The 56,721-nt window shown below is 70.4% G+C and carries 52 protein-coding genes; 18 read left to right on the top strand and 34 right to left on the bottom strand.

Going from position 1 to position 56,721, the window contains the following annotated elements; all coding sequences use genetic code 11:
• Complete coding sequence (locus AB0K52_RS14605) at window positions 1-678, top strand: phosphotransferase (protein ID WP_363531423.1); 678 nt, start codon at window positions 1-3, stop codon at window positions 676-678.
• A gap of 232 nt (window positions 679-910) precedes the next feature.
• Complete coding sequence (locus tag AB0K52_RS14600) at window positions 911-1,936, top strand: LacI family DNA-binding transcriptional regulator (protein WP_363531420.1); 1,026 nt, start codon at window positions 911-913, stop codon at window positions 1,934-1,936.
• Window positions 1,937-1,942: 6 nt separating this feature from the next.
• Here the strand turns inward: AB0K52_RS14600 and AB0K52_RS14595 are convergent, their stop codons facing one another.
• The 3 genes from AB0K52_RS14595 to AB0K52_RS14585 all read right to left on the bottom strand — a co-directional run bounded on the left by AB0K52_RS14595 (window position 1,943) and on the right by AB0K52_RS14585 (window position 5,071).
• Window positions 1,943-3,259: a LysR substrate-binding domain-containing protein gene (locus tag AB0K52_RS14595; RefSeq protein ID WP_363531417.1), complete on the bottom strand. Its 1,317-nt coding sequence runs from the start codon at window positions 3,257-3,259 to the stop codon at window positions 1,943-1,945.
• Window positions 3,256-4,470, bottom strand: a complete 1,215-nt coding sequence (locus AB0K52_RS14590) for a histidine kinase (RefSeq protein WP_363531414.1) — start codon at window positions 4,468-4,470, stop codon at window positions 3,256-3,258. Before AB0K52_RS14590 ends, AB0K52_RS14595 begins: the two co-directional genes overlap by 4 nt.
• Before the next feature lie 121 nt (window positions 4,471-4,591).
• Window positions 4,592-5,071: a VOC family protein gene (locus tag AB0K52_RS14585; RefSeq protein ID WP_363531412.1), complete on the bottom strand. Its 480-nt coding sequence runs from the start codon at window positions 5,069-5,071 to the stop codon at window positions 4,592-4,594.
• A 107-nt stretch (window positions 5,072-5,178) separates the two neighbouring features.
• Between AB0K52_RS14585 and AB0K52_RS14580 the strand changes: the two genes are divergently transcribed.
• The 4 genes from AB0K52_RS14580 to AB0K52_RS14565 all read left to right on the top strand — a co-directional run bounded on the left by AB0K52_RS14580 (window position 5,179) and on the right by AB0K52_RS14565 (window position 6,865).
• On the top strand, window positions 5,179-5,547 hold the full coding sequence (locus AB0K52_RS14580; RefSeq protein ID WP_363531409.1) for a DUF1801 domain-containing protein: 369 nt from the start codon (window positions 5,179-5,181) through the stop codon (window positions 5,545-5,547).
• Window positions 5,548-5,739: 192 nt separating this feature from the next.
• Window positions 5,740-6,021: a hypothetical protein gene (locus AB0K52_RS14575; protein ID WP_363531407.1), complete on the top strand. Its 282-nt coding sequence runs from the start codon at window positions 5,740-5,742 to the stop codon at window positions 6,019-6,021.
• Between the two features lie 36 nt (window positions 6,022-6,057).
• Entirely contained in the window at window positions 6,058-6,324 is a 267-nt protein-coding gene (locus AB0K52_RS14570) for a hypothetical protein (protein ID WP_363531404.1), read from the top strand.
• Window positions 6,325-6,412: 88 nt separating this feature from the next.
• The gene (locus AB0K52_RS14565; RefSeq protein ID WP_363531401.1) at window positions 6,413-6,865 is read left to right on the top strand and encodes a DUF4190 domain-containing protein; all 453 of its coding nucleotides are present in this window, start codon (window positions 6,413-6,415) and stop codon (window positions 6,863-6,865) included.
• A gap of 12 nt (window positions 6,866-6,877) precedes the next feature.
• Here AB0K52_RS14565 and AB0K52_RS14560 read toward each other — a convergent pair whose 3' ends face one another.
• From AB0K52_RS14560 to pyrR, 13 genes are all read right to left on the bottom strand, one after another.
• A complete protein-coding gene (locus AB0K52_RS14560) occupies window positions 6,878-8,803 on the bottom strand; it encodes a primosome assembly protein PriA (protein ID WP_363531398.1) in 1,926 nt (641 codons plus the stop codon).
• Between the two features lie 59 nt (window positions 8,804-8,862).
• Window positions 8,863-10,056: a methionine adenosyltransferase gene (gene metK / locus AB0K52_RS14555; protein ID WP_307792914.1), complete on the bottom strand. Its 1,194-nt coding sequence runs from the start codon at window positions 10,054-10,056 to the stop codon at window positions 8,863-8,865.
• A gap of 116 nt (window positions 10,057-10,172) precedes the next feature.
• Window positions 10,173-11,363, bottom strand: a complete 1,191-nt coding sequence (gene coaBC, locus AB0K52_RS14550; RefSeq protein ID WP_363531395.1) for a bifunctional phosphopantothenoylcysteine decarboxylase/phosphopantothenate--cysteine ligase CoaBC — start codon at window positions 11,361-11,363, stop codon at window positions 10,173-10,175.
• Window positions 11,364-11,398: 35 nt separating this feature from the next.
• Window positions 11,399-11,671 carry a DNA-directed RNA polymerase subunit omega gene (gene rpoZ / locus AB0K52_RS14545; protein WP_363531392.1) on the bottom strand — a complete coding sequence of 91 codons (273 nt, stop codon included), beginning with the start codon at window positions 11,669-11,671 and terminating at the stop codon, window positions 11,399-11,401.
• Window positions 11,672-11,724: 53 nt separating this feature from the next.
• Window positions 11,725-12,327 carry a guanylate kinase gene (gene gmk / locus AB0K52_RS14540; RefSeq protein WP_363531389.1) on the bottom strand — a complete coding sequence of 201 codons (603 nt, stop codon included), beginning with the start codon at window positions 12,325-12,327 and terminating at the stop codon, window positions 11,725-11,727.
• A 20-nt stretch (window positions 12,328-12,347) separates the two neighbouring features.
• Window positions 12,348-12,671 carry an integration host factor, actinobacterial type gene (gene mihF / locus AB0K52_RS14535; protein WP_030156658.1) on the bottom strand — a complete coding sequence of 108 codons (324 nt, stop codon included), beginning with the start codon at window positions 12,669-12,671 and terminating at the stop codon, window positions 12,348-12,350.
• A 148-nt stretch (window positions 12,672-12,819) separates the two neighbouring features.
• Window positions 12,820-13,737, bottom strand: a complete 918-nt coding sequence (gene pyrF, locus AB0K52_RS14530; RefSeq protein WP_363531385.1) for an orotidine-5'-phosphate decarboxylase — start codon at window positions 13,735-13,737, stop codon at window positions 12,820-12,822.
• 31 nt (window positions 13,738-13,768) lie between these two features.
• Complete coding sequence (locus AB0K52_RS14525) at window positions 13,769-14,845, bottom strand: quinone-dependent dihydroorotate dehydrogenase (protein ID WP_363531382.1); 1,077 nt, start codon at window positions 14,843-14,845, stop codon at window positions 13,769-13,771.
• Window positions 14,846-14,920: 75 nt separating this feature from the next.
• A complete protein-coding gene (carB, locus tag AB0K52_RS14520) occupies window positions 14,921-18,241 on the bottom strand; it encodes a carbamoyl-phosphate synthase large subunit (RefSeq protein ID WP_363531379.1) in 3,321 nt (1,106 codons plus the stop codon).
• Window positions 18,234-19,361, bottom strand: coding sequence for a glutamine-hydrolyzing carbamoyl-phosphate synthase small subunit (carA, locus tag AB0K52_RS14515; RefSeq protein ID WP_363531376.1), 1,128 nt, complete (start codon window positions 19,359-19,361; stop codon window positions 18,234-18,236). Before carA ends, carB begins: the two co-directional genes overlap by 8 nt.
• On the bottom strand, window positions 19,358-20,656 hold the full coding sequence (locus AB0K52_RS14510) for a dihydroorotase (RefSeq protein ID WP_363531374.1): 1,299 nt from the start codon (window positions 20,654-20,656) through the stop codon (window positions 19,358-19,360). The genes carA and AB0K52_RS14510 overlap by 4 nt, the downstream gene beginning before the upstream one ends.
• Complete coding sequence (locus AB0K52_RS14505; RefSeq protein WP_363531371.1) at window positions 20,653-21,573, bottom strand: aspartate carbamoyltransferase catalytic subunit; 921 nt, start codon at window positions 21,571-21,573, stop codon at window positions 20,653-20,655. Before AB0K52_RS14505 ends, AB0K52_RS14510 begins: the two co-directional genes overlap by 4 nt.
• Complete coding sequence (pyrR, locus tag AB0K52_RS14500; protein ID WP_307792915.1) at window positions 21,570-22,148, bottom strand: bifunctional pyr operon transcriptional regulator/uracil phosphoribosyltransferase PyrR; 579 nt, start codon at window positions 22,146-22,148, stop codon at window positions 21,570-21,572. The genes AB0K52_RS14505 and pyrR overlap by 4 nt, the downstream gene beginning before the upstream one ends.
• A 272-nt stretch (window positions 22,149-22,420) precedes the next feature.
• On the opposite strand from pyrR, the gene AB0K52_RS14495 reads away from it, so the two are divergent.
• Entirely contained in the window at window positions 22,421-22,921 is a 501-nt protein-coding gene (locus AB0K52_RS14495) for a transcriptional regulator (protein WP_208496099.1), read from the top strand.
• A 73-nt stretch (window positions 22,922-22,994) separates the two neighbouring features.
• Here the strand turns inward: AB0K52_RS14495 and nusB are convergent, their stop codons facing one another.
• On the bottom strand, window positions 22,995-23,438 hold the full coding sequence (gene nusB / locus AB0K52_RS14490) for a transcription antitermination factor NusB (protein ID WP_363531367.1): 444 nt from the start codon (window positions 23,436-23,438) through the stop codon (window positions 22,995-22,997).
• A gap of 2 nt (window positions 23,439-23,440) precedes the next feature.
• Complete coding sequence (gene efp / locus AB0K52_RS14485; protein ID WP_208496101.1) at window positions 23,441-23,998, bottom strand: elongation factor P; 558 nt, start codon at window positions 23,996-23,998, stop codon at window positions 23,441-23,443.
• 248 nt (window positions 23,999-24,246) lie between these two features.
• Between efp and AB0K52_RS14480 the strand changes: the two genes are divergently transcribed.
• Entirely contained in the window at window positions 24,247-25,644 is a 1,398-nt protein-coding gene (locus AB0K52_RS14480; RefSeq protein WP_363531364.1) for an amidohydrolase family protein, read from the top strand.
• On the opposite strand, the gene aroQ is transcribed toward AB0K52_RS14480, so the two are convergent.
• The 4 genes from aroQ to AB0K52_RS14460 form a co-directional block, all read right to left on the bottom strand.
• Complete coding sequence (aroQ, locus tag AB0K52_RS14475) at window positions 25,555-25,980, bottom strand: type II 3-dehydroquinate dehydratase (RefSeq protein ID WP_363531361.1); 426 nt, start codon at window positions 25,978-25,980, stop codon at window positions 25,555-25,557. The genes AB0K52_RS14480 and aroQ overlap by 90 nt on opposite strands.
• Window positions 25,977-27,548, bottom strand: a complete 1,572-nt coding sequence (gene aroB / locus AB0K52_RS14470; protein WP_363531359.1) for a 3-dehydroquinate synthase — start codon at window positions 27,546-27,548, stop codon at window positions 25,977-25,979. Before aroB ends, aroQ begins: the two co-directional genes overlap by 4 nt.
• Window positions 27,549-27,601: 53 nt before the next feature.
• Window positions 27,602-28,780, bottom strand: a complete 1,179-nt coding sequence (aroC, locus tag AB0K52_RS14465) for a chorismate synthase (RefSeq protein WP_363531356.1) — start codon at window positions 28,778-28,780, stop codon at window positions 27,602-27,604.
• Between the two features lie 117 nt (window positions 28,781-28,897).
• Window positions 28,898-29,251 carry a cupin domain-containing protein gene (locus tag AB0K52_RS14460; protein WP_363531353.1) on the bottom strand — a complete coding sequence of 118 codons (354 nt, stop codon included), beginning with the start codon at window positions 29,249-29,251 and terminating at the stop codon, window positions 28,898-28,900.
• A gap of 287 nt (window positions 29,252-29,538) precedes the next feature.
• On the opposite strand from AB0K52_RS14460, the gene AB0K52_RS14455 reads away from it, so the two are divergent.
• Both AB0K52_RS14455 and AB0K52_RS14450 read left to right on the top strand, forming a co-directional pair.
• Window positions 29,539-30,528, top strand: coding sequence for a LacI family DNA-binding transcriptional regulator (locus AB0K52_RS14455; protein ID WP_363531351.1), 990 nt, complete (start codon window positions 29,539-29,541; stop codon window positions 30,526-30,528).
• Window positions 30,529-30,600: 72 nt separating this feature from the next.
• Window positions 30,601-33,186, top strand: coding sequence for a glycoside hydrolase family 9 protein (locus AB0K52_RS14450; protein WP_363531348.1), 2,586 nt, complete (start codon window positions 30,601-30,603; stop codon window positions 33,184-33,186).
• A gap of 65 nt (window positions 33,187-33,251) precedes the next feature.
• On the opposite strand, the gene AB0K52_RS14445 is transcribed toward AB0K52_RS14450, so the two are convergent.
• From AB0K52_RS14445 to gsmA, 4 genes are all read right to left on the bottom strand, one after another.
• Window positions 33,252-33,557 (bottom strand): hypothetical protein, encoded by a 306-nt coding sequence (locus AB0K52_RS14445; protein ID WP_363531346.1) that lies wholly within the window; start codon window positions 33,555-33,557, stop codon window positions 33,252-33,254.
• A gap of 162 nt (window positions 33,558-33,719) precedes the next feature.
• Window positions 33,720-34,331 (bottom strand): A24 family peptidase, encoded by a 612-nt coding sequence (locus AB0K52_RS14440; protein WP_363531343.1) that lies wholly within the window; start codon window positions 34,329-34,331, stop codon window positions 33,720-33,722.
• Window positions 34,332-34,461: 130 nt separating this feature from the next.
• Window positions 34,462-37,371 carry an excinuclease ABC subunit UvrA gene (gene uvrA, locus AB0K52_RS14435; protein WP_363531458.1) on the bottom strand — a complete coding sequence of 970 codons (2,910 nt, stop codon included), beginning with the start codon at window positions 37,369-37,371 and terminating at the stop codon, window positions 34,462-34,464.
• Between the two features lie 244 nt (window positions 37,372-37,615).
• Complete coding sequence (gene gsmA, locus AB0K52_RS14430; protein ID WP_363531341.1) at window positions 37,616-38,677, bottom strand: sporangiospore maturation cell wall hydrolase GsmA; 1,062 nt, start codon at window positions 38,675-38,677, stop codon at window positions 37,616-37,618.
• A 178-nt stretch (window positions 38,678-38,855) separates the two neighbouring features.
• Here gsmA and typA point away from each other — a divergent pair, with 178 nt between their 5' ends.
• Window positions 38,856-40,727, top strand: coding sequence for a translational GTPase TypA (gene typA / locus AB0K52_RS14425; protein WP_363531338.1), 1,872 nt, complete (start codon window positions 38,856-38,858; stop codon window positions 40,725-40,727).
• 145 nt (window positions 40,728-40,872) lie between these two features.
• Here the strand turns inward: typA and AB0K52_RS14420 are convergent, their stop codons facing one another.
• From AB0K52_RS14420 to mraZ, 5 genes are all read right to left on the bottom strand, one after another.
• Entirely contained in the window at window positions 40,873-41,787 is a 915-nt protein-coding gene (locus tag AB0K52_RS14420) for a PAC2 family protein (protein WP_363531335.1), read from the bottom strand.
• Window positions 41,788-41,900: 113 nt separating this feature from the next.
• Complete coding sequence (locus AB0K52_RS14415; RefSeq protein ID WP_363531332.1) at window positions 41,901-44,093, bottom strand: penicillin-binding transpeptidase domain-containing protein; 2,193 nt, start codon at window positions 44,091-44,093, stop codon at window positions 41,901-41,903.
• Window positions 44,094-44,101: 8 nt separating this feature from the next.
• Window positions 44,102-44,677 (bottom strand): hypothetical protein, encoded by a 576-nt coding sequence (locus AB0K52_RS14410; RefSeq protein WP_363531329.1) that lies wholly within the window; start codon window positions 44,675-44,677, stop codon window positions 44,102-44,104.
• A complete protein-coding gene (rsmH, locus tag AB0K52_RS14405) occupies window positions 44,674-45,642 on the bottom strand; it encodes a 16S rRNA (cytosine(1402)-N(4))-methyltransferase RsmH (RefSeq protein ID WP_363531326.1) in 969 nt (322 codons plus the stop codon). The genes AB0K52_RS14410 and rsmH overlap by 4 nt, the downstream gene beginning before the upstream one ends.
• Window positions 45,643-45,659: 17 nt before the next feature.
• Window positions 45,660-46,091, bottom strand: a complete 432-nt coding sequence (mraZ, locus tag AB0K52_RS14400) for a division/cell wall cluster transcriptional repressor MraZ (RefSeq protein WP_363531323.1) — start codon at window positions 46,089-46,091, stop codon at window positions 45,660-45,662.
• Between the two features lie 527 nt (window positions 46,092-46,618).
• Here mraZ and AB0K52_RS14395 point away from each other — a divergent pair.
• The 5 genes from AB0K52_RS14395 to AB0K52_RS14375 all read left to right on the top strand — a co-directional run bounded on the left by AB0K52_RS14395 (window position 46,619) and on the right by AB0K52_RS14375 (window position 52,955).
• Window positions 46,619-47,863: a MurT ligase domain-containing protein gene (locus AB0K52_RS14395; protein ID WP_208496121.1), complete on the top strand. Its 1,245-nt coding sequence runs from the start codon at window positions 46,619-46,621 to the stop codon at window positions 47,861-47,863.
• Between the two features lie 19 nt (window positions 47,864-47,882).
• On the top strand, window positions 47,883-48,605 hold the full coding sequence (locus AB0K52_RS14390) for a glutamine amidotransferase (RefSeq protein WP_363531318.1): 723 nt from the start codon (window positions 47,883-47,885) through the stop codon (window positions 48,603-48,605).
• 143 nt (window positions 48,606-48,748) lie between these two features.
• Window positions 48,749-50,662 carry a beta-galactosidase gene (locus tag AB0K52_RS14385; protein WP_363531315.1) on the top strand — a complete coding sequence of 638 codons (1,914 nt, stop codon included), beginning with the start codon at window positions 48,749-48,751 and terminating at the stop codon, window positions 50,660-50,662.
• 46 nt (window positions 50,663-50,708) lie between these two features.
• Window positions 50,709-52,310, top strand: coding sequence for an MDR family MFS transporter (locus AB0K52_RS14380; protein WP_363531312.1), 1,602 nt, complete (start codon window positions 50,709-50,711; stop codon window positions 52,308-52,310).
• A 30-nt stretch (window positions 52,311-52,340) separates the two neighbouring features.
• On the top strand, window positions 52,341-52,955 hold the full coding sequence (locus AB0K52_RS14375; RefSeq protein ID WP_363531310.1) for an NAD(P)-binding domain-containing protein: 615 nt from the start codon (window positions 52,341-52,343) through the stop codon (window positions 52,953-52,955).
• A gap of 19 nt (window positions 52,956-52,974) precedes the next feature.
• Here AB0K52_RS14375 and AB0K52_RS14370 read toward each other — a convergent pair whose 3' ends face one another.
• The 3 genes from AB0K52_RS14370 to AB0K52_RS14360 all read right to left on the bottom strand — a co-directional run bounded on the left by AB0K52_RS14370 (window position 52,975) and on the right by AB0K52_RS14360 (window position 53,938).
• Window positions 52,975-53,358 (bottom strand): type II toxin-antitoxin system VapC family toxin, encoded by a 384-nt coding sequence (locus AB0K52_RS14370; protein WP_363531307.1) that lies wholly within the window; start codon window positions 53,356-53,358, stop codon window positions 52,975-52,977.
• Window positions 53,345-53,590, bottom strand: coding sequence for a type II toxin-antitoxin system prevent-host-death family antitoxin (locus AB0K52_RS14365; RefSeq protein ID WP_363531304.1), 246 nt, complete (start codon window positions 53,588-53,590; stop codon window positions 53,345-53,347). Before AB0K52_RS14365 ends, AB0K52_RS14370 begins: the two co-directional genes overlap by 14 nt.
• Before the next feature lie 78 nt (window positions 53,591-53,668).
• Window positions 53,669-53,938 (bottom strand): hypothetical protein, encoded by a 270-nt coding sequence (locus AB0K52_RS14360; protein WP_363531301.1) that lies wholly within the window; start codon window positions 53,936-53,938, stop codon window positions 53,669-53,671.
• A gap of 414 nt (window positions 53,939-54,352) precedes the next feature.
• On the opposite strand from AB0K52_RS14360, the gene AB0K52_RS14355 reads away from it, so the two are divergent.
• A complete protein-coding gene (locus AB0K52_RS14355; protein ID WP_363531299.1) occupies window positions 54,353-54,871 on the top strand; it encodes a DinB family protein in 519 nt (172 codons plus the stop codon).
• Window positions 54,872-55,195: 324 nt separating this feature from the next.
• Window positions 55,196-56,317: a hypothetical protein gene (locus AB0K52_RS14350; RefSeq protein ID WP_363531296.1), complete on the top strand. Its 1,122-nt coding sequence runs from the start codon at window positions 55,196-55,198 to the stop codon at window positions 56,315-56,317.
• Window positions 56,318-56,721: the final 404 nt, after the last annotated feature.

The raw sequence follows: 56,721 nt of genomic DNA, 5'->3' as shown, positions 1-56,721 counted from the left end.
GTGGAACATATCGGCGGAGGACGCGCCTCCCAAGTCTTCGCATTGGACGACCGGATGGTCTTGCGGCGCAGCGCATTCGACGCGGCGGCGGAAGCGCGGCTGATGCAGTACCTCCACGGCCTCGGCTTCCCGGTGCCGGAGGTGTTCGCCGCCGAGGGCGCGGACATGACGATGCAGCGCCTGCACGGCCGCACGCTCGGCGCGGAGGTCAGCGCGGGCGCGATCGGGGTGCCTGAGGCCGCGAAGCTCTTGCTCGACCTGCACGACCGCCTCCACGAGATCGACGCGCCCGAGTTCCTGTCGGGCTCGACGCGCGGGATCGCGATGGACGCGGCCGGGACCCGGAAGGTGCTCCACCTCGACCTGCACCCCGAGAACGTGATCCTCACCGACGACGGCCCCTTCCTCATCGACTGGACCAACGCGGCCGCAGGCGATCCGGAGTACGACCTGGCCGTCACCTGGGCCATCCTCGTCGGCATCGACGTTCGCGACTTCGGCCCCGAACTCGCGGCGCAACTCGCCTGGCTGGAAGCGTCCCGCACCGACCTCGCCGACGCCTTCCGCGACCGCACCGACCGCCCCGCCCGCGACATCGCCGCCGCCTACCGCAACGCCGACCCCAATACCGACCAAGCCGAATCCAACCGGCTCCAGAAGGCCCTCGCCGACTCCTGACCCGGCCCGACCGCGTTCGCGGGCAACGCATGCCGCTGACGTTGCGGAGGGCCGCGCGCCCGAACCGCGCATTTGCCAACCGATTGCCGAGATCGTTCGCTCGCGGAAAACGGTCGCAGCGCCTATGGCGGGGCTCGGGTATGCTCGGTAAAGTGATGCTCGGGAAACCGAGATATTGGCACCAATCGATTGCCGGATGACAACCCCCGGCAACAAGCGCGAAAGGGGAGGCATGGAGCAGTCCGACGCCGCCACCCGTCCCCGCAACGGCGATCGCAAGGCGCCCCCGACGATCTACGACATCGCGCGGCTGACCGGGGTCAGCCCCTCGACCGTGTCCCGCGCGCTCAACAAGCCCGGTCGGCTCAACGCGCAGACCGAGCGGCGCATCCGCGACGCCGCCGCCGAGCTCGGGTACCGGATCAACCCGATGGCGCGGGCGCTCCCGACCGGCAAGACCGGGACGCTCGGCCTGCTCGTCTCCGACATCACCAACCCGGTGTACTTCGACCTCGTGCGCGGCGCCGAGCGGGTGGCGTTCGAGACCGGGATGACGATCGTCCTGGCCGACTCGCAGGAGTCGCCCGAGCTCGAGCGGGCCGCCGCCGAGCGGCTGCAGACCTCGGTGGACGGCCTGCTGCTCGTGGGCTCGCGCCTCGAAGACCAGCAGATCCAGGAGCTGTACTCCGTCAAGCCCCTGGTGGTCGTGAACCGCCTCGTCGAGGGCATCCCGGCCGTCATCCCCGATGTGCGCCCGGGCATCACGACCGCCCTGGAGCAGCTGCGCGAAGCCGGGCACCGCCGCATCGCCTACCTCGCCGGGCCCGAGGCCTCCTGGTTGAACGGCCAGCGCTGGCAGACGGCGTTCGCGACCGCGGTCGAATGGGACATGTCCATTGTGGAGATCAAGTCGAACGCGCCGACGCGGGAGGGCGGCGCGGAGGCGTTCGGGCGGGTCAAGGCCGCCGATGTGACCGCGGTGCTGGCCTACAACGACCTCGTGGCGCTGGGCCTGCTGCGGGAGTGCCGGGACCACGGGGTGGACGTGCCGGGCCGGTTGAGCATCGTCGGGTTCGACGACATCTTCGGGGCGGACCTGCCGACCCCGGCGCTCAGCACGATCCGGATGCCGCTGACGTCGCTCGGCGAGAAGGGGATCCGGCGCCTGCTCACCGAGATCGAGGGCGGCCGGTCCGAGGACGAGTCGGCGCTGCCGACCGAGTTCGTCGGCCGCGAGTCCATCGCGAAGGCGGCCTAGGAGGCCTCAGACGCTGTCCAGGAGGGCTTCCAGGGCGGGGTTGCGATGGTCGCGGCGCCAGACGCCGTGGAGCTCCACTGTGTCCGGCGGCAGGTCGGCGATCTCCAGGAACACCAGGTTCGAGAGATTGAACGCGCTGGCCGAAGACGGCACGAGCGCGACCCCGAGCCCGGCGTTCACCACCGACAGGACGGTGTGGACCTGGCTGATGTGCTGCACGTACCGCGGCGTCAGGTGCGCCTGCTGGAACGCGGCCACGACGAGCTCGTAGAAGTACCAGGCCTCTGAAGGCGAGTAGGTCACCACGTCGTAGTCGGCGATGTCCTCCATGGTGGGCGTCCGCCGCAGGCGGGTCAGGGGGTGGTCGCGCGGGGCCGCGAGGATGAGCGAGTCCCTTGCCACGAGCCGGGAGTCGAGCAGGTCCGAGCGCGGGACCTGGCGCACCAGGCCGACCTCGATCTCCCCCGCGAGGAGCGCGTCCAGCTGCGCGTGCGTCACCATCTCGCTGAGCACGAGGTCGACGCCGGGCAGTTCCGCCGCGGCGACGGCGATCCAGCGGCCCAGGACGGTGAGGGCCGAGACGGCGGTGAAGCCGATCCGGATGGTGCCGGCGGTGCCGGCGGCGACGCGGCGGGCGCGCAGCGGCGCGGTGTCGGCGGAGGACAGGAGCCGCCGCGCCTCTTCGAGGAAGATCCGCCCGTAGGCGGCGATGACGGCCTGCGTGCGGTCGCGGACGCCGAGTTTGGCGTAGACGCCGCTGAGGTGGGTCTTGACGGTCTCGCGGCCGAGGAAGAGCTCGGCGGCGATCTCCTGGTTCGACAGGCCCCGGGCGGCGAGCACGAGGACTTCGCGTTCGCGGTCACTGAGGTCGCCGATGCCTTTGGGGGCCTTGCGGGCCGGGGCGGCCGCGGCGAGGCGGCGCACGGCCTCGGGGAACAGGAGCGCGTCGGTGCGGGCGACGAGGCGGACGGCGGCGAGCAGGTCTTCGACGCGGGTGCGCTTGAGCAGGAACCCGTCGGCGCCGGCGCGGAGCGCCTGCCACACGTAGTCGTCGTTGTCGAAGGTGGTGACGACGAGGATCTTCGGCGGCGCGGCCATCTCGGCGACGATCCGCTCGGTCGCCTGAATACCGTCCACTGTGGGCATACGGACGTCCATGAGGAGGACGTCGGCCTTGCCGGAGCGGGCGATGGCGACCGCGTCGATCCCGTCGGCGCCTTGGGCGACGACCTCGAGGTCGGGCTCGGCGCCGATGATCGCGGCGAAGCCGGTGCGGATCAGGGCCTCGTCGTCGATCAGCGCGATGCGCAGCGGTGCGGTCATTCCCGGCCCTTCGTGTCGGTCGGCACGGCGGCGTGGACGGTCCACTCCCCTGCCGCCCAAGCGGTCTCGGCGGTGCCGCCGAGGACGGCGGCGCGTTCGGCCATGCCGATGAGGCCCCTGCCGCCGGGCCGCCCGCGGGGGCGGCGCGCGGCAGGGCTGGTCACGGTCACGGCGGTCTCGGCCGCGCCGATGTCCACTTGGATGCGGGCGCGCGGCTCGTCGGCGTGGCGCAGCACGTTCGTCAGCGCCTCCTGGACGATCCGGTAGGTCTCGCGGGAGGCGAGGCGGCCCAGGGTCTCGGGTTCGCCGGTGACGTGGAGGTCGACGGCGACGCCGGACTCGGCGGCGAGGGACGCGAGGTCGGCGAGGTCGCGCTGCGGGGCGCGCGCGTCGTCGCGGTCCTCGCGGAGCGCCCCGATCACGGCGTCGAGTTCGGCGAGGGCGCCGCGGGCGGTCTCGCCGACGGCGGCCATGGCCTCGGCGGCGAACGCGGGGTCGCGGGCGATGAGCCGGGAGGCGGCCTCGGACTGGACGACGACCACGGAGAGGGCGTGGCCCACCGAGTCGTGGAGTTCGCGGGCGATGCGGTTGCGGGCGGCGAGCCGGGCGGCCTCGGCGCGGGAGGCGGCGAGCCGGTCGTTCGCGCCCTGGCCCAGCAGCAGCGGCGCGAGCGCCTTCATGGCGGCGGTGGCGCCCGCGACGACGAGGACGAGCGCGATGAGCAGCAGGGGGCCGGTGAGCAGGCCCCAGTCGGATACCGGGCCGTCGAAGTAGCCGGGCGCCGCGCCGCGGCCGACGACGGTGAGGGCGCCGTAATAGAGCAGGTAGGCCGCGAACGGGACCAGGGCGAGGGTGATGCCGCTGACGACGCCGCCGACCGCGGCGTGGAGGGTGAACCAGCAGCCGGTGCGCCAGCGCGAGTTCCAGGTGGTGTCGTCGGCGGGCGAGGCGAACTCGGCGCCGAGGAGGCGGCGGGCGGCGGTGCGCTCGACCTCGCGGTCGGGCAGGAGCAGCGAAGTGGCGGCGACGAGCGGGAGGACGGCGGCGAACACGGCGGGTTCGAGGATGCCGTCGAAGCCGCTCTCGGGTTCGAGGAAGTTGCGGCCGATCGCGCCGACCATCATGAACGGCATCATGAGCGCGCCGCCCAGGATCATCCAGACCCAGCCGCGGTAGGTGGACCGGGACCGGATCGGGGCGAGGAGGCGCATGGGGCCATTGTGCCAGCGGCGGTTCACGGGTCGAGCCTGCCAGGCGCGGCGGCCCGGCGTCGTCCCCCCGGTGAGGGGCCCCGGTCCCCCGCGCGGGGGACCGGGCCTGCCCGTGCGGGTGCTACTGGCCTTCGTAGGCGTCCTTGAGGCCCTGGAGGTCGATCTTCTTCATCGCGTACATGGCGTTGACGGCGCGCACGGCCGCCTCCTTGTCGGGGCCGCCCACGTACTGGTCCGCCTCGGTGGGCCAGATCTGCCAGTTGACGCCCCACTTGTCGGCGATCCAGCCGCACTGGATCTCGCTGCCGCCGTTGGTGAGGAACGCGTCCCAGAGGCGGTCGACCTCGTCCTGGGAGTCGCAGTTGACGAGCAGCGACATGGCGTGGTCGTGTTTGGCGGAGTCGTCGCCGTTGATGGCGGTGAACGACTGCCCGGCGAGGTCGAAGTTGACGACCATGGTGTCGCCGGCCTTGCCGTGGGCGTCCTCGACGTACGGGATGGTGCTGGTGACCTTGGCGTCGTCGAAGAGGGTGAGGTACCACTCGACGGCCGCTTCGGCGGCGTTGTCCTGGTACCAGATGTTGGTGACGATCTTCTGCATGGCGGTTCGTCCTTCCGAGCGGATCCGATAAGCCGATTGCACCAGTTGAGACGAGGCGGCGCGCCGAAACTCATCGCTTCGGCCCGGATCGGCGCTACGGTGCGGCCATGGTGCGCAGCGAGGCGGCGACGGTGGACGAGTACTTGGCGGGGCTCCCGGAGGAGCGGCAGGCGGCGATGCGCGCGATCAGGGACGCCTGCCGGGCGGCGATGCCGGGGTTCACCGAGCTCATGGCGTACGGGATGCCCGGGCTCTCGCGCGACGGCACGGCGGCGGGGATCGAGATCGCCTTCGCCTCCCAGAAGCGCTACCTGTCGTTCTACCTCATGCGCGCTGACGTGCGCGAGGCGTTCGCCGCGCGCCTGGAGGGCCGCGACATGGGCAAGGGGTGCCTGCGGTTCGCCGGTCCCGCGAAGGTCGACCTCAAGCTGGTGCGCGACCTCGCCCGGGCGACGGCCGAGGCCCCGGCCCGCTGAGGCCCGCAGGAACCCCGGCCGCTCCCGCAGGAGGGGGAGCGGAGAGCGGCCGGAGGTTCGGACCGGCGACAGCACGGGCCGGCCCGGGCCTACGCCCGCGCCCACCAGGGCCTCCACGACGAGGCCGAGGCCCTCGCCCGGCAGGCCCTCGACGCGACCGCCGCCGTCACCAGCGTCGAACTCCGCCTCGAAGTGCTCAACAACACCGGTTTCACCTTCAACGTGATCGGCGACCCCGACACCGCCGAACACCTCCACCGCGAAGCCCTCGACCCCATCGAAGCCGCCCCCGACCCGTACGAGGAAGCCCGCGCCAACCACGGCCTCGGCAACGCGATCGCGGCCCAGGGCAACGCAGAGGGCGCCCGCACCCGCTGGGCCAGGGCCCTGCGCCTCCACGACGAGATCGGCACCTACGGCCGCGCCGAGGTCGCCGAACTGCTCGGCAAACGGGCGCAAGGCGGACCTCGCTGAACCTTCGGGGCCGAGATCCACTGGTATACATGGACGATGACTGACGAGCGCCCCGGCCGCGTCCGCCGAGCCATCGCCGCCCTCGTGTACCGCGCCCAGGCGTTCACCGTGGTCGGCTACATGGGCGTCGCGTCGTTCATCGGCGTCGAAGCGCTCATCGTGCTCCTCGGCTTCACCACGGTCCTGCCGATCGCGATCCCGTTCGTCCTCATCGTCCTCGGCCTCGCCTACCTGTTCCGCCAGCGCCTCTCCGACTCCTGGCACGGCCTGCGCGCCCGGCTGCGCCGCGGCGAGGCCGAATAGCCGCGTCGCGCGACCGGGCCCCGTCGGCGGGGACCCCTCCCGGCCGGATCCTGCGACAATGAAGGTCCCCCGACGTGAAGGACCTGCCATGTCCGATAACGAATCCCGCCCCGCGGACCCCTCCCCCGAACCGGCGCCGAACTCCGGACCGGACGCCACGCCTCCGGGATCCACTCCGGACAGTACGCCGTACGACCCGTACCCCGCGGCACCGCCGCCCGGCGGCACCGCCGACGGCGCACCCGGCTACTTCGCGCCGCCGTCGGCGCACCCGTCCGGTCCGTACTACTACCCTCCGAAGCCCGGCACCAACGGCTTCGCCGTCGCGGCCCTGGTCGTGGGCATCGTCGGACTCTGTCTCTGCTTCGGGTTCCTCGGCATCATCTTCGGCAACATCGCCCGGCGCCAGATCGAGGAGACCGGCCAGGCCGGCGCCGGCATGGCGACGGCCGGGATCGTCCTCGGGTGGATCGCGGTCGGCTGGATCGCACTGCGCGTCGTCCTGGCGGTCAGCGTCGGCACCACCGATTACTACTACTGATCCCGTTCGGGCTCAGGCGATCTCGCGGGGATCGATCTGGATCCGCACCTGCTCGGCCTTCGCGCTCGCCCGCTCGGCCGCCGCCTTCGCGAGCACGCTCGCGAGGGCGGCCCCGTCCCGGCGCCGCACGCGCAGCAGCAGCCGCTCCGTGTGCTCGTCGACCGGGATCGGCCCGATCACCTCCGCGCCCAGGTCGGCGGGCAGGTTCGCCGCGATCTTCTCCGCCTCGCCGTTCGGCCCCGTCAGCGCGGCGAACTTCATCACCGGCGGGAAGCCCAGCTCCGCGCGCTCCTCGAGTTCCAGGCGCGCGAACCAGCCCGGGTCCCAGCGGATCAGGGCCTGCACCACCGGCAGCCCGCCGTCGGCCGTGACCACGGCCGTGCCCGCCGGCGCGCACAGGGCCACCGCGTTCATCCAGATCCGAAGCGCCTCTTCCGAAGCGGTCAACTCCGCCCGCGTCAGCTGCGCCCACGTGTCCAGCAGCAGCACTGCCCCGTAGCCTTGCGGCGCCGTCGGTTCGACGCCCGGAGTGGACACGACGATGCGCCGCCCCTCCCCGATCGCGCCCAGCCGCTCCGACGCGTTCGACTCGACCACCTCGACGCCCGGGAACGCGCTCGCGAGCTCTTCGGCGGTGCGCGCCGCACCGATCACGACCGCCCTGATCCGCGTCGATCCGCATTCCTTGCAGCGGTAGTGCTCGTCCACCCGGCCGCACCACGTGCACACCGGCGGGCGGCGCGGACCCGTGAGCCGCAGCGGCCCGGTGCAGTCGGGGCACAGCGCGCGGGTGCGGCACCGCTGGCAGGACACCGCCGGCACATAGCCGCGACGGGGCACCTGGAGCAGCACGGGCAGATCGGCGTTCAGGGCGCTGCGGGCGGCTTCCCAAGCGACCGTTGGCAACCGGGCGGTGGAACTCGACGGGTCGGCGGCGAGGTCGGCGTCGTCGCCGATCGGCACCACCCGCGGTGCGGCGGCGCGCAGGGCGTCGCGCTCCCCCGCGGCCGAGACGGCCCAGCCGGTCTCGACCAAGAGCTGCGCCTGCGGCGTCCGCGAGAACCCGCCCACAACGCAGGCGGCCCCGGCCAGTTCGGCCCGGGTGAGCAGCACGTCTCGCGCGTGCGGGTGCGGGGCGTGGAGGCTGATGAGGTTCTTGTCGCCGTCGTCCCAGACGGCGACGAGCCCCAGGTGCGCCACGGGGGCGAGCATCGCGACCTGCGTGCCCGCGACGATGCGCACCTCGCCGCGCAGGGCCTTCAGGAACGACCGGTAGCGCGGGGTCGGGCCCATCGCACTGGAGACGGTCACATGCCGGTCCGGTCCGAGCACCGAGGCCAGGGCCGCGTCGAGCCGTTCCAGGTCGTACTGATCGGGGACGACGAGCAGCGCCCCCCGCCCGGCGGCGGCAGCGGTGGCGGCCGCTTCGGCGAGGCGGGTCGCCCAGTCCTCGCCGGGGATCGCGTTCCAGACGATGCGGGCCTGCTTGCCTTCGCGCAACGCGCGCAGGAATGCCTCGCCCGCGATATATCTACTCCAAAGAGTCTGGTCCGGCGCCTCCACCGGCAGCGCCTCCGCCGGGGCCTCCTTCTCCACCCGCAGCTTCCGCTCGGGCAGCGCGAGACGCAGCACGTCGGCGAGGTTGCCCGCGTAGCGGTCCGCGACGCGCTTCGCCGCCTCGGCCACTTCGGCGGTGAGCACCGGCCCGGGCGGCACGACTTCGAGCACGGGCAGGATCTTCCCGGAGAAGTCGGTGCGGTCGCGCAGCGCCATCACGGTGGCCTTGAGCTTGCGGCCGTTGAAGCGCACCGCCACCCGGCAGCCCGGACGCACCTCATCCGCGAGCTCGACCGGAACCCGGTAGTCGAAAAGCTGGTTGAGCTGCGGCAACGGGTGGTCTACGCAGACCGCTGCGTATCGTGCCGGGGACTCGTCCATCGAATAAAAATACCGGGCGGCCCCGACAAGGGAGGCCGCCCGGTGTCTTCAGTCCGTGCCTAGTTCACCGCTTCTTTGAGGGCGGCGGCGCGGTCGGTCGCCTCCCAGGTGAACTCGGGGAGTTCGCGGCCGAAGTGGCCGTAGGCGGCGGTCTTGGAGTAGACCGGGCGGATGAGGTTGAGGTCGCGGATGATCGCGGCCGGGCGCAGGTCGAAGACCTCGAGCACGGCGCGCTCGATGCGCGCGGGGTCCACGGTCTCGGTGCCCTGCGCGTCGACGGCGACGCTGACGGGCTTGGCCTTGCCGATCGCGTAGGCGACCTGGACCTCGCAGCGCTCGGCGAGCCCGGCGGCCACGACGTTCTTCGCGACCCAGCGCGCGGCGTACGCGGCGGAGCGGTCGACCTTCGACGGGTCCTTGCCGGAGAACGCGCCGCCGCCGTGGCGGGCGTAGCCGCCGTACGTGTCGACGATGATCTTGCGGCCGGTGAGGCCGGCGTCGCCCATCGGGCCGCCGATCTCGAAGCGGCCGGTCGGGTTCACCAGGAGCTTGTAGTCGGCGGTGTCGAGGTCGAGACCGGAGACGACCGGCGCGATCACATGCTCGGCGACATCGGGGGCCAGGAGCGAGTCGAGCGAGATGTCGGGCGCGTGCTGGCTCGAGACGACGACGGTGTCGAGGCGGACGGGCTTGTTGCCGTCGTACTCGATGGTGACCTGGGTCTTGCCGTCGGGCCGCAGGTAAGGAACGGTGCCGTCCTTGCGGACCTCGGTGAGCCGCTGGGAGAGCCGGTGCGCCAAGGCGATCGGCAGCGGCATCAGCTCGGGGGTCTCACGGCACGCGAAGCCGAACATGAGGCCTTGGTCGCCCGCGCCCTGGATGTCGAGCTCGTCGATCTCGGTCCCGTCCACGCGGGACTCCCAGGCCTTGTCGACGCCCTGGGCGATGTCGGGGCTCTGGCCGCCGATCGAGACGTTCACGCCGCACGAGGCGCCGTCGAAGCCCTTCTTGGAGGAGTCGTAGCCGATCCGCAGGATCGTCTCGCGCACGATCCGCGGGATGTCCGCGTACGCGTGCGTCGTGACCTCGCCCGCCACATGCACCTGACCGGTGGTGATGAGGGTTTCGACCGCGACCCGGCTCGCGGGGTCCTCGCCCAGCAGGGCGTCCAGGATCCCGTCGGAGATCTGGTCGGCGATCTTGTCCGGGTGGCCCTCAGTGACCGACTCGGAGGTGAACAGGCGACGTGCCACGGCACTCCTCAACACTTCCACACCGCCAATGCGGCGCATTTCGACTGACTTCGCAGCTCACAAGTCTATGCGGTGAAGATCTTCCCACCAAGTCGGCACGCGGCGGCCACGCGGTGTCAATCGCGTCCACTCAGCGGGAGACGTGAGGAGACGGCGTCCCAGATGGCGTCGGCCACGGCCTCCTTCGAGACGCGCTCGCGGACGTCGACTTCGCCACGTTCGTCGAACACGGTGACCGAGTTCTCCGAGGCGCCGAACACGGCGCCGCCGGAGACGTCGTTGAGGACGACGAGATCGGCGCCTTTGGCCTCGCGCTTGCGCATCGCGTGCTCGCGTCCGTCGTGGGTCTCGGCGGCGAAGACGACCAGCACCTGGTCGGGGCGTTTCTCGCGGCCGACGGCGGCGGCGATGTCCGCGGTCGAGGTCAGCGCCAGGTCGAGGTCGCCCTTGCGCTTGATCTTGCGGTCGGAGGACGCCTTGGGCGTGAAGTCGGCGGGCGCGGCGGCGAGCACGGCGGCGTCGGCTTCGGCGGCGGCCTTCACGGTCGCCTCGTACAGCTCGGCGGTGGTCGAGACGCGCTCGACGCTGATCCCGGCCGGCAGCGGCGCGTCGATGTGCGCGGCGACGAGGTGGACTTCCGCGCCGCGCGCGGCGGCGGCCGCGGCGAGGGCGATGCCCTGCCTCCCCGAGGAGTGGTTGCCGATGAACCGCACCGGGTCGATCGGCTCGCGGGTGCCGCCGGCGGTGACGAGGACCTTGCGGCCCACCAGGTCTCGTGCCGGTGAAGTCAGGAAGCCCTTGATGAGGGCGAAGAGCGACTCGGGCTCGGGGAGGCGCCCGGGGCCGGTGTCGGCGCCGGTGAGGCGGCCCGAGTCCGGTTCCACGACATGCGCTCCGCGCTCGCGCAGGGTGGCGACGTTGGCGCGGGTGGCCGCGTGCTCCCACATCTCCGTGTGCATCGCCGGGGCGAACACGACGGGGCAGGTCGCGGTCAGCAGGGTGCTGGTGAGGAGGTCGTCGGCGCGGCCGTGCGCGGCCCGCGCCAGGAGGTCGGCGGTGGCCGGGGCGACCACGACGAGGTCGGCCTGGCGGCCGAGCCGCACGTGCTTGACCTCCGAGACGTCGGAGAAGACGCCGGAAGCCACCGGGTGGCCCGACAGGGCCTCCCAGGTGGCTTCACCGACGAACTTGAGCGCCGCCTCGGTGGGCACGACGTGGACGTCGTGTCCCGACTCTTTGAGGAGGCGGAGCAGGATGCAGGCCTTGTAGGCGGCGATGCCGCCCGACACGCCCAGGACGATGTTCACGCGCGAAGCTTACGCCGATGCACACTCGGTGTCGGCTAAGCCTCGGTGTCGTCGAACGCCTTCGTCTCGAGCAGGCCCTTGTCGAGCTCGCGCATGGCGATCGACAGCGGCTTCTCCTCGGGCGTGGTCTCGACGAGCGGGCCCACGTACTCGAGCAGGCCTTCGCCCAGCTGCGAGTAGTACGCGTTGATCTGGCGCGCGCGCTTGGCCGAGTAGATGACCAGCTGGTACTTCGACTGGCTCTTCTCGAGCAGGTCGTCGATCGGCGGGTTGGTGATGCCGACCGGGTCGGCGACAGTCCCTGACACGTGTAATCCTTCGTGTGCGACTTGCTTGTTGCTGCTGGCTCCGGGGTGCCGGGCTAGCGGGCTCCGGTCTTGACTACAGCCGGAGAACTGAGCAACTCTACCAGCTCGGCGGCCGCCTGCTCGATCGACACATTGGTGACTGTGTGATCGAACTCGGCCTCCGCGGCGAGCTCTTCGCGGGCGGCGTCCAGGCGGCGCGTGATCGTGGCCTCGTCCTCGGTTCCGCGCCCGGTGAGGCGGCGGACGAGTTCGTCCCACGACGGCGGCGCCAGGAACACCAGTTGGGCGTCGTGCATGGCCCGGCGGACCTGGCGGGCGCCCTGCAGTTCGATCTCCAGCAGCGCCGGGAGTCCGGCGCGCAGGCGCTCCTCGACGGGGCCGCGGGGGGTTCCGTAGAGGTTCCCCGCGTAGGAGGCCCACTCAAGGAACTCCCCCGCGGCGATCATCGACTCGAACTGCTCGGTCGACACGAAGTGGTAGTCGGCGCCGTCGACCTCACCAGGACGCGGCTTGCGGGTCGTGCAGCTCACGGAGAGCCAGACCCACGGGTAGTACTCCTGGATGAGGGCCTTGACGCTGCCCTTGCCCACTCCGGACGGACCGGACAGCACCGTGAGGCGCTGGGCCAGGGCTGCGTGGTGACGATCGATGCTCACGCGACTACTACTACCCGAACTTAGGCCTGGTCGCCCTTGAATTCATCCAGAAGCGCGGCGCGCTGGTGCTCGCCGAGGCCGCGCAGCCGACGGGAGTCGGCGATCTTGAGCTTCTCCATGATCTGGGTGGCGCGCTTGTCGCCGATGCCGGGGAGGGCCTTCAGCACGGCCGAGACCTTCATCTTGCCCGAGATGTCGTCGGTGGCAGCGGACTTGAGGACCGCTTCCAGGGTGGTCTCGCCCGACTTCAGCTTCTCCTTGAGCTCGGCGCGGGCCTTGCGGGCCGCGGCGGCCTTCTCAAGGGCTGCGGCGCGCTGTTCCGGAGTCAGTTTAGGGAGCGGCACGGGGTCTCCTTGCAGTCGATGGTTTCGTCCCTGTGGACCTTGACGTGCGGGTATCGGTGAAGCATACCCAGCTCGGGAACGGTAACCCCAGCGTCCGACACGCCTGCGACCGGGGGTGGGGCAAATTCCGGGCCCGGAATCCGCGGCTTTATTCCCCCATCGCGGCGCGGCATTCCTCCTGCAACGCCTCGACGGCGGTGCGAATGCTCGCCACGGCTGGCCCCGGCTGTGCGATTTGTCGGGAATAGGACGGGATTGCGAAGTTCGTGGCCGGGCCGAGGACGCGCGGAAGATCACTCGGGCGTCCACCCTGCGCTCCCATGCCCGGTACCAGGATGGGGCCGTTGAACTGGGACAAGTCGTGAGCGGTGTCACGTTGGCGCACGGTGGTGTGCGTGATTCCGTAAGTCGACTCACGCAGGCGCGCCTCCCCTTCGGACGCGCAGGCCCCGATGGTGGCGCCCATGACGATGCCGAACGAGCCCATCGGCTCGGCGTCGCCGTTCTGCTCGTTCACCTCGTCGATGATCCCCTGCGCCACCGACTTGCCGTCGCGGCGCTTCGCCATCTGCACCTGCTTGCCCTCGGGGTTCGAGGTGCGGGCCAGCACGAACAGGCCCTTGCCGTGCGCGTTGGCGAGGTCGAACGCGGGCTGGAGCGAGCCGGTGCCCAGGAACGGGCTCACCGTGATCGCGTCGACCGCGAGCGGCGCGGCCGGGTCGAGGTACGCCTGCGCGTACGCGGCCATCGTCGAGCCGATGTCGCCGCGCTTGACGTCGAGGATGACGAGGGCCCCGGCCTTGCGGGACTCCGCGATCACCCGTTCGAGGAGCGCTACGCCCCCAGAGCCGAACCGCTCGTAGAAGGCCGACTGGGGCTTGATGAACGCGCACGACTCGGCGGTCGCCTCCACGATCGTCATGGCGAAGCGCTCGGCTCCGGCCAGGTCGTCGTCGAGGCCCCAGTGCTGCAGGAGCGCCCCGTGCGGGTCGATCCCGGCGCAGAGCGGGCCGCGCACCTGCGAGAGGTGAAAGGCCCGGGAGCCGAAGTCCTTGTTGGCAGGCATGACACTTCCTTAAGAGATTCAGGCTTCGTCGTCAGCGGTTCTGAGGGGTGCGGATGCCCTTGCGGGCGGCGGAGCGGTAGCGGCGCACACTGCTGCGCACCAGGCCGGGCCCGTTGTACACGAGGCCCGAGTAGAGCTGGACGAGGCTCGCGCCGGCGTCGAACATGGCCTGCGCGTCGTCGGGGGTCATGATCCCGCCCGAGCCGATGATCGGCAGCGTCCCGTTCGTCTCGCGGTGCACGAAGCGCACGATCTCGCGCGACACCTGTGTCAGCGGCTTGCCGGACATGCCGCCCGGCTCGGCCGCGATCGCGTCCTCGCTCGGGTCGACCCCGTCCCGGCCGAGCGTCGTGTTCGTGGCGATCACGCCCGAGACGCCGGTCTCGAGGCAGACCTCGAGGAGCTGCGCCATGGCGGGCTCCGTGAGGTCGGGGGCGATCTTGACGAACACCGGGCGCGCGGGCCGCCCGGCCGCCAGGCGCACGCCCTCGGCGCGCAGCGCGCCGAGCAGCGCCCGCAGGGCGCCCGCGTCCTGCAGCTGGCGCAGGCCCGGGGTGTTGGGCGAGGAGACGTTGATCGCGATGTAGTCCGCGAACGGGTAGAGGAACCGCAGCGAGGTCAGGTAGTCCTCGATCGCGCCCTCGAGCGGCACCACCTTCGACTTGCCGATGCTGATGCCCAGCGGGCAGTTCACGGCCGGAGCGGCGGTGAGCCGGGCGGCCAGCGCCTGCGCGCCCTCGTTGTTGAAGCCCATGCGGTTGACGATGCCCTCGGACCGCTTCATGCGGAACATGCGCGGCTGCGGGTTGCCGGGCTGGGGCTGGGCGGTGACGGTGCCGATCTCGGCGAAGCCGAACCCGAGGGCGGGCCAGGCGCCGGTCGCGATGCCGTTCTTGTCCATGCCCGCGGCGAGGCCGATGGGGTTGGGGAAGGGGATGCCGCAGACGGTGACGGGGGCGCTGAGCTGGTTGAGCTTGATCAGCAGATTGCGGGCCTGCCGCTGGGAGGACAGGCGGGTGAGCCAGCGCAGGGTGGTCTCGTGCGCTCGCTCGGCGTCGCCGCGTCCGATCCGGAACAGGACCGGGCGGGCCAGTTTCTGGTACAGCATGCTCATTCCTGTATACGTCAGTGCACCGGGTGAGTGACACGGCTACAGGAGCCGCGTCACCCGCCCGGTGCCGAGTTATGCCGCGGCCCGTTCGGCGCCGCGCAGGCGCTGGTGCAGCTCCTGGAGGGAGGCGACGCGGATCTCGCCGCGGGAGGCCGATTCGATGGCCTGGGTGGCGGCGGTGGCGCCCTGGATGGTCGTCACGCAGCTGACGTCGGCGACGACGGCGGCCGAGCGGATCTCCCAGCCGTCGGTGCGAGGCCCCGAGGACGCCGAGGGCGTGGTGATGACCAGGTCGATCTCGCCGGAGGCGATGAGGCTGACTGCGTCGACGGCCTCGCCCGAGGAGTGGCGGGCGACGGGCGTGAAGTCGATGCCGTGGCGCTTGAGGACCAGGCCGGTGCCTTCGGTGGCGTAGACGGCGAAGCCGAGGTCGACGAGGCGGCGCACCGGGAAGACGATGGCGCGCTTGTCGCGGTCGGCGACGGACACGAAGACCTTCCCGGAGGTGGGCAGCTTGCCGTAGACGGCGAGCGTGGCCTTGGCGAAGGCGAGGCCGAAGTTCGAGTCGATGCCCATGACCTCGCCGGTGGACTTCATCTCCGGGCCGAGCACGGCGTCGAGCCCGGCGCCTTCGACGGTGCGGAACCGCTTGAAGGGCAGGAGCACTTCCTTGACGCTGATCGGGACGTCGGGTCCGGCGTCGGAGCCGTCGCCCTCGGGCAGGAGCAGGCCTTCGGCGCGCAGTTCGGCGATGGTGGCGCCGAGGGCGATGCGGGCGGCGGCCTTGGCGAGCGGCACGGCGGTGGCCTTGGAGACGAACGGGACGGTGCGCGAGGCCCGCGGGTTCGCTTCGAGGACGTACAGCTGCTCGTCCTTGAGGGCGTACTGGACGTTCATGAGCCCGCGCACGCCGATGCCGAAGGCGAGCTTCGCGGTGTACTCGCGGATCTGCTCGATGACGGTGGCGCCCAGGGTGATCGGCGGGAGCGCGCACGAGGAGTCGCCGGAGTGGACGCCGGCCTCCTCGATGTGCTCCATGATGCCGCCGAGGTAGAAGTCCTCGCCGTCGCAGAGGCAGTCGACGTCGATCTCGATGGCGTCGTCGAGGAACCGGTCGATGAGGACCGGGTGCTCGGGGCTGGCCTCGGTGGCGCGGGAGATGTACCCGGCGAGGGTGTCCTCGTCGTAGACGATCTCCATGCCGCGGCCGCCGAGGACGTACGACGGGCGCACGAGCACGGGGTAGCCGATCTGGGAGGCGACCTCGCGGGCCTCTTCGTAGGAGGTGGCGGTGCCGCCCGCGGGGGCGACGAGGCCGAGCTCGTCGAGGAGGCGGCCGAAGACGCCGCGGTCCTCGGCGTTGTCGATGGCCTTCGGGCTGGTGCCGACGATCGGGAGGCCGGCCTTCTCGAGGCGCTCGGCGAGGCCGAGCGGGGTCTGGCCGCCGAGCTGGACGACGACGCCGACGACGCCGGGGCCGCCCGCGGCGCGGCCGGACTCGTGCTCGGCGTGGTGGACCTCGGTGACGTCCTCGAAGGTGAGCGGCTCGAAGTAGAGCCGGTCGGCGGTGTCGTAGTCGGTGGAGACGGTCTCGGGGTTGCAGTTGACCATGATCGTCTCGTACCCGGCCTCGCGCAGCGCCTGCACGGCGTGGACGCACGAGTAGTCGAACTCGATGCCCTGGCCGATGCGGTTGGGGCCGGAGCCGAGGATGATCACCTTGGGTCGGTCGGAGGGCGCGACCTCGGTCTCGTCCTCGTACGTCGAGTAGTGGTAGGGCGTGTGGGCCTCGAACTCGGCGGCGCAGGTGTCGACGGTCTTGAAGACCGGGCGCAGGCCGAGCCGGTGGCGCAGGCGGCGCACGCCGTCCTCGCCGGCGAGTTCGGGGCGCAGGGCCGCGACCTGGGCGTCGGAGAACCCGGCGCGCTTGGCCTTGCGGAGCAGGTCCTCGTCGACGACGGCGGCGTTCTCGATCTCGCCGCGCAGGTCGATGAGTTGCGCGACCTGGTCGAGGAACCACGGGTCGATCTTGCAGGCGTCGTGGACTTCACCGATCGTGGCGCCGAGGCGCAGGGCGCGCTCGGCGGTGTAGAGGGTGCCGTCGTGCGGGGTCCGCAGGGCCTCCATGGTGTTCTCGAGGGTGGCGCCCTCGGGGTCGGGGCGGGTCCAGAACCCGGCCTGCTTGGTCTCAGTGGACCGCAGGGCCTTCTGGAGCGCCTGCTGGAAGGTCCGGCCGAGGCTCATGGCCTCGCCGACGGACTTCATGGTGGTGGTCAGCGTCGGGTCGGCGCCGGGGAACTTCTCGAACGTGAACCGCGGGACCTTGACGACGACGTAGTCGAGCGTGGGCTCGAACGCGGCCGGGGTGGCCTTGGTGATGTCGTTCGGGATCTCGTCGAGGGTGTAGCCGATGGCGAGCTTCGCGGCGATCTTCGCGATCGGGAAGCCGGTGGCCTTCGACGCCAGCGCGGAGGAGCGGGAGACGCGCGGGTTCATCTCGATGACGATGATGCGCCCGTCGGCGGGGTTGATCGCGAACTGGATGTTGCAGCCGCCGGTGTCGACGCCGACCTCGCGGAGGATGGCGATGCCGAGGTCGCGGAGCTGCTGGTACTCGCGGTCGGTGAGGGTGAGCGAGGGGGCGACGGTGACGGAGTCGCCGGTGTGCACGCCCATGGGGTCGACGTTCTCGATGGAGCAGACGATCACGACGTTGTCGTTGCGGTCGCGCATGAGTTCGAGCTCGTACTCCTTCCAGCCGAGCACGGACTCCTCGATGAGGACCTCGGAGGTGGGGGACTCGGCGAGGCCGTTGCCGGCGATGCGGTCGACGTCCTCCCAGGTGTAGGCCATGCCGGAGCCGAGGCCGCCCATGGTGAAGGAGGGGCGGATGACCACGGGCAGGCCGAGGTCCTTGACGGTGGCGGTGACCTCGTCCATGGTGTGGCAGACCGCGGAGCGGGGCACGTCGCCGCCGACTTTGAGGACGACCTCCTTGAACTGCTGGCGGTCCTCGCCGCGCTGGATGGCGTCCATGTCGGCGCCGATGAGCTCGACGCCGTACTTCTCGAGGATGCCGGCCTCGTGGAGGGCGACGGCGGCGTTGAGCGCGGTCTGCCCGCCGAGGGTGGGCAGGAGGGCGTCGGGCTTCTCCTTGGCGATGACCTGCTCGATGACCTCGGTGGTGATCGGCTCGACGTAGGTGGCGTCGGCGAACTCGGGGTCGGTCATGATCGTGGCCGGGTTGGAGTTGACGAGGGTGACCCGCAGGCCCTCCTCGCGGAGCACGCGGCAGGCCTGCGTGCCGGAGTAGTCGAACTCGCAGGCCTGGCCGATCTGGATGGGTCCGGAGCCGATGACCAGGATGTGCTTGAGGTCTGGGCGCTTAGGCATGGGTCGGGGCCCCTTCCTGGATGAGTTCGATCAGGCGGTCGAACAGGTAGTCGGCGTCGTGCGGGCCGCCGGCGGCCTCGGGGTGGTATTGGACGGAGTACGCGGGCACGTCGAGGCAGGTGAGGCCTTCGACGACGTCGTCGTTGAGGCAGATGTGGCTTACCTGGACGCGCCCGAAGTCGGTCTCGAAGAACTCCCCTGACTCAGGGGCCTTGAGCGCGAAGCCGTGGTTGTGGGCGGTGATCTCGATCTTGTTGGTGTGGCGGTCGAGCACCGGCTGGTTGATGCCGCGGTGGCCGAACTTCAGCTTGTAGGTCTCGAGGCCGAGCGCGCGGCCGAGGATCTGGTTGCCGAAGCAGATGCCGAACACGGGCACCTTGCGGCGCAGGAGTTCGCGGGTGAGCTCGACCTGGTGGTCGGCGGTGGCGGGGTCGCCGGGGCCGTTGGAGAGGAAGACCGCGTCGGGGCTGCCCGACAGGAGCTGCTCGATCTCGGCGAAGGCGGGGTAGACCGTGGTGGTGATGCCGCGGGCGGCGAGGCGGCGCGGCGTGTTCCGCTTGATGCCCAGGTCGAGGGCGGCGACCGTGTACTTGGTCTCCTTGGCCTCGTAGGTGTACGGCGCCGAGGCGGTGACGGCGCCGACGTGGTTGGCGCCGGCCATGTGCGGGGTGGCGCGGACCTTCTCCAGGAGCGCGGCCACGTCGGTGTCGCGCGAGGAGATGCCGACGCGCATGGCCCCGGCCTCGCGGAGGTGGCGGGTGAGGGCGCGGGTGTCGACGCCGCTGATGCCGACGATGCCCTGGGCGGCGAGCTCGTCTTCGAGGCCACGCTTGGCGCGCCAGTTGGAGGCCATGCGGGCGGGGTCGCGGACGACGTACCCGGCGACCCAGATGCGGCGGGACTCGTCGTCCTCGTCGTTCCAGCCGGTGTTGCCGATCTGCGGGGCGGTCTGGGCGACGACCTGGCCGTAGTAGGACGGGTCGGTGAGGGTCTCCTGGTAGCCGGTCATGCCGGTGTTGAAGACCGCTTCGCCGAAGGTCTCGCCGACCGAGCCGTAGGCCTCGCCGCGGAAGACGCGGCCGTCCTCGAGGACGAGGATCGCTGGTGCTCTGCTGCTCATACGGTGGTCTCCTCTGCAATTTTCCCGTTCAGCACGGTGGCGCGTCCGCGGAGGAACGTCGCCTGGACGGTGACCGGGAGTTCCATCCCGGCGTAGGGGGTGTTGCGCGACAGGGACGCGAGGCCTTCGGGGACCACGGTCCAGCTCGCGGAGGGGTCCACGAGGGTGAAGTTCGCTTCGGTGCCCGGCTGCGGGTCGCGGCCGTGCGCTTCGAGGCCGGCGATGCGGGCGGGGGTGCGGGAGGTGCGCTCGGCGAGCACGTCCCAGTCCACTTCGGCCGGTCCGCCGAGGGCGAGGACGCTGATCGACAGCGCGGTCTCGAGGCCGAGCATGCCGGGGCGGGCGGCGGCCCACTCGCATTCCTTGTCCTGCGGGGCGTGCGGGGCGTGGTCGGTCGCGACGGCGTCGATGACGCCCTCGGCGAGCGCGGCGCGCAGCACGGCCACGTCGGCTTCGCGGCGCAGCGGCGGGTTGACCTTGTACACCGGGTCGTAGGAGCGCGCGGCCTCGTCGGTGAGGAGGAGGTGGTGCGGGCAGACCTCGGCGGTGACCTTCGCGCCGCGGGCCTTGGCCTCGCGGATGATGTCCACGGAGCGGGCGGTGGAGACGTGGCAGAAGTGGACGCGCGCGCCGGTGTACTCGGCGAGGAGCACGTCGCGGGCGATGATCGCCTCCTCGGCGACCGAGGGCCAGCCGGGCAGGCCGAGCTCGGCCGAGACGGCGCCCTCGTTCATCTGCGCGCCCTCGGTGAGCCGCGGCTCCTCGGCGTGCTGGGCGACGAGGCCGCCGAAGGTCTTCACGTACTCGAGGGCGCGGCGCATGAGCACCGGGTCGTGGACGCAGTGGCCGTCGTCGGAGAACATGCGCACCGCGGCCGCGGACTGGGCCATCGCGCCGATCTCGGCGAGCCGCTTGCCCTCCAGGCCGATCGAGACGGCGCCGATGGGCTGCACGTCGGCGTACCCGGCGGCGCGGCCGAGCGCGGCGACCTGCTCGACGACACCCGCGGTGTCGGCCACCGGGTAGGAGTTCGCCATGGCGCACACGGCGGTGTAGCCGCCCTTGGCGGCGGCGCGGGTGCCGGAGAGGACGGTCTCGGCGTCCTCGCGGCCGGGCTCGCGCAGGTGGGTGTGGAGGTCGACGAGGCCGGGCAGGAGCACCAGCCCGTCCGCGTCCACGACCTCGGCGTCCTTTGCGGACACCGACCCGATCTCGGCGACGCGGCCGCCGCGCACGAGGACGTCCTGGCGTCCCCTGCCGACGATGTCGGCGCTCTTGATGAGCAGTTCGCTCACTTGCTCTCTCCGTTCGTCAGCAGGAGGTACAGGACGGCCATGCGGACCCACACGCCGTTGGTCACCTGCTCGGTGATGGTGGCGCGCGGCGAGTCGGCGACCGCGGCGGCGATCTCCATGCCGCGGTTCATCGGACCGGGGTGCATGACGATCGCGTGGTCGGGCATGAGCGCCAGGCGGCGCTCGTCGAGCCCGTAGAGGCGGGCGTACTCGTTCGCGGTCGGGAAGAACGCGGCGTTCTGGCGCTCGCGCTGGACGCGGAGCATCATGACCGCGTCCACCCCCTTGAGGCTGGCGTCGAGGTCGTAGCCGATCTCCACCGGCCAGTCGTCGATGTCCTTGGGCAGCAGGGTGGGCGGGCCGACCAGGCGCACGTGCGCCCCCAGTTTGGACAGCAGCCAGACGTTGGAGCGGGCCACGCGCGAGTGGAGGATGTCCCCCACGATCGCCACGGTGCGGCCCTCGACGCCGCCGAGCCGCTTCTTCATCGTGTAGGCGTCGAGCAGGGCCTGGGTCGGGTGGGCGTGCGTGCCGTCCCCGGCGTTGAGCACCGCGCCCTCGATCCACTCGGTGAGCCGCTGCGGGGCGCCCGCGGCGGGGTGGCGGATGACGACCGCGTCGGCGCCCATGGCCTGCAAGGTGAGCGCGGTGTCGCGCAGGCTCTCGCCCTTGTTCACGCTCGAGGTCTTGGCCGCGAAGTTGACGACGTCGGCCGAGAGCCGCTTGGCGGCGGTCTCGAAGGAGGTGCGGGTGCGGGTGGAGTCCTCGAAGAAGAGGTTCACGACCGTGCGCCCGCGCAGCGCCGGGAGCTTGGGGACCTCGCGGCCGGTGACGGCCTCGGCCATCTGCTCGGTGACGTCGAGGATGAGCTCGGCCTCCTCGCGGCTCAGCTCCTTGGTGGTGAGCAGGTGCTTCATCGCTCCCGGCCTCCAGTGAGGACCACGGCGTCGTGGCCGTCGTACTCGGTAAGGCGCACGGCCACGGACTCGTCGCGCGCGGTGGGGATGTTCTTGCCGACGTAGTCGGCGCGGATCGGCAGCTCGCGGTGGCCGCGGTCGACCAGGATGGCGAGCTGGACGCTCGCGGGGCGGCCGAGGTCGTAGAGCGCGTTGAGCGCGGCGCGCACGGTGCGCCCGGAGTAGAGGACGTCGTCGACGAGGATGATGCGCTGGTCGTCGACGCCGCCGGGCGGCAGGTCGGTCGGGCCGAGGGCCCGGAGCGCGTTGCGGCGCAGGTCGTCGCGGTAGAGCGTGATGTCGAGGGTCCCGGCGGGGACGTCGAGGTCGGCGAAGCGGCGGATGCGGTCGGCGAGCCGGCCGGCGAGCGCCACGCCGCGGGTGGGGATGCCCAGGAGCATGGTGTCGGGGGCGCCCTTGGTCTTCTCGAGGATCTGGTGGGCGATGCGGTCGAGGATGCGGCCGATGTCGTCGCCCGAGAGGATCTGCTTGCCCGACGGGTCTTCCTCAGACTGCCTGAGGGCAGGGGAAACCACGCGAACCTCCTTCTCCGCCTCACTGGACGGTCTGTTAAAGAACGGTTTCGTCGCGGGCCATGCTACGCCGCCGGTGACGGAGCGTAAAGACGGATCCCAAAAACACGGGGTCGGTAGCGGCATTGATGTCGGGTTCTATATGGTTTGCCGGGCGGTTGCGAGGGTCTCACGCGACGAAGAACACTGTTTGGGGGCACCCCACCGGCCGATGGTCACCGACCGTAGTCAACAATAGGATTCCTCTCGTACCGAAAATTGGAGTTGATCCCAGCATGGCGACATCTGACTACGCCAAGGCGCTCGGCAACCGGCTGCGTGACATCCGCATGCAGCAGGGGCTGTCGCTGCAAGGCGTCGAGGACAAGTCCGGCGGCAAGTGGAAGGCCGTCGTCATCGGTTCCTACGAGCGGGGCGACCGGTCGATCACCGTCAGCCGTCTCGCCGAGTTGGCGGACTTCTACCGGATCCCCGTTTCCGAGCTGCTTCCCGAGGGCGTGCCGCTCCCGGTCGAGCAGGCGGAGAAGATCGTCCTCAACCTCGAGGCGCTGTACGACCACCCGGACTCGGAGCTGGAGCACGTCGCCAAGCTGGCGCGCTCCATCCAGCAGCGCCGCGGCGACTACAACGGCCGGATCCTCTCGATCCGCGCCGACGACCTCTACACCCTGGCCGTGGTCTACTCGACCACGCCTTCGGGCCTGATCGAGAAGCTCGAGGACTTCGGCGTCCTCGTGCACGACCTCCAGGCGTTCTTCGCCTCGGAAGCCGAATAGGCCCTAGGAACGATTGAGCCGGGCCTCCTCAAGAGGGAGACCCGGCTTTCGCGTACCTGATTGCGCGCCTTGGCTATTCGGCCTTCGCGGCGGCGTCGAGGACGGCGTTCACGAAGGACGTGTCGTCCGAGGAGCCGATCTGGAGCGCCACGCGCATGGCCTCCTTGATGGCCACGGCGGTGTCGACGTCGGCCACGTGGCGGATCTCGTAGAGGGCCACCCGCAGGACGTTCCGGTCCACCGCGGGCATCCGCTCGACCGACCAGCTCGTGGAGGCCTTGCCGAGCACGGCGTCGAGCTCGTCGAGGTGCTGGGCGACCCCGCGCACGAGCTCCTCGGCGTACTTCGGCAGGCGCGGGGCCTCCGGGTCCTTGAACGCGCGGTCGGCGCGCTCGGCGAGGACCCGCGACGGCTCGGTGTCGCGGCTCTCGGCTTCGTACAGGATCTCGACGGCCCGCATCCGCCACTTGGTGCGGGCGCTGAGCCGGTCAGGGCTGCTGCTGCTCTGCGTCCCCACGCCTATGCCCGGGAGAGGTACTTGCCGTCGCGGGTGTCGACCTTGATCTTCTCGCCGTTGTCGATGAACAGCGGGACGAGCACGGTCGCGCCGGTCTCGACGGTCGCGGGCTTGGTGCCGCCCGAGGAGCGGTCGCCCTGCAGGCCCGGCTCGGTGTAGGTGATGGTGAGCTCGACCGAGGCGGGGAGCTCGACGTAGAGGACCTTGCCGTCGTGCTGGGCCACAGTGGCGTCGGAGTTCTCGAGGAGGAACTTCGAGGCGTCGCCCACGACACCGGGGCCGACCGGGATCTGGTCGTAGGTGTCGGTGTCCATGAAGACGAAGTCGTCGCCTTCCTTGTACAGGTAGGTCATGGTGCGGCGGTCGACGTTCGCGGTCTCGACCTTGGTGCCGGCGTTGAAGGTCTTGTCGACGATCTTGCCCGAGGGGATCTGCTTGAGGGTGGTGCGCACGAACGCCGGGCCCTTGCCGGGCTTGACGTGCTGGAATTCCTGGACCTGCCAGAGCTGGCCCTCCAGGTTGAGCACCATGCCGTTCTTGAGGTCGTTCGTGGATGCCACGGGCGTTCGTCTCTTTCGGGTTGGGAATTGAGCGGACCGACCGTCAATCCTAGCTGCCTGCGCCGGTCCTGTGCCGAGCAGGCGCGGCAGCTGTGTCCGGCCGCGCAACCCCGCTGACGGGGAAGCCCGGGGCGACAGTGCGGACCTCAGACGGCGTCTCGATGGCGTCAGTTTGTTACACTCATGGCATCATGCGTAGGCATATCGATGTCTCGATGATCGCCGGAACGCTGAAGAGGAAGCGCCCCATGCCATCACACCTCACCCGCCGTACCCTGATCGCCTCGACCACCGCCGCTGCCGCCGCTCCCCTCCTCGCCTCGTGCGGCGAGATCGACGGGCCGCCGCGACCGCCGTCGGTCCGGGATCAGCACGACTCCGACACCGTCGGCGGCGACATCCTCATAGCGAATGCGCTGGTCTTCGACGGCGAGCGGTTCACCGAACATGACAGCGTGGCAGTGCGGGGCGGCCTGATCGCCGAGGTCGGCCGTGGGCTCGCCGCGGAGGATCTGCCCCGGTTCGACGCGGCCGGCCGGGTGCTCCTGCCGGGCCTCATCGACGCCCACGCGCACCGGTCCGGGCACAACGCGCACGCCGGGCTCCGGTTCGGCGTCACCGCGATGCTCGACATGTACGGCGCGATCGACGAGCGAGGCGACCGGACCGACCTCGGGGTCCGCGACCGATCCGACATCTGGTGGGCCGGTTGGGGACTCACGGTGCCCGGCGGGCACCCGACGCAGTGGTTCCCGCAGGCGCCGACGGTCCAGGACGCCGCGGAGGTCCGCGCGTTCGTCGCCGAACGCGCCGCCGAAGGCTCGGACTACCTCAAGTTGCTCCTCCAGCGCCAGGGCCCGCCGAGGACGTTGAGCCAGGAGGAGGCGACCGCCGGAGTCGAGTCCGCGCACGATCACGGGATGCTCGCCGTCGCGCACGTCGGCGACTGGGAGGACGCCTTGGTCGCCGCGAATGCAGGCGTCGACGCGCTCGTGCACCTGCCGTGGGGCGAGACCCCGGACGCCGAAGCCCTCGAGCTGCTCGCCGAGCGCGGGACACCGGTGGTCGCGACTCTGACGGTCACTTCGGCAGGCCGCTGCGACCACAGTATGGATCAGTTCCTGGATGATCCCGCGGTCGCCGCACGCCTCGATTCGGGTCAGCGTACCGAGGCGTCGCTTGAGGCCCAGTTCTGCGACGACCTCGACCTGGACCGGTGGCGCGATGGGACTGCCGCGTCGTTCGACGCGATCCGGCAGGCCGGGCTGCCGCTGCTGATCGGCACCGACAACGGGAACCCGCCCGTGGTCACCGGTGTGAGCATGTACCACGAGATGGCGATGCTCGCCGAGCACGGATTGTCCACAGAGGAGATCCTGGCGGGGGCGACCTCCGCGACCGCCGACGTGTTCGGGCTCGATGAACGCGGCCGGATCGCCGCCGACAAGCGCGGCGACCTGCTCTTGCTGGAGGCGACCGACGCGGCGCAGGTCATCGGTTCGGGCGCAGTCGCGGCCGTGTGGAAGAACGGCCACGCCGTCGAGCTGGAGACCCGCTTACGCGGCCGCGAGGTGGCGCAGGGCCGCGACGTAGCCGTCCGCGCCGAGGCCGGCGATGACGCCGACCGCGTGGGCCGAGACGTATGAATGGTGCCGGAAGGCCTCGCGCTTGTGCACATTCGAGAGGTGGACCTCGACGAGCGGCGCGGTGAGCTGGGCGCACGCGTCGCCGACGGCCACGGACGTGTGGGTCCAGGCGGCGGCGTTGAGCACGACCGGGTATCCGTTGTCGGCCGCCTCGTGCAGCCACTCGAGGAGCTCGCCCTCGTGGTTGGTCTGCCGGAAGTCGACCTCCAGGCCCAGCTCCTTGCCGGTGGTGACACACAGGTCGGCGAGGTCGGCGAGCGTCTGGGAGCCGTAGATCGCCGGTTCCCGCTTGCCTAGCCGGTTGAGGTTGGGTCCGTTGAGGACGAGCGCCTTCATGCCGTCAGCCTCTCATAGGCCTCGCGCTGCTGCTCGGCGGTCACGTCATCCACGACGACCGGCGCGGCCAGCGCGTCGAGGAGCACGAACCGCTGGGTGGCGCCGACGTTCTTCTTGTCGATCTTCATGACCTTGAGGATGTCGTCCCAGCGTCCGGCCTCGTAGGTCGTGGGCAGCCCGAGTGATTCGAGGACCTGCTCGGTGCGGTCGACGAGGTCGACGCGGCCGGTGATGGCGCCCAGGTGCGCGGCGTAGACCATGCCGACGGCGACGGCGTCGCCGTGGCGCCAGCGGTAGTGCTCGAGCTTTTCGATGGCGTGGGCGAAGGTGTGCCCGTAGTTGAGGATGGCGCGCAGGCCGCCCTCTTTGAGGTCGGAGCCGACGACTTCGGCTTTGACGGCGATGGCGCGTTCGACGAGTTCGGCGACGACCGGGTTGCGGGCGTCGAGGGCCGCCGCGGGGTCGGCTTCGACGAGGTCGAGGATGACCGGGTCGGCGATGAAGCCGGCCTTGACGACCTCGGCGAGGCCGGCGGCGAGGTCGCGTTCCGGCAAGGTCGTGAAGTGGTCGAGGTCGACCAGGACCGCGCGGGGCGGGTGGAAGGCGCCGACGAGGTTCTTGCCGGCGGCGGTGTTGACGCCGGTCTTGCCGCCGACGGCCGCGTCGACCGCGCCGAGGAGCGAGGTCGGGACGTGGACGACGGCGACGCCGCGCAGCCAGCAGGCGGCGACGAAGCCGGCGAGGTCGGTGACGGCGCCGCCGCCGACGCCGACCACGAGGTCGGTGCGGGTGAAGCCTTCGGCGCCGAGGGCTTCCCAGACCTGCTCGGCGACGGCGACGGTCTTGCCGTCCTCGGCGTCGGGCAGTTCCATGAGGGTGGCGTCGACGCCTTCGGGGCACAGCGATCCGACGCGTTCGGCGAGCGCGGCGGTGCTGGCGGTGTGGAGCACGGCGACGCGGGCGGCCTTGCCGAGGAAGTCGGGCAGGCGGTCGGTGGTGCCGCGGCCGATGAGGACCGGGTAAGGGGTCTCGGCGTCGCGGACCTCGACGGTGCTCACAAGAGCGGTGCGGACGGCGAGGCGGGCCTGGATCTCGGCGGTCAGGTCGTCCACGTCCCTTCCGGTGGTGTCGATGGCGAAGGTCTCGACCTCGCGGTAGAGCGGCAGTCGCTCGTCCATGAGCCGCCGGAGCGTGGCGCGCGGGTTGACCTGCAGGAGCGGGCGGCCCTTGTCGATCTCGGTGCGCTTGACGGCTTCGGCGAGGTCCACGCGGAGGTGGACGACGGTGACGTCGGCGAGGAGCTTGCGGGTGGACTCGGCGAGGACGGCACCGCCGCCGAGGGCGAGGACGCCGTCGTGCTCGGCGACGGCCCGGCGCACCGCTTCGCGTTCGAGGGCGCGGAAGTGCTCCTCGCCCTCGTCAACGAAGATGTCCGGGATCGGCTTGCCCGCGGCGGCGGCGATGTCGGCGTCCACGTCGCGGAACGGCGCGTCGAGCGCGGCGGCGAGGGCGCGGCCGATCGTGGTCTTGCCCGAGCCGGGCGGCCCGACGATGACGACAAGAGGCATCAGCGTTCACTCCGGTTCAAGGAGGGGCGAGCGCAGCGACGGGTGCGGGCCATCTACTTGACCCGCAGGTTCTCGAGGTAGCTCTCGAAGTTGCGGCGGGATTCGGGGACGGAGTCGCCGCCGAACTTCTCCAGGGCCGCTTCGGCGAGGACGTAGGCGACCATGTGCTCGGCGACGACGGCCCCGGCGGGCACCGCGCAGACGTCGGAGCGCTGGTTGATCGCCTCCGCGGGTTCGCCGGTGACGGTGTCGATGGTGCGCAGCGGGCGGGTCAGCGACGAGATGGGCTTGAGCATCGCGGAGACGCGGAGCGGCTGGCCGGTGGTGATGCCGCCTTCGAGGCCGCCGGCGCGGTCGGTGAGGCGCTGGACGCCGCCGGGGCCGGGGACGATCTCGTCGTGGGCGGAGGAGCCGCGGACGGCGGCCTGCATGAGGCCGTCGCCGATCTCGACGGCCTTGACCGACTGGATCGACATGAGGGCGGTGGCGAGGCGCGCGTCGAGCTTGCGGTCCCACTGGACGTGGGAGCCGAGCCCGGGCGGGAGGCCGTAGGCGAGGACTTCGACGACGCCGCCGAGGGTGTCGGCGTCCTTCTTGGCGGCGTCGACCTCGGCGATCATGCGGGCGGAGGCCTCGGGGTCCATGCAGCGCAGCGGGTCGGCGTCGACGGCGGCGAAGTCGTCCGGGGTCGGCACGAGGCCTTCCTTGGCGCGGACGGGGCCCAGGGCCTTGACGTGGGAGACGATCTCGATGCCGAAGGCCTGCTTGAGGAAGGCCTTGGCGGCGGTGCCGCCGGCGACGCGCGCGGCGGTCTCGCGGGCGGAGGCGCGCTCGAGGATCGGGCGGGCGTCGTCGTGGTCGTACTTCTGCATGCCGGCGAGGTCGGCGTGGCCGGGGCGCGGGCGGGTGAGCGGGGCGTTGCGGGCGATGCCTTCGAGCTCGGCCGGGTCGACCGGGTCGGCGGCCATGACGGTCTCCCACTTGGGCCACTCGGAGTTGCCGACGCGGATGGCGACCGGCGAGCCGAGGGTGCGGCCGTGGCGGACGCCCCCGATGAAGCTGACGGCGTCGGCCTCGAACTTCATGCGCGCGCCGCGGCCGTAACCGAGGCGGCGGCGGGCCAGTTCGGCGGCGACCGCCTCGGTGGTCAGCTCGATCCCGGCGGGCAGGCCGTCGAGGGTGACCACGAGTTCGGGTCCGTGAGATTCTCCAGCTGTCATCCATCGCAACACGCCTCAAGTCTGCCACCCGGCCGGATGTGATCCGGCACCTGGTGGAAAGCGTGTCTCAGGGGGTGGGCGCGAGGTCGGCCGCCCTCGCGGTGCGGGAGCGGCCGGGCGATCGGGTCGCTATTTGCCGTCGAAGGCCTTGCCGAAGTCGACGAGAACGACCTTGTGGTCGCCCACGACCTCGGCGTCGTGGCCCGGCGGGATGTCGAAGGCGTCGCCGGCGTTGATGTCCTTGTCGGTGCCGTCGTTCATGTGGACCTGCAGGTGCCCCTCGATGCAGTAGCCGAGGTGGTGGACCTGGCACGAGTCGGTGCCGGCGATCGGTTTGACGTCGTTCGACCAGCGCCAGCCCTTGTCGAACTCGGAGAGTTCGACGGGCATGCCGTCGATCACGACCGTGTCCCGGTGGCCGTGGCCGCTGAGGTCCATGGTCTCGTCGGGTTGTTTGAAGCTCTTGACTGCCAGCTGATGCATGGCGTTCACCCCCAGGGCTGAGTCTATGGCCGATTCGGGAGCCTTATTCGCGTTTCGGCGGTGCCCCATCACCTGGGTAAGGGCTTGCCTTGGCGGCCGCGCCCGGTCCTCGGGGGCGGGCTTCCTGGTACCGGGTGGTTACACTGGTCACTTCGTTCCCAGGTCAACCCCTCAATTACTGGAACTTTCAACAAAGCTGCATAAGGAAGGACGACGGTGCGATGAACCCCCAGCACGCGCGGAGATCCCCAGACCGCAACCCGGCACCGCGGTCTCGCAAACCCACGATGGCCGACGTCGCCGCCGAGGTCGGCGTCTCGCGGGCATTGGTGTCGCTGGTGTTCCGCGGCCAGCCCGGCGCGAGCCCCGACACCCGCGAGCGGGTCTTCGACGCCGCCGCGCGACTCGGCTACAAGCCGGACATGGCCGCGCGGTTGCTCGCCCGCGGCCGCAGCAAGGTCCTCGGCGTGCTCTTCACGGCCCGGAACCCGTACCACGTGGACCTCGTGGAAGCGATCTACCCGGCGGCCGAGGAGCTCGGCTACGACCTGGTGCTGAGCGCGACGGTGCCGACCCGCAACGAGCACAACGCGATCGAGGCGCTCATCGGGCACCGCAGCGAGGCGCTGCTGCTGTGCGGGCCGACCATCCCCGACGCGGACGTGACCGAGCTGGGCACGCGGGTGCCCACCGTGGTGCTCGGGCGCCACATCAGGGACGCGCGGGTCGACGTGGTGACCTCCTACGACCGGCCCGGCGCGCGCGAGGTGGTCGACTACCTCGTGGGCCTGGGCCACCGCGACATCGTGCACGTGGACGCGGGCAACCGGCCGGGCGGGCCGGAGCGGCGGCGGGCGTACCGGGACGCGATGCGCGCGCACGGCCTGGCCGACCGCATCCGCGTCATCCCCGGCAACCACTCCCAGGAGGGCGGCTCCGACGCGGCGCGACTGCTCCTCGAGGAGGACGCGCCGCTGCCGACGGCGGTGTTCGCGGCGAACGACCAGTGCGCGATCGGGCTGCTCGACGTGTTCACGCGGGCCGGGGTGAAGATCCCCGAGCAGGTCTCGATCGTCGGCTACGACGACAGCCACATCGCCGGGCTCAGCCATATCGACCTGACGACGGTGCGCCAGGACGCGCGCCGGCTCGCCCGGCTCGCCGTGGAGGCGGCCGACGAACAACTCAGGGGCGCAAGGGAACCGGGCGTATGCCTGAAACTGGAGTCGAAACTGGTCGTGCGCGGGACGAGTGGGCCGCCGACCGCCGCCGAGTGATTGACATTTAGATACTTCGATGACAAGATGGCGGGTGGAATCGCTCCCAATCCCTTCGGAAGGCCACTTTCCATGCCGCGAACCGCACTTCGCCGGAGACGCTTCGGCGTAGCCGTCCTGACCGCACTGGCACTCGGGGCCGCCGCTGCGGCCCCCGCCGCCCAAGCCCAGGACGAGGAACCCACTGACCTCATCACCAACGGCGACTTCGCGTCCGGCACGAACGGCTGGTGGGCCACGGCCAACCTGACCGGCGCGGTCGCGGACGGCGAGTGGTGCGTCGACGTCCCCGGCGGCACCGCCAACGCCTGGGACGCCATCGTGGGCCAGGACGGCCTGCCGCTGGTCACCGGGGAGACCTACGAGCTGCGCTTCACCGCGCGCGCCTCCGCCGACGTCAGCGTGCGCGCCCTCGTGCAGCGCCCGGTCGACCCCTGGCCGACCGCGGTCGAGGAGTTCCCGCTGCTCACCGCCGAGGCGCAGGAGTTCAGCTACGCTTTCACCGCCACCGCCGACTGGACCGACGCGCAGCTCGCGTTCCAGATCGGCCGCCACGCCGAGCCGTGGCAGTTCTGCCTATCGGAGGTCCAGTTGCTCACCGGAGCCGAACCGCCCGTGTACGAGCCCGACACCGGGCCGCGCGTGCGAGTGAACCAGGTCGGGTACCTCCCCGACGGACCCAAGCGGGCCACCCTCGTCACCGACGCCGCCGACCCCGTCCCGTGGCAGCTCCGCGACGCCGCCGGATCACTGGTGGCCCAAGGGGACTCCGCGCCCTACGGCGACGAGCCGACCTCGGGCGAGGCGGTGCACGTGATCGACTTCTCGGGCGCGACCGCCACCGGCGAGGGCTTCACGCTCACCGCCGACGGCGAGACCTCGTACCCGTTCGCGATCGGCGGGAACCCTTACGGGGACATGGCGGTCGACGCGATGTCCTTCTACTACCCGCAGCGCTCGGGCATCGCGATCGACGACGCGATCGCGCCCGGTTACGGCCGCGAGGCCGGGCATGTGGACGTCGCCCCGAACCAGGGCGACGGGGCCGTGCCCTGCTTCGCCGACGCGTGCGACTACACCCTGGACGTGACCGGCGGCTGGTACGACGCGGGCGACCACGGCAAGTACGTCGTCAACGGCGGCATCTCGGTCGCGCAGCTCATGTCCGTCTACGAGCGGGCGCTCCACGCCCCCTCCGGCGACCCGGGCCGCCTCGGCGACGGCAGCCTGCGCATCCCCGAGCACGGCGACGGCGTCCCCGACGTCCTCGACGAGTCCCGCTGGGAGGTCGAGTTCCTGCTCTCGATGCAGGTGCCCGCGGGCGAGGAGCTGGCGGGCATGGCCCACCACAAGATCCACGACGAGAACTGGACCGGTCTGCCGCTCATGCCGGCCGACGACCCGCAGCCGCGCTACCTCTACCCGCCCTCGACCGCCGCGACCCTGAACCTCGCCGCGGCCGCCGCGCAGGCCGCGCGCCTGTTCGCGCCGTACGACGCCGAGTTCGCGGCAGCGTGCCTGGAAGCGGCCGAGACCGCCTGGCAGGCCGCGCTCGCGCACCCCGACATGTACGCGCCCGACACCAGCCCGGCCGGCGGCGGCCCCTACGGCGACTCGGACGTGAGCGACGAGTTCTACTGGGCCGCCTCGGAGCTGTTCCTCACCACCGGCGCGAAGTCCTACCAGGACTACGTGCTCGGCTCCGAGGTGCACGACGCCGACTCGTTCAACGCGGGCGCCTTCTACTGGGGCGGCGTGGCCGCCCTCGCCAAGCTCGACCTGGCCCTGGTGCCGAACGCGCTCCCGGGTCGGGACGAGGTGGTCGCGCAGGTCGTGGCCGGGGCCGACGGATACCTGGAACTGCAGGCCGCGAGTCCGTGGGACCTCTCCTACGGCTCCAGCGGGACCTTCGACTGGGGCTCGAACAGCGCCGTGCTCAACGAGCTCGTCGTCGTGGCGACGGCCTTCGACCTCACCGGCGAGGCCCGGTACCGCGACGGCGTGCTGGCCGGGCTCGACTACATCCTGGGCCGCAACGCCCTCGGCAACTCCTACGTGACCGGGTACGGTTCGCACGACTCGCACAACATGCACAGCCGCTGGTACGCCAACCAGCTCGACCCGAGCCTGCCGAACCCGCCCGCCGGGACGCTCGCGGGCGGCCCGAACAGCGTCACCGCGACCTGGGACCCGATCGCGCAGCGCTGGCTGAACGGCTGCGCCCCGCAGCGGTGCTACATCGACGACATCGGGTCGTGGGCGACGAACGAGCTGACGGTCAACTGGAACGCCCCGCTGGCGCAGATCGCGAACTTCGCGGCCGAGCAGGCCGTTCCGGTCGCGGCCTCGCCGTCGTGCGAGGTCGACTACCGCATCAACGGCCAGTGGCCGGGCGGGTTCAACGCGCAGGTCCTCGTCACCAACTCCGGTGACGCGCCCCTGCAGGGCGTCTCGCTGCGGTGGGCGCTGCCCACGGGCCAGTCCATCGTCCACTCCTGGAGTGCGGCGCTGGCCCAGGACGGCCACACGGTGACCGCCACGGGCCTGGCCGGCGGCCAGGACCTGCAGCCGGGCCAGACTTACACGTTCGGGTTCATCGGGAGCAAGGACGCCCGCACCGCGGTCGCGCCCGCCTCGGTGACCTGCTCTGCCGGATAACGCGATACGACCTCGGGGCGGCACCTCACGGTGCCGCCCCGAGGCGTGTTCGCGGACTGCGAGCCTCACGGCCGGATGTCGATGCGCACCTGGGACTGCGAGTCGCAGTCGCTGTCGACGTCCGTGGTGGCGAACAGGTCGAGGTCGGTGATGTCGCTCAAGTCCAAGTCGAGCCCGATGTCGCCGCTCAAGCCGACGATGCACAGGTCCGACCGGAGGTCGACCCCGCCGGACTGGTGGTTCTCGTAGCCGTCCGCGACGACGGAAGCGGTGGTCTCGGCCGCCATGGCCGGTGCGGCCATGCCCGCTGCCATGACGCCGGCGGCCGCCGCTGCGATCGCGGCCTTTGCAATAAAGCGAATCACTGTCACCTCTCAGTACTCGGTGTCGTTGTCGACCCGTTCGAGCTGGGCCGGATACGAATATAACCGGTCATTCGCGTCCCAAAAGGATAAACGGGAAAGGAGCCGAAATCCCCGCGGCGGGTTGAGCCGTGCATTTCGCTCAGCTTTCGGACGCTCGCGAATTCGGGTCTACAGGACGGCGGCCCAAGGCTCGGCCGCGATCCCCGCCGCGGTCCCGGTGAGCATCGCCGGGCCGTACGGGAAGTCCCGGCGGCCCGTCACCACCACCGCCACCGCCTGCGCGCCGCCGATCGCGATCGTGGCCGCGAGCGCCAGGACCGCCGCTTCCCAAGAGGCCCAACCGGAGACGAGTCCGAGCAGCCCGGCGAGCTTCACGTCGCCGAAGCCGATCTGGCCGAACGCGCAACCGATCCCGTAGAGCGCCATGCCGATCGCCGCGCACGCGGCGGCCCGCAGGAGCGTCCCGGGTTCACCGGTCGCGATGAGCAGCGCCGCGACGAGCGGGTAGGCGGGCAGGATGAGGGCGTCGGGCAGCCGCCGCTGGTAGACGTCGATCCACCCCGCCGCCACCCCCGCGGCCGCGACCGTGCCGAGCGCGACCCCGTGCAGCAGTCCGTCGGCGCGCCAGGCGATCAGGAGGGCCGCGGCGAGGCAGACGGCCTTGATCAGGCGCGGGTCGGGATGGCGGTCGGTCGCCAGGGCGACGCAGCGGCCCAGGCCAGGACCCGCGAGGAGGGCGGCCGTGGCCGCGCCGATATAGAGAGCACCGGGGAAGAGCACCGTGCGATGCTCGCATCGCGTTGCGGCCGAATACGGGAGCGACGCGGCCGAGTTCGGCCGCGTCGCCGGTGATCTTCGTTTCCCTTGCGCGCCAGAGGACCGGCGTCATGAGGCGGCGACCGCCGCCGCGCTAGCGCTTGGCGGCCGCCTTGCGGCCGTTGCCCGCCTTGGCCCGGCGCGCCGCCGCGCCGTCGCCGTTGCCCACGCCGTCCAAGCCGAGCAGCGGGCGCAGATACGCCCCGGTGTGGCTCGCCGCGATCGCCGCGACCTCCTCCGGGGTGCCGGCCGCCACGAGCGTGCCGCCCTTGTCGCCGCCCTCGGGGCCGAGGTCGATGACCCAGTCCGAGCACTTGATGACCTCGAGGTTGTGCTCGATCGTGATCACCGTGTTGCCCTTGTCCACCAAGCCGTCGAGCACCCCGAGGAGCTTGCGCACGTCCTCGAAGTGCAGGCCGGTGGTCGGCTCGTCCAGGATGTACACGGTCTTCCCGGTCGAGCGCTTCTGCAGCTCGGACGCGAGCTTCACGCGCTGCGCCTCGCCGCCGGACAAGGTGGGGGCGGGCTGGCCGAGGCGCACGTAGCCGAGGCCGACGTCGTTGAGCGTCTTCAGGTGCCGGTGGATCGTCTGGATCGGCTCGAAGAACTCCGCGGCCTCCTCGATCGGCATGTCGAGCACGTCCGAGATCGTCTTGCCCCGGTAGTGGACCTTGAGGGTGTCGCGGTTGTAGCGGGCCCCGCCGCACTCCTCGCACGGCACGTACACGTCGGGCAGGAAGTTCATCTCGATCTTCAGCGTGCCGTCGCCGCTGCACGCCTCGCAGCGCCCGCCCTTGACGTTGAAGGAGAACCGGCCCGGGCCCCAGCCGCGGACCTTCGCCTCCGGCGTGCCCGAGAACAGCTTGCGGACCTTGTCGAACACGCCGGTGTAGGTGGCCGGGTTCGAGCGCGGGGTGCGCCCGATCGGCGACTGGTCGACGCCCACGACCTTGTCGACCCCGTCGATGCCGGTGATGGTGCGGTGCCGGCCCGCCACGATCTTCGCGCCGTTCACCTCCGCCGCCAGCGTGTTGTACAGGATCTCGTTGACCAGCGTGGACTTGCCCGAGCCGGACACGCCGGTCACCGAGACGAGGCAGCCCATCGGGAACGCGGCGTCGATGCCCTTGAGGTTGTTCTCCCTGGCGCCCTTGACGACCAGTTCGCGGCCGTGGTCGGCCGGGCGGCGCCGCTCCGGCACCGGGATGTGCTTGCGGCCGGACACGTAGTCGCCGGTGATGGAACCCTCGGCGTCCACGAGGCCCTTGACCGGGCCGGAGTAGATGACGTGGCCGCCGTGCTCGCCCGCGCCCGGGCCGATGTCGACGATGTGGTCGGCGACGCGGATCGTGTCCTCGTCGTGCTCGACCACGATCAGCGTGTTCCCCAGGTCCCGCAGCCGCTCGAGGGTGGCGATGAGCCGGTTGTTGTCGCGCTGGTGCAGGCCGATCGACGGCTCGTCGAGCACGTACAGTACGCCCACGAGCCCGGCGCCGATCTGCGTCGCGAGCCTGATGCGCTGGGCCTCGCCGCCCGACAGGCTGCCGGCCGCGCGCGCGAGCGTCAGGTAGTCGAGGCCGACGTCGAGCAGGAACCGCAGGCGGGCCTTGACCTCCTTGACGATCGGCGCGGCGATGATCGAGTCGCGGTTGGAGAGCTTGAGCGCGTCGAAGAAGACCGCGCAGTCCGCCACGGACAGCGTGCACACCTCGTGGATGGACAGCCCCTCCACGGTGACGGCCAGGACCTCGGGCTTGAGCCGGGTGCCCTCGCAGGTCGAGCACGGGATCTCGCGCATGAACTGCTCGTACTTCTCGCGCGTCCACTCCGAGTCGGTCTCGTGGTGGCGGCGCTCGACCCACGGCACCACGCCCTCGAAGCGCGTCTCGTAGGAGCGGCGCTGGCCGCGCTTGTTGCGGTAGGAGACCTGCAGGGTCTCGTCGTATCCGTAGAGGACGGCCTTCTGCGCGCGGTCGGGCAGATCGGCCCAGGGCGTGTCCACGTCGAACCCGACCGCCTCGCCGAGCGCGATGATCTGGAACAGGAAGTAGTCGCCCATGCCGACCGAGGACCACGGCGCGAGCGCGCCGTCGCGGATGGTCGACTCCTGGTCGCGGATGACGAGCTCGGGGTCGACCTCCTTGCGCACGCCGAGGCCGTGGCACACCGGGCACGCGCCGAAGGGCGCGTTGAAGGAGAAGGTGCGCGGCTCGAGCTCGTCGAGCGAGAGCGGGTGGTCGTTGGGGCAGGCCAGCTTCTCGGAGAAGCGGCGGGTGCGGTTCGGGTCGGCGGCGTCCACGTCGACGAAGTCGAGCACCACGACCCCGTCGGCGAGGCCGAGCGCCGACTCCACCGAGTCAGTGACGCGCTGGATCGAGGAGGCCTTGACGGCGAGGCGGTCGATGACCACGTCGATGTCGTGCTTCTCCTGCTTCTTCAGCTTCGGCACGTCGGTGAGGGCGTACACCTCGCCGTCGACGCGGGCGCGGGCGTAGCCCTGCTGCTGGAGGTCGGCGAAGAGCTCCACGAACTCGCCCTTGCGCTTGCGCACGACCGGGGCCAGGACCTGGAAGCGGGTGCCCTCGGGCATGGCCATGATCTGGTCGGTGATCTGCTGCGGCGACTGGCTGACGATCGGCTCGCCGCACTGCGGGCAGTGCGGGACGCCGACGCGGGCGTACAGGAGCCGCAGGTAGTCGTAGATCTCGGTGATCGTGCCCACCGTCGACCGCGGGTTGCGGGAGGTGGACTTCTGGTCGATCGACACCGCCGGGGACAGGCCCTCGATGAAGTCGACGTCGGGCTTGTCCATCTGGCCGAGGAACTGGCGGGCATAGGCCGAGAGCGATTCGACGTAGCGGCGCTGGCCCTCCGCGAAGATCGTGTCGAAGGCCAGGGAGGACTTGCCGGAACCGGACAGGCCGGTGAAGACGATGAGCGAGTCCCGGGGGAGGTCGAGGTCGACGTCCTTGAGGTTGTGCTCGCGTGCCCCGCGCACGACGATCGTGCCGGATGCGTGGGTCTTGTTGTCGATCTGAAGGTGCTCGTTGGCCACGGTGGGAATCTAACGTTCGGGTCCGACAGTTCTGGGAGGCCCGCTGTTCGAAGCCGGGCCGCCCTACGAGGCTACTCCCCCGCTTAGTGCCGTTTCACCCGCAGATGTGACCTTCAACTCACTCGCCCGGCACGCGAAAGCGGGTCCGGTCGGCGACCGGACCCGCCCCGCTGGCAGGAAGGAAGTCTTCGGTTCAGTCGAACCGGTACAGGTCGTAGTCGTCCATGATCCCGATGAGCTTGTCCGAGTACAGCGGGTCGGTCGCGTAGCCGGCCTTGTGGATCTCCTGGGCGAAGCGCTTCGCGTCGTCCGCGTGGTCCATGGCCGTGGCGTACCGCGACCAGTTCGAGAGCAGGTCGCCGTGGTCGCGGTAGGAGTCGGCGACGTTCGCGTAGGCGCGGAACGTGGCGTCCATGTCGAAGCAGCCGCCGGTGGGGCTGCACTCGAAGGTGGCGTAGTCGCGGCAGCCGATGGCGTGGTCGCCGGGCGAGCCGAAGCACTTCATGCCGAACAGGTTGTGGTCCTCGCGGGCCAGGGCGCCCTTGCCCCAGCCGGTCTCGAGGATCGCCTGCGCGATCGTCACCGAGGCGGGCACGCCGGTGGCGCGGTCGCTGGCCTGCGCGGCGGGCGCGTGGGCGCTGATGAACCCGGCGGTGCCGCCGCGCGGCACCGAGGGCGGGTCCTGGCCGCACCAGGGCAGCCAGGGCTCGCCCGCGCTCCACTTGATGTAGGCGGCGGAGACGAAGCGCTTGTCGCCGATGCGGTACCAGGCCCCGGTCTTGCGGGCGGTGCCGTCGACCTCCTGTCCCCACACCTGGCACTGGACGCTGATGCCGGTGCCGTTGGGGTAGGCGCCCTGCCTGCCGGCGGTGGAGTTCGCGGCGGCGCGGATGTTGAGCTCGCCGCCCTTGGTGCTGACGGCGGCGTTGGTCGGCGCCTTGCTGGCGGCCGAGCACCAGGGCACGTCCTGCGCGGGCGACCAGGTGACGTAGGCGTCCGAGATCCAGCGGTCCTTGCCGATGCGCAGCCACGTCGCGGTGGTGCGGACGGTGCCGCTGATCTCCTCGCCGCGGACCATGCAAAGCACCTCGGGGTTCGCGCCCTTGGCGAGGGTCCCGGCGGTCTTCTGGTCGGTGGCCGGGCCGGTGCGGACGTTGAGGGTGCCGCCGTCGGTGGTGATGATCGCACCGGTGATCTTGGCCTGTCCGGGCAGCGCGCCGGCGAGGATCGCCCCGGCGGCGAGCGCAAGAACCATAACGAATCGGATGGATACATGGAATACGCCCATAGACGGCAGCTTAGGCAAGGAGGGATTTTCTGTCATAGGAAAGGCTTAATGTGAACAACCCTCGGCCAGGTGGCGGGATTTCTGGTGTCCGCGATCACCAGGGTTGACGCCAGGTCCGTCTCGTGCTTAAGCGACAATGGTCGTCGTGTCTACACGCTCTGATCTGCGCAACATCGCCATCGTCGCCCACGTCGACCACGGCAAGACCACGCTCGTCGACGCCATGCTCAAGCAGGCGGGCGCCTTCCGCGAGGGCGCGGCCGTCGACGACCGCGTCATGGACTCGGGTGACCTGGAACGCGAGAAGGGCATCACGATCCTCGCGAAGAACACCGCGGTCCACTACGCCAACCCGGCCGACGGCTCCGAGATGGTCATCAACATCATCGACACGCCCGGCCACGCCGACTTCGGCGGCGAGGTCGAGCGCGGCCTGTCCATGGTGGACGCCGTGGTCCTGCTGGTCGACGCCTCGGAGGGCCCGCTCCCGCAGACCCGCTTCGTGCTCCGCAAGGCGCTCTCCGCGCGCCTGCCGGTCATCCTGTGCATCAACAAGACCGACCGCCCGGACGCCCGCATCGACGAGGTCGTCAACGAGACCTACGACCTGTTCCTGGACCTGGACGCCGACGAGGACCAGATCGAGTTCCCGATCGTCTACGCCTGCGCCCGCGACGGCGTCGCCTCGCTGAACAAGCCCAAGGACGGCACCGTCCCCGAGGACTCCGACAGCCTCAAGCCGTTCTTCGACACCATCATCGAGCACGTTCCCGCGCCGGAGTACGACGAGGCGAAGCCGCTCCAGGCCCACGTCACCAACCTCGACGCCGACAACTTCCTCGGCCGCATCGCGCTGTGCCGCGTCATGGAGGGCGAGCTGCGCAAGGGCCAGACCGTCACCTGGATCAAGCGCGACGGCACCCAGCAGAACGTGCGCATCACCGAGCTGATGATGACCGAGGCGCTGACCCGCAAGCCCGCCGAGAAGGCCGGCCCCGGCGACATCTGCGCCATCGCGGGCATCCCGGACATCATGATCGGCGAGACCCTCGCCGACCCGGAGAACCCGGTCGCCCTGCCGCTCATCACGGTCGACGAGCCGGCGATCTCGATGACCATCGGCACCAACACCTCGCCGCTGGTCGGCAAGGGCGGCAAGGGCCACAAGGTCACCGCGCGCCTGGTGAAGGACCGCCTCGACCGCGAACTGGTCGGCAACGTCTCGCTCCGCGTCCTCCCGACCGAGCGCCCCGACGCCTGGGAGGTGCAGGGCCGCGGCGAGCTGGCCCTGGCGATCCTGGTCGAGCAGATGCGCCGCGAGGGCTTCGAGCTCACCGTCGGCAAGCCCGAGGTCGTCACCAAGGAGATCGACGGCAAGACCCACGAGCCGGTCGAGCGCCTGACCATCGACTCCCCCGAGGAGCACCTGGGCGCGATCACCCAGCTCATGGCGACCCGCAAGGGCCGCATGGAGACCATGACGAACCACGGTTCGGGCTGGATCCGCATGGAGTGGCTGGTGCCCTCCCGCGGCCTCATCGGCTTCCGCACCGAGTTCCTGACCCAGACCCGCGGCACCGGCATCGCGCACTCGATCTACGAGAAGCACGAGCCGTGGTTCGGGAAGCTGCAGACGCGCAACAACGGCTCGCTCGTGGCCGACCGCGCCGGGGCGGTCACCGCGTTCGCGATGATCAACCTGCAGGAGCGCGGCACGCTGTTCGTCGGCCCGACCACCGAGGTGTACGAGGGCATGATCGTCGGCGAGAACTCGCGCTCCGACGACATGGACGTGAACATCACCAAGGAGAAGAAGCTCACCAACATGCGCGCCGCCTCGGCGGACTCGACCGAGAACGTGGTCCCGCCGCGCGCGCTGTCGCTGGAGCAGTCCCTGGAGTTCTGCCGCGAGGACGAGTGCGTGGAGATCACCCCGGACACCGTCCGCATCCGCAAGGTCGTGCTCGACCAGAAGGAGCGCGGCCGCACCGCCTCCAAGGCCAAGCACGGCAAGTAGGCCCTGAACGCGAGAGCGGGCCCGACCGGAAGGTCGGGCCCGCTCTTTCGCTTGTCGAACTATTCACCGCGCTTGTTCCGGTCCGCCAAGCGCTACTTCTCGCCCTCGCCTCGCTGGCGCTCGGCGCGCCTACGGCGCAGAGGCTCTACTTGTCGTCCTCGCCTCGCTGGCGCTCGGCGAGGAAATGCTCGAAGGCCTCGCCGAGCTCGTCGGCGGTCGGCATGCGGCCGTCCTGCAGCATCTCGTCGGCCTCGGCCGCCTCGGCGAACGAGTCGTACTGCTCCTCGAGGGTCTTCACCACGTCGGCGACCTCGTCGGACTCGGCGACCTGCTCGGCGATGTCCGAGTCCACTTGGGCGCGTTCGACTTCCAGGTCCTCGTCCGAGGGCAGGTCGAGGCCGGTGGCCTCGCGGATGCCCTCGAGGAGGCGGATCGTGGCGGCCGGGTAGGTCATCTGCATGACGTAGTGCGGCACGTGGACCGAGAGCCCGATCGCGTCCCGGCCGGACTCGCCGAGGCGGTACTCCAGCAGCCCAGCGGCGTTGCCGGGGACCGTGACCTCGTTGAACACCGGGCGGTTGTCGAAGACGAGCTCGGGCCGGGTGGCGTGTACGGTCATGCCGAGCGGCCGAGTGTGCGGCACCCCCATCGGGATGCCCTGGAAGCCCAGCGTGAGCGGCACGTGCCAATGCTCGACCAGGTCCTCCACCGAGTCCACGAAGCGTTCCCACGCGAAGTCGGGCTCAGGGCCGGTCATAAGCAGGAACGGCTTGTCCGAGGCGTCGCGCATCAGGTACACGACCAGCTGCGGGGCCTCGAAGTCGGACCAGCGGTCGATCGAGAACGTGAGGTTGGGCCGCCGGGACCGGTAGTCGATGAGCTGGTCGACGTCGAACGACGCGACCGGGGTGTGCTCGCAGGTCTTGAACAGGTGGTCCACCACCCCGCGACCCGCTTGGCCTGCGTCCATGAACCCGTCGAGGAAGTGCAGCAGCACCGCTCCCCGCGCGTCGGCCGGCTCCGCCAGGACCTCGCACAGTGCCCAAGGGTCAACGTTCAAAACAATCGGCTCCTTCTTCCTTGACGCCTTCGATGCTAACGCCCGGCGCCCGCCTCCGATTCCCCCTCTTGCAGAAGTTCGTAGCGGCGTCACCCCCGCGCCCGCCGCCGCGCTCAACCCCAGACGTCGAAGGCCGGCGCGGGCTCGGTCGCGGGGCGAACCCCGAAGTAGCCCAAGGCGAACTCGTTGATCTCCTTGAACGCCTCACCGGTGGTCGTACCGCCGCCGCCGCCCCCGGGGACGTAGACGCTCACGGCCACCACGTACTGCGGGTCCTCGGCAGGCGCGAACCCCACGAACGAGGTCACGTTGCCCGGCGCGTACTCGCCGTCGACGACGAGCCCGCCGGTGCCGGTCTTGCCCGCGAGGTGGTAGTTCTCCAGCTGCGCGTTCCGGCCGGTGCCGGTCTCGGCCGCGATCGGGGCCTGCAGCAGGTACTGCAGGCTCTCGGCGGTCTCCTGCGAGACCACGCGGTGCGTGGCCGGCTCAGGCTGCTCCACGACGGTGCCGTCGGCCTCGATCTTGTGGTCGATGAGTGTGGGCTGGACGTACACGCCGTCGTTGGCGATCGCGCCGTAGAGCGCGGCCATCTGCATGATCGTCGCCGTGCCCTCGTGGCCGATCGGGACCGAGCCGGGAGAGGTGCCCGACCAGTTCTGCGGCTCCTGGAGGATGCCTCCCGCCTCGCCCTCGATGCCCACGTCCGTGGGCTTGCCGAGGCCGAAGGCCAGCTGGTACTCGTACAGCTTCTCCTTGCCGATGCAGTCGGCGAGCTGGATCGTGCCCACGTTGGACGACTGCGCGATGATCCCGGCCAGGCTCAGCACGGCGTCGCCGTGCTGGTAGCCGTCCTCGTACACCGTGTCGCCCTTGGTGATCGTCTGCTCGACGGGCATGGTGCCGTCCGGCTTGATGCAGCCCTCTTCAAGGGCCGCGGCGAAGACGATCGCCTTGTGGATCGATCCTGGGTCCACAGTGGCCTGCGTGGCGTAGTCGCGGTACGCCTCCGGATCGTCCACGTCGAACGGGTTGGCCGCGTCGTAGGTCGGGGTCGAGGCCATCGCCAGCATCTCGCCCGAGCCGACCTCCATCACCAGCGCGGAGCCGAACTCCGCGTCGTGCTCCTTCACCGTGTCCTGGAGGATGTTCTGCACCTGGAACTGGAGCTTGTCGTCGAGGGTGAGCTGGAGGTCGTTGCCCGGCACCGCCTCCTCCTCGCGGTAGAACGCGCCGGGGATGGGCTGGCCGGACTGGCTGCGCTCGTAGGAGACCTCGCCGTCCTCGCCGGAGAGCCAGTCGTCGTAGGTGGCCTCGAGGCCGCCCAGGCCGTTGCCCTCGCCACCGGTGAAGCCGATGACATTGGCGGCAAGGTCGTGCCCGGGCACGACGCGGCGCTCGTCCTCGCCGATGATGAGGCCGGGGTCCTCGAACTCGCGGATCTCGTCGCCGATGGCGAGGTCGACGCCGCGCTGCAGGTAAGCGAAGCGGATCGGGTCGCCCTGGGCGGTCTCCTTGGTCGCGATGATCGGTTCGAGGTCGGAGGCGGGGCGGCCCAGGAGCGAGGTGAGCCTCGCGGCGAGTTCCGCCGGGTCGCCCTTGACCATGCCGGGGTCGACGGCGATGTAGTTGGCCTCGATGGAGTAGGCGAGGCGGTTGCCGTTGCGGTCGAGGATCGCGCCGCGCTCGGCGGGGAGCGGTTCGGTGGTGAGGCGCTGGTTGAGCGCCTCGGCCGCGTAGGCGGCGGAGTCGGTGACCTGCAGCTGCACGAGCCGCGCGCCGGAGACGATGAGCAGGATCATCACGAAGGCCGCGGCCATGCGCAGGCGCCGCCGGGGGTTGCCGATGCGCGGGAGGCTCGCCTGCGGGCGGACCTCGATGGGGCCGGTGACGCGGACGCGGGTGGCGCCGCGGCGCGGCGGGTTGATCGGGCCGGTGCGGCGGGTCGGGCCGGGGCGCACGGTGCCGGTGCGGCGCACCGGTTCCGAGCGGACCGCGCCGGTGCGCCGGGGTTCGGCCTCGGGCTTGCGGGGCTCGGTGACGGTGCCGGTCTCGCGCTGGCGGCGCTCGCGGGAGCGGGCCGCGGCCTCGCGGCGCCTGCGCGCCGCGAGGTCGTCGGTCTCCTGCTGATGCGCGGTCCGGTTGCGTTCGCGGCGCGCGGCCTCGCGGTCGCGCGCCCCGTTCTCCCGGGCCCGGTTGTCCTCGGCCCCGTCGGCCGCCTCGCGGACGGTGCGCCCGCGAGGCGTGTAGCGGCGGGCTCGACTGATCGAGGAGGGGTCGCGCCGCCGCCGGGGGTCGGATTCGGTCATCGAGGTCCTTACTCCTTGTTCCAGGGCACCTCGACGGTCTCGCCGCCGGGCAGGTACAGGAAGGTCACCTTGTCCGGGTGGACCATGCCGTACAGGTCGGCCTGGGCCTGGAGGTTGACCGGCGTGTCCAGGTTCGCGAGCTCGTCCTCGAGGGCCTGCTCGGTCTGGTCGAGCTCACCCGCCTGGGTGCGCAGCTCCTGCAGCCGGTAGGCGTCCTCGTTGATGACCGTGTTGAGCACGAGCAGGCCGAAGATGCCGGCGACGACCAGCGCGAGGATGCCGCCGACGAACGCCGGGCGCGGCACCTCGACCGGCTCGGGCGCGGGCTTGGCCTTCGTCTCCGTGCGGGTGCGCGGGAGGACGACGGTCTCGCGCTGCGGCGCGGCCGGGGTCTCGACGGGCGGCGCCTCGACCGGTGCGGTCGCGGGCTGGACGGCGAGGTTCCCCTCGAACACAGGCGCGACGGATTCATCGGCGTCGCCGACGAGGCCCCGGCGCCGCGAGGACGCGGCGCGGGCCCGGCGGCGGGCGGCCTTGATGATCTCGTCGGGGTCGGCTTGCGCGCGACGGTACTGGTCGCTCATGGTGCGCCTCCTGCTCCTGTGGACGGTGCGATGCGTTCCGCGGCGCGGAGCCGGGCGGGCGCCGCGCGCGGATTGCGGTCGAGTTCGGTCTGTGTCGGTTGCTGGGCCTTCTTCGTAAGGAGTCGAAAGGTGGGTTCGGTTCCGGGGAGGTCGACGGGCAGGCCCGCCGGGCTGGTGGAGGCGGCTCGCTTCGCGAGCTCCTGCTTGGTGATGCGGTCTTCGAGCGAGTGGTAGGAGAGGACGACGACGCGGCCGCCGGGGGCCATCACGTCGAGCGCGGCGGGCAGCGCGCGCTGCCAGGTGTCGAGCTCGCCGTTGACCTCGATCCGCAGGGCCTGGAAGGTGCGCTTGGCGGGGTTGCCGCCGGTGCGCTTGCCCGCCTGGGGGATCGCGTCCTTGACGAGCTCGGCGAGTTCGCTGCTGGAGGTGATGCGGGCCTTCTCGCGGGCCTTGACGATCGCGGAGACGACGCGGGTGGCGAACTTCTCCTCGCCGTACTCGCGGAGGATGCGCACGAGCTCCCCGGGCTGGTACGTGTTGACGACGATCTCGGCGGTGAGTTCGTCGTCGGGGTTCATGCGCATGTCGAGCGGCGCGTCCTGGCTGTAGGCGAAGCCGCGCTCGCGCTGGTCGAGCTGCATCGAGGAGACGCCGAGGTCGAACAGGACGGCGTCGAGATGGTCGAAGCCGTTGCGCTCCAGGACTTCCGGGATCGCGTCGTAGACGGCGCGGGCCGGGATGAAGCGTTCGCCGAAACCGGCGAGGCGCTTGGAGGCGAGCTCGAGGGCGTTGGGGTCGCGGTCGACGCCGATGACCGTGAGGCCGGGGTGGGCGGTCAGCATGGCCTCGCTGTGGCCCCCGGCGCCGAGGGTCGCGTCGACGTACACCGCGCCGGGGCGCGAGGCGGCGGGCGCCAGGTACTCGAGCACTTCGTCGAGCATGACGGGGATGTGCGGCGCGTTCATTCCGCTCACCTCCTTCTCTACAGTCCTTCGGGCAGGTCGCCCTCTTCGATGTCGGCGAAGGCCTCTTCTGAGGCCTCCAGGTACTCGTCCCAGGTGGGGGTGTTCCATATCTCGACGCGGTTGGACGCGCCGATGACGGTGAGGTCGCGGTCGAGGCCGGCGTACTCGCGCAGCCGCGGCGGGATGGTGACACGGCCCTGCTTGTCGGGGACCTCGTCGTGGGCGGAGGCGAAGAAGACGCGGCTGTAGGCGCGGGCGGTCTTGCTCGACATGGGCGCCTGCTGGAGCGATTCGGCGATGCGCGTGAACTCCGCTTCGGGGAACACGTAGAGGCAGCGCTCCTGTCCCTTGGTGATCACGATGCCTTCCGCCAGTCCTTCCCTGAATTTCGCGGGGAGGATGACGCGGCCCTTGTCGTCCAGGCGCGGGTTGTGGGTGCCGAGGAACATCGGCGCCACCCCCCGTGACTCTCAGGCTGCGCGGCCGCTCCGACCGCGTCGATGGGGTGATGGCCCCACCATTGCGCCCCACCTTACTCCACTCTCCCCCACCGTTGGGGGTTGTTTCCGCGTGGCATTCGTGGTGGGCGTGGCGTATGGGCTGGTCAGGATTGGTGGAGGAGGGTGGAGTGACGAGTGCGCAACACGTGGCCTGGAAGATGAATTTCGTTCACGGTTCACTCGCGCGGGTGGGTTGGGGCCCTTGGGGTCCGCGATCCGCGCGACGAGGCGGGCACGCAGGGCGAGGGACGCGGGCACGGTGCGCGGCGGCGCGGTCACTGTGGAGTGACCGGTGGCGGGGAGTGGAGGGCCGCACCGCTGCCAGGTGCGCCGGGGGCATCGGCGTTCGTCGCTGCCTCGCGTTGCCGGGTCCGCTCAACCTCACGCGGGGCCGCCACTCATCACGCGTTCCGGTGCGCATGTGACAAACTCTTCTGCATAGTCACCGGTTCCGATCAAGCCGAAAGCGAGCCTGCATGAGCGCGAATCTGACCCCACGCGCGAAATTCGCCACCACGCTGTTGCGGACCGCGGCGGCGCTCTCGCGGGCGACGGGCCGCGGCGACGGCTCGGTGATCGGCGGGCGCGTCGGGTTGATCGTCGAACCGAGGCTGCTGGAGCTGCTGGCCGAAGGCCGCCACGTAGTACTCATCTCGGGCACGAACGGCAAGACGACGACGACCCGGTTCACGACGGCGGCGATCGAGGCGATCGGGAAGGTCGCCACCAACTCGTTCGGCGCGAACATGCCGACCGGGCACACGACGGCGCTCGCGAAGGCCCCCAAAGCCGAGTACGCGGCGCTGGAGTGCGACGAGCACTACCTGGGCCAGCTGCTCGACGCGGCGAGCCCCAAAGTCGTCGCGCTGCTGAACCTCTCGCGCGACCAGCTGGACCGGGCCATGGAGGTCACGGCGCTGGCGGCGAAGTGGCGCCAGACCCTGCAGACCTCCGCGGGCCAGTCGACGATCGTGGCGAACGCGGACGACCCGCTCATCGTGTGGGCCGCCTCGGTCTGCCAGCGCGTCGTGTGGGTCGCGGCGGGCCAGTCGTGGACGGCGGACTCGGCGATCTGCCCGAACTGCGGTTCGCACCTGGACCGGTTCGGCGAGTTCTGGCGCTGCACGAACTGCGGCCTGAACCGGCCGAGCCCGCAGTGGTCGGTGGCGCAGGAGGGCGAGGCCGTGGTCGGCCCCGACGGGCGCCGGTACGAGCTGAACCTGCAGCTCCCGGGCCGGGTGAACCGCGCGAACGCGGCCACGGCGCTGGCCGTGGCGAGCCTGTTCGGGGTAGACCCGGCGCAGGCGGCGCCCCGGCTCTCGGAGGTCGCCTCGGTGGCCGGCCGGTACGCGAAGGTCGAGCGTGAGGGCCGCCAGCTGCGGCTGCTGCTGGCGAAGAACCCCGCGGGCTGGCTCGAGTCGTTCGACATGATCGAGCCCCACCCGCCGGTGGTCCTGTCGCTGAACGCGCGCGAGGTGGACGGGTTCGACACGTCCTGGATCTACGACGTCGACTTCACGTCCCTGGCGGGCCGCAAGGTCGTGGTGACCGGCGACCGCCGCACGGACCTGGCGGTGCGCCTGGAGGTCGACGGGGTCGACTTCATCGTGGTGGACGACATCAGGGCCGCGATCGCGGCGGTGCCGCCGGGGCCGGTGGAGGTCGTCGCGAACTACACGGCGTTCCAGGACATCCGCGCCGAATTCAACCGGGTCAACTAGCGAGAGAGAGCGTCCCACCGTGGCCATGAGCACTTTGCGCATCGTCTGGCTCTACCCCGACCTGCTGTCGACCTACGGCGACCGGGGCAACCTGCTGGTGCTCGCGCACCGCGCCCGCGCGCGCGGCATCGACGTGGAGCCCATGCAGGTCCGCAGCGACCAGCGGGTCCCGCACACCGCGGACATGTACCTGATCGGCGGCGGCGAGGACGGCCCGCAGGCCGTGGCCGCCGACCGGCTGCTGCAGGACGGCGCGCTGAACCGGGCCGCCGAGGCGGGCAAGCCGATCCTGGCGATCTGCGCCGGGTACCAGCTCCTGGGCTCGTCGTTCTACGCCAACGGCCGCGCCTACGAGGGCCTGAACATCCTCGACCTGCGCTCGGACCGCGGCCCGTCGCGGGCCGTGGGCGAGATCGCCGGCGACGCGGCGCCGCAGCTGGGGATCGGGCAGATCACCGGGTTCGAGAACCACGGCGGCCGCACCCACCTGGGCGAGGCGGTGCAGCCGCTCGCGCGCGTGACGGCGGGCATCGGCAACGACGGCACCACCGAGGGCGCCTGGGCGGGGCACGTGATCGGCACGTACATGCACGGCCCGGGCCTGGCCCGCAACCCGCGCCTGGCGGACCTGCTGCTGGCGTGGGCGGTCGGAGTGGACCCGTCGCAGCTCCCGCCGATCGACGACACCTGGCCGGAGCGGCTGCGCGCCGAGCGGTTCGGGGCGCTGGCGGCCGCGCAGTAGATCGGCCGCCCCCGGGGAACGCGCATCGCACTCGCATTAGGCTGGCGAAACCACCCAGATGCGGTTAGTTTTGTCAGGCAACTAACTGCCCCTCGGGCGCGGCACCCCGGCCGCGCCCGTGCGATGCGCGCGAGGAGAACCCCATGGACTGGCCCAAAGGCGTCAGCGGACTGAGCTACGGCGGCGACTACAACCCCGAGCAGTGGCCCGAAGAAGTCTGGGACGACGACGTCATGCTCATGCGCGAGGCGGGGGTGAACCTCGTCAGCGTCGGCGTCTTCTCCTGGGCCAGGCTCGAACCGCGCCAAGGCGAGTACGACTTCGACTGGCTCGACACCGTGCTCGAGAAGCTCCACGCCGGCGGCATCGGCGTCAACCTCGCCACCCCGACCGCCTCCCCGCCGCCGTGGTTCACCCTCGCCCACCCCGACGCGCTCAACACCCGCCCCGACGGCGTCCGGCAGGTGCACGGCTCCCGCGACACCTACGACATCTGCGCGCCCGCCTACCGCGAGGCCTCGCGGACGATCGCCGCGAAGCTCGCCGAGCGGTACGCCGACCACCCCGCGCTCGCGATGTGGCACGTCCACAACGAGTACGGCTCCGCCACGTTCTCCGAGCACGCCGAGCGGGCCTTCCGCCAATGGCTGCAGGCGAAGTACACCACCCTCGAAGCGCTCAACGCGGCGTGGTGGGGCTCGTTCTGGAGCCAGCACTACGGCGACTGGGAGCAGATCCTCGCCCCGCGCGCGACCCAGTACCTCGCCAACCCCGCGCACGAGCTCGACTTCAAGCGCTTCACGTCGGATGCGATGCTCGAGCACTACAAGGAGCAGCGCGACATCCTGAGGGCGGCGAACCCGGACATCCCGATCACCACGAACTTCGTGTTCGGGCAGTGGGTCCCGGTCGACCACTGGAAGTGGTCGTCTGAAGTGGACGTTGTCGCGTTCGACTCCTACCCGTCCGCGCCCGACGAGCGCGCCGAGCAGCAGAGCGCCCTCCACGCCGACCTCTCCCGCTCCTGGGCCGGCGGCGGCGACTGGCTCCTCATGGAGCAGGCCGCCGGAACCCTCCACTCCAAGGACGGCCGGATCGCCAAGGCCCCCGGCCGCATGGCCCGCCACTCCATGATGCACATCAGCCGCGGCTCCAAGGGCGCCATGTTCTTCCAGTGGCGGGCCGGGCGCGGCGGCGCCGAGCAGTGGCACTCCGCGCTCCTCCCCCACGCGGGCAAGAACACCCGCGTCTTCCGCGAAGTCGCCGAACTCGGCAACACCCTGCCCGGGATCGCCCACACCGTCGAGGCGCCCGTCGAGACCGACGTGGCGATCCTCTGGAGCCCCGAGTCGTGGTGGGCCACCGGCGGCGGCGCCCACCTCCCCGGTCCCGTCGACTACCTCGAGAACGTCGCCCAGATCCACCGGGTCCTGCGCGACCGCGGCGTCGTCGCCGACTTCGTCGCCCCCGAGGGCGACCTCTCCAAGTACACGACGGTGATCGCCCCCACCACCTACGTCCTCAGCCGGGCCGGAGCCGAGAACCTGCGCTGGTTCACCGCCGGGGGCGGCCGCCTCGTCGCCTCCTACCTCACCGGCGCCGTCGACGAGCACTGCCAAGTCTGGCTCGACGGGTACCTCGGGGGCATGACCGACCTCTTCGGCATCCGCGTCACCGAGCACCTCCCCCAGGCCGCCGGCGAGCCCCGCGCCCTGTGGAACTTCGGCGCCGCCGAGCGCTTCTGCGAACTCGTCGAACTCCGCGGCGCCCAGTGCGTCACCCAGTACGCGACCGGCGACGTCATCGAGAACCAGCCCGCCGTCACCGTCAACCCCTTCGGCGAGGGCGAGGCCTGGTACGTCTCGTGCAAGCTCGTGGACGACGCCTGGGACCGCCTCTTCGAAGAGCTCAAGCTCTCCGGCCCCGGCCGCCCCGGCCTCGACGTCGTCGACCGCGGCCCCTGGCGGTTCATCATCAACCACACCGACAAGGAAGCGCAGGTCGGGAACGTCATCGTCCCCGGCGGTTCATGGGCCGTGGACCGCAAGCCCGAATAAGGAGTTTCGGCCCGCCTCAACGGAGGCGGGCCATACGCTCGACCACATGAGCGAACCCGCGCCCGCCGCACTGAGCAAGAGGGAGCTGTACACCCTCTTCGGCGCGCTCATGCTCACCATGCTCCTGGCGTCCCTCGACCAGACCATCGTCGGCACCGCCCTGCCCACCATCGTGGGCGACCTCAACGGCATGGGCGACTACACGTGGGTCGTCACCGCGTACCTCATCGCCACGACCGCCTCCACCCCGCTGTACGGGAAGCTCTCCGACCTCTACGGGCGCCGGCCGGTCATCCTCGTCGCCATCGTCATCTTCCTGACCGCCTCGGCCCTGGCCGGGCTCTCCCAGACGATGCTGCAGCTCATCATCTTCCGCGGCCTCCAGGGCCTGGGCGGCGGCGGCCTCATCTCCCTCGCGTTCACCGTCGTCTCCGACGTCGTCTCGCCCCGCGAACGCGGCAAGTACCAGGGGTTCTTCGGCGCGGTCTTCGGCATCTCCTCCGTCGCCGGGCCCGTCCTCGGCGGTTGGCTCTCCGAAGTCGACTGGCGCTGGATCTTCTATATCAACCTCCCCCTCGGCCTCGCCGCCATGGTCGCCGTCGACCAGGTCCTGCGCCGCCACCGCTTCCCCACCCGCCGGCGCCGCATCGACTACCTCGGCGCGGCCTGCCTCGTCCCCGCCGTCGTCTGCCTGCTCCTCGCAGTGACCTGGGGCGGCAGCGACTACGCCTGGGACTCGGACGTCATCTTGGGGCTCTTCGGGTCCGCCGCGGTGCTCACGGCCGTGTTCCTCTACGTCGAGACCCGCGCCGAAGAGCCGATCCTGCCGCTGCGCATGTTCAAGCAGGGCACGTTCGCGCTCGCCGCCGTCATCGCGCTCGTCTTCGGCGTCGCCATGTTCTCCGGGATCGTCTACATCCCGCTGTTCTTCCAGATGGTGCGCGGCTACTCGCCCACCGAATCGGGGCTGCTCATGATCCCGATGATGGCCGGGATGGTCCTCACCTCGGTCTCTTCGGGGTTCGTGATCTCCCGGCTCGGCCGGTACAAGTGGTTCCTCGTCGCCGGGTCGGTCGTCATCACCTCCGGACTCGCCCTGTTCACGCAGCTGCACGTCGACACGCCGCTCTGGCTCTCCAGCCTCTACCTGCTGGTGCTCGGCATCGGCATGGGCATGTTCATGCAGCCCTTGGTGCTCGCGATGCAGAACATCGTGCGGATCGAGGACCTGGGCGCGGGCACCGGCACCAACAACTTCTCGCGCTCCCTCGGCGGCGCGATCGGCACCGCCGTCCTCGGCGCGGTCATGACCGCGAAGCTCAACGACGAGCTCGCCGCCAACCTCCCGGCGGCCGTCACGAAGCTGAGCCCGGCCGAGGCCGCCGACTTCGGCGACACCGACCTCTCCGCCGTCATGGAGTCCCCCACGGTGGTCGCGAACCTGCCCGAACCGGTGCGGATCGTCGTCCAGCAGGCCTTCACCGACGGCCTCGACCGCGTCTTCCTCGCCGCGGCGCTCATCGCGGCCGTGACGATCGTGCTCACCCTGTTCATGCCGAATCTGACCCTCCGCGGCGCCGCACCCGCGCGCGCCGTGGGCGACCCCGACGCGGCGGCCGCCGAGATCCGGGCCGACACCGCCCCCTGACCGACGCTCAGTGCAACGCAAGGAGGAACCATGGAGATACTCATCGTCGGCGCGGGCGGGATGGCCCGCGGCATCGGCCTGCGGCTCGTCCGCGGAGGCCACCAGGTCCGCATCGCCGACCGCGAACCCGACAGCGCCGCGGCCCTCGCCGAGGAGCTGGGTGCGAGCGCCTCCGGGGAGGCGCTCGACAGCGCCGCGGGAGCCGAGGTCATCGTGCTCGCGATGCCATTCGAGGGCAACAGGCAGGTCGCGGAGATGTGGGCCGGCCAGCTGTACGGGAAGATCGTCGTCGACATCTGCAACCCGGTCGACTACGCGACCTTCGACGGCCTCGTCACCCCGCCCGGGAAATCGGCGGCCGAAGAGATCGCCGAGGCCGCGCCGGGCGCGCACGTCGTCAAGGCCTTCAACACGACCTTCGCGTCCCGCCTCGCGAACACCGGCAGGCTCGACATCTTCATCGCGGGCGACGACCTCGACTCCCGCAGACTGATCGCGGACCTCTGCACCGACGCCGACCTCCGCCCCATCGACGTGGGCGGCCTCAAGCACGCCCTCGCCCTCGAGTCGATCCAGCTGCTCCACATGAAGGTCCAAGGCGAGATCGGCGGCAACTGGGCCACCGCCCTCACCTTCGCGCCCTGAACCGGAGCGGGCGGCCCGGCTACACGGTCGAGTCGACCACGAAGTCGCGGCCGAGGCCGAGCAGGACGGCGTCCGCCGTCATCAAGGTCAACCGGTGCTGGCACGCCTGCGAGACGATCAGCCGGTCGAACGGGTCGTGGCGGACCAGCTCGAGGAAGTCCCGGATGCCTTCGGCATGGTCCGCCGAGATCTCGAGGAGCTCGAGTCCGTGGGCCGCGGCTTGGTCCGCGAAATCATCCGGGATCTTCAGCTTCCCGAGCATCGACTTGATGGTCAGCTCCCAGACCGTGGCGACCGAGACGTGCACCGCCGCAGCCGACTCGATCCGCTGCCGTGCCCGGGCTCCGAGCCGAGGGCTGTCGTCCATGACCCACAACGCGGTCTGGCTGTCAAGCAGGAGCATCGGCGTCTCCGTAGAACATCTCCTGGATGTCGGGATCGACGTCGAACACCGCGTCGTCGTACTCGAGCCGCCCCTTCAGGCCGCCGAACACCACCGGCCGGTCGCGGTGCGGGACGAGGTCCACGACGGGCTTGCCCGCCTTCGCGATGACGATGTGCTCGCCTCGGGCGGCACGCTCGATCAGCCGAGACAACTGGGTCTTGGCCTCGTGGATGTTCACGACATACGCCATGCAGCGAGTCTATCAAATTAGCCAGGCTTAGCTAAGTTCATCTCGAGTAGTGAGGGAGGCTAGAGGCCGCAGTCGTCCTCACCTTCGCAGATGAAGTAGGTCAGGACGATCCGCGTATCGGGATCGGCTTCCTGGTTCCCGGGGGCTCTTGAGCTGCGCCAGCGCCAGGGCTTCACGCAAGAACCGGGCTCGGGCGATCGCGGGCGCCTCATGGCCGCCGCGCTCGTGCAGCAGCTTGACGGCTACCTCGCGTTCGAGGAGCTGGTCGTGCGCGTGCCAGACCTCCCCCATCCCGGCGCCGATGCGCCGGTCCAGGAGATGGCGGTCTGCGAGGAGGGGGTCGACCACGTGGCGTCCTTCGGGGTGTCAAAGGCCGAACGGGAAAGCGGACCCAGTGTAGTCAGCCGCTGCGCAGCCTCTGCTGCCCGCCGGATCTGTTGCGCGCTATGCCAAGAGGGTGGTGGAGCCGATGGCGCGGCACACGGTTTCGGTCAGGGGCAGCTCTGGAGGTTGTCCGGCTATTGGAGGGAGCCGTCTTCGCGGTGCGGTTGCTTCAGCCGGTGCGAGAGAGATTGAAGAGTCGGACGATGCCGAGCCTCGCAACCTCGACGGCAGCTCCTCGCCACTACGTCGGCGAGCCGGAATGATTGCGCTCGTGGCGATTAGCCACCGTCGGCGAAGATCGGCCGGTTCTCCGGTGATGGTTACTCTGCACGCTCAGGTTGATGGCTGCGGACTTGGTCCCTCGCGGTAGCTTGAGGCATGACCTTCATCGCGCCTGACGTGGAGCGGCAGTTTCCTCCTCTGCAGGGGGGAGAGCGTGCCATGCTCGAAGGCTTCCTCGATTGGCATCGCGACACCCTGCTGCACAAGTGCTCGGGGCTCAGCGGTGGGCAGCTCAAGCACGCTTCCGCCGAGCCGTCGAACCTCACGCTGCTCGGGCTGGTCCGGCATCTGACCGATGTCGAGCATGGTTGGTTCTGCGGCCGCTTCGCCGGCGAGCGGGATCACCCCAGGTACAACTCCCAGGACAACTCCGACGCCGATTTCGAGGAGGCTGGCGACGCCGATCCCGAGGAGGCGTTCAAGCGGTATCGGGTCGCCGTCGAGGCTGCGCGCGCCTCAGTCGCCGAGTGCGACCTCGACGCTACCTTCACCCACCCGTCCGGGAAGACCGCTTCGCTGCGATGGCTCTACCTTCACATGATTGAGGAGTACGCCCGCCACAACGGGCACGCGGACCTTCTTCGCGAGCGGGTCGACGGCACCACCGGCGGATGACGGGACGCATCACCGCGATCAGCAACGCCCACAACCAATAGCGGGCCAGCCTTTAGGTTCGGCGATGTCGCCGGATTCCGGGATGGGCGATTCGAACGGGTCAGGGGATACCATTGCGATGCCGCCCTTGACATTCCGACAAACCGGGATAGAACGGGTTTTGTCAGGAAGGCGACACCTGAGTAGACCGTGGGCATGTTATGCCATTGCTAGGCTGAACTGGCAACGCCGAGCATCTCATCTGCATTCCGATTAGCCCCTGGAGCCTCGTTGTCCTCGACAAAGGCGCACGAGATGAATTCGCCACCGAACCGAGCTGCGGCATTGTCCACCGCAGACTCCCGCATCGCTGATCTCGACGCGTTCGCCGCCGCAGGTCGCAGATACACGACTTGGGAATACTGTCGTGTCCTGGGTTCGCTACTAGCGGCCAGGCGCTCCCACGCCGAACTGCAGTCTGATCTTCAGAGCCGCATCGATCGCGCGGCCATGACACTCGCGGCCCGTCAGGATCAGGGAGGGCACTTTCCCAGCGCGGAATTCGGCTTCGCCGCGACCGAGGTGACGGCCCAGGCCCTGATCACGCTCGCTCAGGCCGGGTACCCGCGCGACCGCACCGTCGACCGGGCCCTGGATTTCCTCGAACGGCAGGTACGACTCAGTGACGGCTCGGTTCGGTCGACCAGCGACGGCGAGGACGTCGGCTGGCCCAGGGGGCCGGAACCAACACGGTCCATCGTCGAGACGCTGGCGACCGGGGAGGGAGTCAAGCGAGTCCTTCCGGCTTCGTTGACACTGCTCGCCTTCTCCTTGTGGGACACCCGACCCGAGCAGCGGGAACTCATCGCGGAATTCCTGCTTCGACAGGGCCGGCAGGGAATGTGGGGCCCCATCCAGCAGGCACCGCCATCGCCGGCGTTCACCGCGGTCGCGCTTACCGCGCTCATCTCCTCACGACACGACTCGGCCCGTTTCGACGACTCGTTCCGGTACCTGCGGAGCACTAGGCTCCGCAATGGGCGCTGGGTACGCGACTTGGACCAGTGGCTCGTCTCCTCACAGGACCACGAGCTCTATGCCAGCATCTCGATCCCCACGACCACCTGGTGCCTGACCGCGCTGGACTTGATCGAAGACCCCCGCTCGGTCCGCGGTTCGCTCGCCGTCCCGGATCCACTCCGGGCGAATGACGAAGCGAGCCCTCCCGCGCCCGGAGGACTGCGCGCACTTCGCAGGATCATGGGCACCAAGCGGTTCCTCAACGGACTCTTCTTCGCCTTCATCGCCATGGCGACAGTGCTCGCGGTCGTCCTTCTCGAGAACCCCGGCGCGACCGCGATCTCCTCGATGCTGTTCGCCTCGTCGGTGGGCCTCCTCGCCTGCACTTGGCAGCTGCTCCAGCAACTCAGACATGATCGGCGCGAACCCGGTCGACAACATCAGTGATTTGCGACATATCACGTCAGGGCACGTTCGGAGCGGCATGTTGCACGTGCAGTTGTGCCATGCATCGACCGGTGCGACAGCGCGGAACATCAACTGCCGCGCATTAGCCGTTCGATCATGAAGCAACGTTCCACAAGACGTTGTGCCACAAGCATTCTCAGATCGACATCGTTGAGTTCAACCGAAGGCGAACACGGTTGAACATTCGTTTGGGAAGTAAGTCAAACATCGATGCCTCGCCAAATGCCCTTCAATGCTGCCAAGAGTTTGCAGGTGCCGCATAAGCGAGACATACATAGATATTTATCTATGTAATTTCTGTCGGGTAATCGACAGTACGAGCGCCCGGAATATACCTATTGCCTGCCCTAAATTCGGGGATCGAAATTACGCTCAGGTACGCT

Source organism: Glycomyces sp. NPDC049804, from assembly GCF_040674615.1.
Lineage (GTDB): Bacteria > Actinomycetota > Actinomycetes > Mycobacteriales > Micromonosporaceae > Glycomyces > Glycomyces niveus.
This window is presented reverse-complemented; position numbering and strand designations above follow the sequence as displayed.

Excerpts from the sequence above, each read along its gene's own strand:
- AB0K52_RS14365 (WP_363531304.1), bottom strand. The coding sequence starts at position 53,590 with ATGGCGTATGTCGTGAACATCCACGAGGCCAAGACCCAGTTGTCTCGG.
- AB0K52_RS14595 (WP_363531417.1), bottom strand. The coding sequence starts at position 3,259 with ATGACCGCACCGCTGCGCATCGCGCTGATCGACGACGAGGCCCTGATC.
- AB0K52_RS14355 (WP_363531299.1), top strand. The coding sequence starts at position 54,353 with ATGACCTTCATCGCGCCTGACGTGGAGCGGCAGTTTCCTCCTCTGCAG.
- AB0K52_RS14585 (WP_363531412.1), bottom strand. The coding sequence starts at position 5,071 with ATGCAGAAGATCGTCACCAACATCTGGTACCAGGACAACGCCGCCGAA.
- AB0K52_RS14450 (WP_363531348.1), top strand. The coding sequence starts at position 30,601 with ATGCCGCGAACCGCACTTCGCCGGAGACGCTTCGGCGTAGCCGTCCTG.
- AB0K52_RS14525 (WP_363531382.1), bottom strand. The coding sequence starts at position 14,845 with ATGCTGTACCAGAAACTGGCCCGCCCGGTCCTGTTCCGGATCGGACGC.
- pyrF (WP_363531385.1), bottom strand. The coding sequence starts at position 13,737 with ATGCCTGCCAACAAGGACTTCGGCTCCCGGGCCTTTCACCTCTCGCAG.
- AB0K52_RS14415 (WP_363531332.1), bottom strand. The coding sequence starts at position 44,093 with ATGACCGAATCCGACCCCCGGCGGCGGCGCGACCCCTCCTCGATCAGT.
- AB0K52_RS14600 (WP_363531420.1), top strand. The coding sequence starts at position 911 with ATGGAGCAGTCCGACGCCGCCACCCGTCCCCGCAACGGCGATCGCAAG.
- AB0K52_RS14375 (WP_363531310.1), top strand. The coding sequence starts at position 52,341 with ATGGAGATACTCATCGTCGGCGCGGGCGGGATGGCCCGCGGCATCGGC.
- AB0K52_RS14580 (WP_363531409.1), top strand. The coding sequence starts at position 5,179 with ATGGTGCGCAGCGAGGCGGCGACGGTGGACGAGTACTTGGCGGGGCTC.
- AB0K52_RS14455 (WP_363531351.1), top strand. The coding sequence starts at position 29,539 with ATGGCCGACGTCGCCGCCGAGGTCGGCGTCTCGCGGGCATTGGTGTCG.
- rsmH (WP_363531326.1), bottom strand. The coding sequence starts at position 45,642 with ATGAACGCGCCGCACATCCCCGTCATGCTCGACGAAGTGCTCGAGTAC.
- AB0K52_RS14480 (WP_363531364.1), top strand. The coding sequence starts at position 24,247 with ATGCCATCACACCTCACCCGCCGTACCCTGATCGCCTCGACCACCGCC.
- mraZ (WP_363531323.1), bottom strand. The coding sequence starts at position 46,091 with ATGTTCCTCGGCACCCACAACCCGCGCCTGGACGACAAGGGCCGCGTC.
- AB0K52_RS14380 (WP_363531312.1), top strand. The coding sequence starts at position 50,709 with ATGAGCGAACCCGCGCCCGCCGCACTGAGCAAGAGGGAGCTGTACACC.
- gsmA (WP_363531341.1), bottom strand. The coding sequence starts at position 38,677 with ATGGTTCTTGCGCTCGCCGCCGGGGCGATCCTCGCCGGCGCGCTGCCC.
- AB0K52_RS14505 (WP_363531371.1), bottom strand. The coding sequence starts at position 21,573 with ATGAAGCACCTGCTCACCACCAAGGAGCTGAGCCGCGAGGAGGCCGAG.
- AB0K52_RS14560 (WP_363531398.1), bottom strand. The coding sequence starts at position 8,803 with ATGGACGAGTCCCCGGCACGATACGCAGCGGTCTGCGTAGACCACCCG.
- AB0K52_RS14570 (WP_363531404.1), top strand. The coding sequence starts at position 6,058 with ATGACTGACGAGCGCCCCGGCCGCGTCCGCCGAGCCATCGCCGCCCTC.
- AB0K52_RS14370 (WP_363531307.1), bottom strand. The coding sequence starts at position 53,358 with ATGCTCCTGCTTGACAGCCAGACCGCGTTGTGGGTCATGGACGACAGC.
- aroB (WP_363531359.1), bottom strand. The coding sequence starts at position 27,548 with ATGCCTCTTGTCGTCATCGTCGGGCCGCCCGGCTCGGGCAAGACCACG.
- AB0K52_RS14460 (WP_363531353.1), bottom strand. The coding sequence starts at position 29,251 with ATGCATCAGCTGGCAGTCAAGAGCTTCAAACAACCCGACGAGACCATG.
- AB0K52_RS14385 (WP_363531315.1), top strand. The coding sequence starts at position 48,749 with ATGGACTGGCCCAAAGGCGTCAGCGGACTGAGCTACGGCGGCGACTAC.
- AB0K52_RS14395 (WP_208496121.1), top strand. The coding sequence starts at position 46,619 with ATGAGCGCGAATCTGACCCCACGCGCGAAATTCGCCACCACGCTGTTG.
- AB0K52_RS14495 (WP_208496099.1), top strand. The coding sequence starts at position 22,421 with ATGGCGACATCTGACTACGCCAAGGCGCTCGGCAACCGGCTGCGTGAC.
- aroQ (WP_363531361.1), bottom strand. The coding sequence starts at position 25,980 with ATGAAGGCGCTCGTCCTCAACGGACCCAACCTCAACCGGCTAGGCAAG.
- AB0K52_RS14590 (WP_363531414.1), bottom strand. The coding sequence starts at position 4,470 with ATGCGCCTCCTCGCCCCGATCCGGTCCCGGTCCACCTACCGCGGCTGG.
- carA (WP_363531376.1), bottom strand. The coding sequence starts at position 19,361 with ATGAGCAGCAGAGCACCAGCGATCCTCGTCCTCGAGGACGGCCGCGTC.
- carB (WP_363531379.1), bottom strand. The coding sequence starts at position 18,241 with ATGCCTAAGCGCCCAGACCTCAAGCACATCCTGGTCATCGGCTCCGGA.
- AB0K52_RS14565 (WP_363531401.1), top strand. The coding sequence starts at position 6,413 with ATGTCCGATAACGAATCCCGCCCCGCGGACCCCTCCCCCGAACCGGCG.
- AB0K52_RS14410 (WP_363531329.1), bottom strand. The coding sequence starts at position 44,677 with ATGAGCGACCAGTACCGTCGCGCGCAAGCCGACCCCGACGAGATCATC.